Annotated in this window: 42 protein-coding genes (2 of these 42 running past the window's edge); 19 read left to right on the forward strand and 23 right to left on the reverse strand. The window is 58.7% G+C overall.

The window, feature by feature from the left end; all coding sequences use genetic code 11:
* On the reverse strand, nt 1–679 hold the 5' portion of the coding sequence (locus H8B20_RS05975) for a siderophore-interacting protein (RefSeq protein ID WP_210622622.1). Its footprint begins 104 nt before the window's first position; 679 of the gene's 783 nt are visible here — the first part of the coding sequence; it begins with the start codon at nt 677–679; its stop codon lies beyond the left edge, outside the window.
* Nucleotides 676–1,251, reverse strand: coding sequence for a PadR family transcriptional regulator (locus H8B20_RS05980; RefSeq protein WP_210622623.1), 576 nt, complete (start codon nt 1,249–1,251; stop codon nt 676–678). Before H8B20_RS05980 ends, H8B20_RS05975 begins: the two co-directional genes overlap by 4 nt.
* 472 nt (nt 1,252–1,723) lie before the next feature.
* Between H8B20_RS05980 and H8B20_RS05985 the strand changes: the two genes are divergently transcribed.
* From H8B20_RS05985 to H8B20_RS06010, 6 genes are all read left to right on the forward strand, one after another.
* On the forward strand, nt 1,724–2,209 hold the full coding sequence (locus H8B20_RS05985; protein WP_042560783.1) for a CS1 type fimbrial major subunit: 486 nt from the start codon (nt 1,724–1,726) through the stop codon (nt 2,207–2,209).
* A gap of 107 nt (nt 2,210–2,316) precedes the next feature.
* Complete coding sequence (locus tag H8B20_RS05990) at nt 2,317–4,839, forward strand: TcfC E-set like domain-containing protein (RefSeq protein WP_210622624.1); 2,523 nt, start codon at nt 2,317–2,319, stop codon at nt 4,837–4,839.
* Between the two features lie 20 nt (nt 4,840–4,859).
* Complete coding sequence (locus H8B20_RS05995; protein WP_228732655.1) at nt 4,860–6,080, forward strand: hypothetical protein; 1,221 nt, start codon at nt 4,860–4,862, stop codon at nt 6,078–6,080.
* A gap of 71 nt (nt 6,081–6,151) precedes the next feature.
* On the forward strand, nt 6,152–6,892 hold the full coding sequence (locus H8B20_RS06000) for a pilus assembly protein (RefSeq protein ID WP_042560781.1): 741 nt from the start codon (nt 6,152–6,154) through the stop codon (nt 6,890–6,892).
* 25 nt (nt 6,893–6,917) lie between these two features.
* Nucleotides 6,918–7,406, forward strand: a complete 489-nt coding sequence (locus tag H8B20_RS06005; protein WP_052491568.1) for a CS1 type fimbrial major subunit — start codon at nt 6,918–6,920, stop codon at nt 7,404–7,406.
* Nucleotides 7,407–7,518: 112 nt separating this feature from the next.
* Nucleotides 7,519–8,778: a hypothetical protein gene (locus H8B20_RS06010; protein ID WP_210622625.1), complete on the forward strand. Its 1,260-nt coding sequence runs from the start codon at nt 7,519–7,521 to the stop codon at nt 8,776–8,778.
* 73 nt (nt 8,779–8,851) lie between these two features.
* Here H8B20_RS06010 and H8B20_RS06015 read toward each other — a convergent pair whose 3' ends face one another.
* Together H8B20_RS06015 and H8B20_RS06020 are read right to left on the reverse strand one after the other, a co-directional pair.
* Nucleotides 8,852–13,912 carry an NEL-type E3 ubiquitin ligase domain-containing protein gene (locus H8B20_RS06015; protein WP_210622626.1) on the reverse strand — a complete coding sequence of 1,687 codons (5,061 nt, stop codon included), beginning with the start codon at nt 13,910–13,912 and terminating at the stop codon, nt 8,852–8,854.
* Between the two features lie 154 nt (nt 13,913–14,066).
* Nucleotides 14,067–17,198, reverse strand: coding sequence for a transglycosylase domain-containing protein (locus H8B20_RS06020; protein ID WP_210622627.1), 3,132 nt, complete (start codon nt 17,196–17,198; stop codon nt 14,067–14,069).
* A gap of 290 nt (nt 17,199–17,488) precedes the next feature.
* On the opposite strand from H8B20_RS06020, the gene H8B20_RS06025 reads away from it, so the two are divergent.
* Together H8B20_RS06025 and H8B20_RS06030 are read left to right on the forward strand one after the other, a co-directional pair.
* Nucleotides 17,489–20,671, forward strand: a complete 3,183-nt coding sequence (locus tag H8B20_RS06025) for a dermonecrotic toxin domain-containing protein (RefSeq protein WP_210622628.1) — start codon at nt 17,489–17,491, stop codon at nt 20,669–20,671.
* Between the two features lie 336 nt (nt 20,672–21,007).
* Nucleotides 21,008–22,429 carry an amino acid permease gene (locus H8B20_RS06030; RefSeq protein WP_042560776.1) on the forward strand — a complete coding sequence of 474 codons (1,422 nt, stop codon included), beginning with the start codon at nt 21,008–21,010 and terminating at the stop codon, nt 22,427–22,429.
* A 111-nt stretch (nt 22,430–22,540) separates the two neighbouring features.
* Here the strand turns inward: H8B20_RS06030 and H8B20_RS06035 are convergent, their stop codons facing one another.
* From H8B20_RS06035 to H8B20_RS06055, 5 genes are all read right to left on the reverse strand, one after another.
* On the reverse strand, nt 22,541–24,160 hold the full coding sequence (locus H8B20_RS06035) for an FMN-binding glutamate synthase family protein (protein ID WP_210622629.1): 1,620 nt from the start codon (nt 24,158–24,160) through the stop codon (nt 22,541–22,543).
* A 92-nt stretch (nt 24,161–24,252) separates the two neighbouring features.
* Nucleotides 24,253–25,650: an ATP-binding protein gene (locus tag H8B20_RS06040; RefSeq protein WP_210622630.1), complete on the reverse strand. Its 1,398-nt coding sequence runs from the start codon at nt 25,648–25,650 to the stop codon at nt 24,253–24,255.
* Nucleotides 25,647–27,461 carry a DAHL domain-containing protein gene (locus H8B20_RS06045; protein ID WP_210622631.1) on the reverse strand — a complete coding sequence of 605 codons (1,815 nt, stop codon included), beginning with the start codon at nt 27,459–27,461 and terminating at the stop codon, nt 25,647–25,649. The genes H8B20_RS06040 and H8B20_RS06045 overlap by 4 nt, the downstream gene beginning before the upstream one ends.
* A complete protein-coding gene (locus tag H8B20_RS06050) occupies nt 27,458–28,381 on the reverse strand; it encodes a cytochrome-c peroxidase (protein WP_080896109.1) in 924 nt (307 codons plus the stop codon). The genes H8B20_RS06045 and H8B20_RS06050 overlap by 4 nt, the downstream gene beginning before the upstream one ends.
* Before the next feature lie 26 nt (nt 28,382–28,407).
* Nucleotides 28,408–30,330: a putative bifunctional diguanylate cyclase/phosphodiesterase gene (locus H8B20_RS06055; protein ID WP_342345705.1), complete on the reverse strand. Its 1,923-nt coding sequence runs from the start codon at nt 30,328–30,330 to the stop codon at nt 28,408–28,410.
* A gap of 252 nt (nt 30,331–30,582) precedes the next feature.
* Between H8B20_RS06055 and nosR the strand changes: the two genes are divergently transcribed.
* From nosR to H8B20_RS06075, 4 genes are all read left to right on the forward strand, one after another.
* Nucleotides 30,583–31,941: a response regulator c-di-GMP phosphodiesterase, NosR family gene (gene nosR / locus H8B20_RS06060; RefSeq protein WP_210622633.1), complete on the forward strand. Its 1,359-nt coding sequence runs from the start codon at nt 30,583–30,585 to the stop codon at nt 31,939–31,941.
* 72 nt (nt 31,942–32,013) lie between these two features.
* Nucleotides 32,014–32,448, forward strand: coding sequence for an NUDIX hydrolase (locus tag H8B20_RS06065; RefSeq protein ID WP_210622634.1), 435 nt, complete (start codon nt 32,014–32,016; stop codon nt 32,446–32,448).
* A 24-nt stretch (nt 32,449–32,472) separates the two neighbouring features.
* Entirely contained in the window at nt 32,473–33,111 is a 639-nt protein-coding gene (locus H8B20_RS06070) for a LysE family translocator (RefSeq protein WP_210622635.1), read from the forward strand.
* Between the two features lies 1 nt (nt 33,112).
* Nucleotides 33,113–33,619, forward strand: a complete 507-nt coding sequence (locus H8B20_RS06075; protein ID WP_210622636.1) for a GNAT family N-acetyltransferase — start codon at nt 33,113–33,115, stop codon at nt 33,617–33,619.
* A gap of 19 nt (nt 33,620–33,638) precedes the next feature.
* On the opposite strand, the gene metR is transcribed toward H8B20_RS06075, so the two are convergent.
* Nucleotides 33,639–34,556, reverse strand: coding sequence for a transcriptional regulator MetR (gene metR / locus H8B20_RS06080; protein ID WP_200612452.1), 918 nt, complete (start codon nt 34,554–34,556; stop codon nt 33,639–33,641).
* A 112-nt stretch (nt 34,557–34,668) separates the two neighbouring features.
* On the opposite strand from metR, the gene metE reads away from it, so the two are divergent.
* A complete protein-coding gene (gene metE / locus H8B20_RS06085) occupies nt 34,669–36,981 on the forward strand; it encodes a 5-methyltetrahydropteroyltriglutamate--homocysteine S-methyltransferase (RefSeq protein WP_210622957.1) in 2,313 nt (770 codons plus the stop codon).
* A gap of 156 nt (nt 36,982–37,137) precedes the next feature.
* Nucleotides 37,138–38,172: an alpha/beta fold hydrolase gene (locus tag H8B20_RS06090; protein ID WP_047302916.1), complete on the forward strand. Its 1,035-nt coding sequence runs from the start codon at nt 37,138–37,140 to the stop codon at nt 38,170–38,172.
* Nucleotides 38,173–38,219: 47 nt separating this feature from the next.
* On the opposite strand, the gene H8B20_RS06095 is transcribed toward H8B20_RS06090, so the two are convergent.
* The 11 genes from H8B20_RS06095 to H8B20_RS06145 all read right to left on the reverse strand — a co-directional run bounded on the left by H8B20_RS06095 (nt 38,220) and on the right by H8B20_RS06145 (nt 50,704).
* On the reverse strand, nt 38,220–38,549 hold the full coding sequence (locus H8B20_RS06095; protein ID WP_181818525.1) for a GlpM family protein: 330 nt from the start codon (nt 38,547–38,549) through the stop codon (nt 38,220–38,222).
* Between the two features lie 8 nt (nt 38,550–38,557).
* On the reverse strand, nt 38,558–39,886 hold the full coding sequence (gene aauR / locus H8B20_RS06100; RefSeq protein WP_042560756.1) for a two-component response regulator AauR: 1,329 nt from the start codon (nt 39,884–39,886) through the stop codon (nt 38,558–38,560).
* Nucleotides 39,883–41,784 carry a two-component sensor histidine kinase AauS gene (gene aauS / locus H8B20_RS06105; protein WP_210622637.1) on the reverse strand — a complete coding sequence of 634 codons (1,902 nt, stop codon included), beginning with the start codon at nt 41,782–41,784 and terminating at the stop codon, nt 39,883–39,885. The genes aauR and aauS overlap by 4 nt, the downstream gene beginning before the upstream one ends.
* A 154-nt stretch (nt 41,785–41,938) precedes the next feature.
* Complete coding sequence (locus tag H8B20_RS06110; RefSeq protein WP_042560754.1) at nt 41,939–42,673, reverse strand: amino acid ABC transporter ATP-binding protein; 735 nt, start codon at nt 42,671–42,673, stop codon at nt 41,939–41,941.
* Complete coding sequence (locus H8B20_RS06115; protein ID WP_042560753.1) at nt 42,670–43,341, reverse strand: amino acid ABC transporter permease; 672 nt, start codon at nt 43,339–43,341, stop codon at nt 42,670–42,672. Before H8B20_RS06115 ends, H8B20_RS06110 begins: the two co-directional genes overlap by 4 nt.
* Complete coding sequence (locus tag H8B20_RS06120) at nt 43,341–44,087, reverse strand: amino acid ABC transporter permease (RefSeq protein ID WP_042560752.1); 747 nt, start codon at nt 44,085–44,087, stop codon at nt 43,341–43,343. The genes H8B20_RS06115 and H8B20_RS06120 overlap by 1 nt, the downstream gene beginning before the upstream one ends.
* Nucleotides 44,088–44,277: 190 nt before the next feature.
* Nucleotides 44,278–45,192, reverse strand: a complete 915-nt coding sequence (locus H8B20_RS06125; protein WP_042560751.1) for a glutamate/aspartate ABC transporter substrate-binding protein — start codon at nt 45,190–45,192, stop codon at nt 44,278–44,280.
* Between the two features lie 397 nt (nt 45,193–45,589).
* A complete protein-coding gene (glpD, locus tag H8B20_RS06130) occupies nt 45,590–47,125 on the reverse strand; it encodes a glycerol-3-phosphate dehydrogenase (RefSeq protein ID WP_210622638.1) in 1,536 nt (511 codons plus the stop codon).
* Nucleotides 47,126–47,421: 296 nt separating this feature from the next.
* Nucleotides 47,422–48,177 carry a DeoR/GlpR family transcriptional regulator gene (locus H8B20_RS06135; RefSeq protein ID WP_007916700.1) on the reverse strand — a complete coding sequence of 252 codons (756 nt, stop codon included), beginning with the start codon at nt 48,175–48,177 and terminating at the stop codon, nt 47,422–47,424.
* A gap of 95 nt (nt 48,178–48,272) precedes the next feature.
* Complete coding sequence (glpK, locus tag H8B20_RS06140; RefSeq protein ID WP_042560749.1) at nt 48,273–49,775, reverse strand: glycerol kinase GlpK; 1,503 nt, start codon at nt 49,773–49,775, stop codon at nt 48,273–48,275.
* A 77-nt stretch (nt 49,776–49,852) separates the two neighbouring features.
* Nucleotides 49,853–50,704, reverse strand: coding sequence for an MIP/aquaporin family protein (locus H8B20_RS06145; RefSeq protein WP_042560748.1), 852 nt, complete (start codon nt 50,702–50,704; stop codon nt 49,853–49,855).
* A gap of 362 nt (nt 50,705–51,066) precedes the next feature.
* Between H8B20_RS06145 and ybaK the strand changes: the two genes are divergently transcribed.
* On the forward strand, nt 51,067–51,537 hold the full coding sequence (ybaK, locus tag H8B20_RS06150; protein WP_042560747.1) for a Cys-tRNA(Pro) deacylase: 471 nt from the start codon (nt 51,067–51,069) through the stop codon (nt 51,535–51,537).
* 98 nt (nt 51,538–51,635) lie between these two features.
* Nucleotides 51,636–52,418 carry a PhzF family phenazine biosynthesis protein gene (locus tag H8B20_RS06155; RefSeq protein WP_047302905.1) on the forward strand — a complete coding sequence of 261 codons (783 nt, stop codon included), beginning with the start codon at nt 51,636–51,638 and terminating at the stop codon, nt 52,416–52,418.
* A gap of 77 nt (nt 52,419–52,495) precedes the next feature.
* Here the strand turns inward: H8B20_RS06155 and H8B20_RS06160 are convergent, their stop codons facing one another.
* Together H8B20_RS06160 and argF are read right to left on the reverse strand one after the other, a co-directional pair.
* Nucleotides 52,496–53,605: an ABC transporter ATP-binding protein gene (locus tag H8B20_RS06160; RefSeq protein WP_210622639.1), complete on the reverse strand. Its 1,110-nt coding sequence runs from the start codon at nt 53,603–53,605 to the stop codon at nt 52,496–52,498.
* Complete coding sequence (argF, locus tag H8B20_RS06165; RefSeq protein ID WP_042560744.1) at nt 53,602–54,522, reverse strand: ornithine carbamoyltransferase; 921 nt, start codon at nt 54,520–54,522, stop codon at nt 53,602–53,604. The genes H8B20_RS06160 and argF overlap by 4 nt, the downstream gene beginning before the upstream one ends.
* 404 nt (nt 54,523–54,926) lie before the next feature.
* Here argF and H8B20_RS06170 point away from each other — a divergent pair, with 404 nt between their 5' ends.
* The 3 genes from H8B20_RS06170 to grxD form a co-directional block, all read left to right on the forward strand.
* Nucleotides 54,927–55,217 (forward strand): hypothetical protein, encoded by a 291-nt coding sequence (locus tag H8B20_RS06170; RefSeq protein ID WP_042560743.1) that lies wholly within the window; start codon nt 54,927–54,929, stop codon nt 55,215–55,217.
* A gap of 134 nt (nt 55,218–55,351) precedes the next feature.
* On the forward strand, nt 55,352–57,457 hold the full coding sequence (locus tag H8B20_RS06175; RefSeq protein WP_210622640.1) for a molybdopterin oxidoreductase family protein: 2,106 nt from the start codon (nt 55,352–55,354) through the stop codon (nt 57,455–57,457).
* Between the two features lie 97 nt (nt 57,458–57,554).
* A protein-coding gene (gene grxD, locus H8B20_RS06180) for a Grx4 family monothiol glutaredoxin (RefSeq protein ID WP_042560740.1) crosses the window boundary here: on the forward strand, nt 57,555–57,671 show its start. Its footprint extends 225 nt past the window's final position; 117 of the gene's 342 nt are visible here — the first part of the coding sequence; the start codon lies at nt 57,555–57,557; its stop codon lies beyond the right edge, outside the window.

A 57,671-nucleotide genomic window follows, 5' to 3' on the forward strand; every position in this document is an offset into this window, starting at 1 on the left:
CTTTGGTTTCGGTCGCCACCCACGCATAAAGATTGCCCTTGGGCACCTGCAGTTGCTTGACGGTGGTCAGCAGGTTATCCGTGCCGCCCTCGCGCAGTACCCAGATCACATTGACCTGCGCGGCGCTTTCCAGCGTTTGCTGCTCGGCACCGTTTTCCACTTCGATCACCACCAGCGCTTTGCGATTGGCGGCCAGGCCTTCGAGGCGGCGGGCGATGGCGGGCAGGGCGGTTTCGTCACCGATCAGCAGATAGCTGTCGAATATATCCGGCACGATCATCGAACCGCGTGGCCCGCCGATGTGCAGGAATTGGCCCGGCGTGGCCTGTTCGGCCCAGGTCGAGGCAGGGCCGTCGCCGTGCAGGACGAAATCGATGTCCAGCTCAAGCGTGTCGAGGTCATAGCGACGCGGCGTATAGTCGCGCATCTCGGGCATCGGGCCTTCGTTTTTGCCGCCCAGCACCATTGTCTCGAGTGCGGCAGTTTGTTCGGCGTTCTGCGGGAACAGCAGTTTGACGTGATCGTCAGTGCCCAGGCTGATAAAACCGGCCAATTCGGGCCCGCCCAGGGTGATGCGGCGCATGCGCGGGGTCAGGTCGACCACACGCAGCACTTGCAGGCGACGGCGTTTGATTTCGTGCATCACGCGGTGAATGGTTTGGGTATCGACTGCAGTCATTCGGTTTTCTCCGGGGCAGGTTGAACGGCGGGGCCGTCGACAATCGCTTTGGCGGTGTTGTTGAGCAGATCCCGTACGCGCAGGATTTCTTCCGGGCTCCAGCGCCCGTGGTGCAACTGCAAAGCGTGGCGCAGGTTGTGCACCGCTTCATGGATTTCCGGCGGCCGGTCATGGCCGCGCAGCGAGCGCTTGCTGACGTCGATGCGCATGCGCACACCATCGAGGGCCACTGTTTGCTCGCTCAGGGACAGGCGCCCGGCGTCGGTCACGCTGTAGCGTTTCTTGCCACCCTCGGCGTCACCGCTGATCAGTTCGCTTTCTTCCAGAAAGGTCAGGGTCGGGTAGATCACGCCGGGGCTCGGGCTGTAGGCGCCGTCGAACATGCCTTCGATCTGGCGGATCAGGTCGTACCCGTGGCAGGGCTGCTCGGCGACCAGTGCCAGCAGCAGCAATTTCAGGTCGCCCGGGGCAAACACTCGCGGGCCGCGCCCACCGCGTTCACGGCCGGGGCGTTTCTCGAAGCCGTCACGGCCGTCGCCGTGCTCGCGGTGGGGGGAATGATGGTCTCTCATTTCTGTCTTCTCTCGTCGTGTTTAGATACAACTTAAGATATATCTTATGGCCGGTGCAAGACATTCGGATCAGTGGTCGACGAGGCGCTTCAACGAAAATGACGCCGTAGTCGATGCGGGATGATTTTTGTATTTTTTTAGAGTAATTGTGCTAATTACAACAGTGTGAAATCGAATATCAGTTTCGTTATCAGTACGTAAGCCAGCAATAACAAGTGTTCTGGATAGTTTTAAATCTGTATGTTTTTTTGCTGAAAACTGTATGTAGTATAGTTCTGAGAGTCACTGTTCTATTAATTGCTGAAAGCAGTTTTTTTCCTCTTTTACATGGGTATCGGTAACTACGGGTAGTGGTGAAATTTCCTACTTACTTTGTGGTTGAATTACTTGATCATGCCTCCGCGTTGAAAGTTAAGTCGGCAACCGACAAAAGTTTTGACGCGCCAATCCTTATCAAAAGCAGGTACTGATCATGTTCAAGAAGTTTGCAATTTCCGCCCCGATGGCCATCTTGGCACTGAGTTCTTCCGTGGCGTTTGCCGCAGACCCGATTAGCCAGACGATCAATATCAAGGCATTCGTGCCGACTTCGCTGTTCAATGTGGCCCCTCAGACGCCGGGCTTCGGTGTTGATGAAACCATGAACCAGCTGGGCAGCGGTGAACTAAGCCCCATCACTGAAATCTTCAACATGAAGCACACCGATAACAAGGGCGCGATCAATGCCGTGCTCGACGGCACTGCGGCGCTGTACAACGGTCGCGACAGCATCCCGCTGACCGTCAAGGTCGGTGGCGTGGAACTGACTAGCGTCTCCACCGAAATCGTTAACGAAACTGACTCCGTACCTGGCGTGCAGCGGGAAATGGTCATCAAGGCTGCCACGCCAACGGCTACTCAATCGGGTAACTACTCGGGTAGCTTCGCTGTGGTATTCGAGCCTGTGTTGAAGCCGTGAAACAACTTTTTGAATAACACAATGCTTATTCAATAGTCTTGGCCCACTGGTCATCTTTTGATGATCAGTGGACGCCAGCTCATCAAGTAACTCGAGTATTAAAGACCATGTTCCCGATGACGCCCATCGCGGCAGCGCTCGCACTTTTTTTATGTGCCAGTGCCTTGGCCGCGCCCACTAATAACGCTAACACGCCGCGCAGTCTGCTCGCTCAGGCCAAGGGGTTGCCGGCGGAATTCGAAGAACACTTCTTCGATGTGCCATTAGCTGTTCGGGTTGAGCGTGATCAACAATTTCTCGGTGAGGCGATGGTCGTGTTAAGCAAGGATGATCGTGTCACTCTGCTGGAATTTACCGACACCGGCGACAGCCAGATCCCTGCCAGTGAACGGGATGTATTGGGCAGTTTTTTAAAGCAGGGGGTAAGCCTGGGCGCCTGTCAGGGCAGCTGCCCCGACCAGGTACTGGCGGTGCATTACAACCTGCAGAATTCGCTGGTATCGATCGCTACCGAAAATGCTGAGCGCGGCAGTGACGCTCTACGCTATTACGCTCTCCCCGAAAAGGGCAGCACCGGGTTGATCCTGCGTAATCAACTGAACCTCAACGGCGGTCAGGAGCAAGACTTCGGTGGTCGCTATGGCCTTGAGGCGAGCAGCAGCCTCGGCAACTGGACGCAACGTGTCAACCTGCAACTGGCGCGCCTGGGCGGACCTGACGACAAGCTCTATCACGCGATGCACGAGCTGTACGGCCAGCGTGAGTTGCAGGGCAATTTTTTGCGCCTGGGCTATTTCACCCCCAGCTCCGAAGGCCTGACGCGGCAGTTGCGTTCATTTGGCGCCAGCCCCGATACGGCGGCGGGCGTGATGTTTGGCAGCTCCGACAGTCTGGCGATCAAAAATCCAACGCCCAGCGTTTATCCGATCTACGTCACGGCCAACCGCCAGGCATCGGTGGAAATCTATCGCAACGGTCTGTTGATCAACACACAAGCGGTCAGTGCCGGCCTGCAAACCCTCGACACCCGGGCGCTGCCCGGGGGCATTTACGAAGTCGAAGTGCGACTGATCGAAGACGGTCAGATCACCTCAACCACCCAGGATCTGGTGTACAAACCCAGCAACTGGCGCAATCACGAAGAGCGCTGGCGCTACAGCCTGTTCGCCGGCCAGGAAAGCAAATTGCTGAGCAACTGGGACGAGCAGTCTCGTGGCGACATGACGGCCGGCGCGGCGCTGAATTATCTGCTGCACCCGCGGGTGATCGTCGGTCTCTCGGCGCGGCAACTGCAAGGCAAGCAGCAGGTGGCTTCGTCGATTGACTGGACGTTGGCCAATAACACCAGCCTGTACGCCAACGTTTACCAGACCGAAGACCACGGCACCGGGATGGATCTGCAAGGCATCTACAATTATGGCTCGGGCAACCTGTTCGCCACGCACAACCGCAGCTGGCTGGACACGACCAATCTTTATGAGACCTTGCCGGACGGTACGCGGGTTCGCCAACGCAACGTGTATATCGGCCAGACCGCCAACACGTCGCTGGCGATCAACCACCGACTCAACAGCAAGCAATCGCTCAATGGCCGGGTTTCCCATAGCGAGGGCAATGTCGAAGGCGTCGGTATCGATCTGGGCTGGACGCAACGCAGCCTGTTGCTCGGCAGCGATGCCAGTTGGCGTTTCTCGGTGTTCGATCGCCCCGCCAGTTTCAGCAGCGGGCAGGCGCGCAATCGCGGAGTCGATTTGAGCGTCAGTCTGGCCCTCGGCGCCAAGGGCGAACAGTGGTCGGGCAGCATCGGCACGCGCACGGCCCGCGAGGGTGGCCGCGACAACAATGCGTCGCTGACCTACAACAAAACTCTGCAAAACCACGTACTGCAAAACGTCTCGGTCACGGCGCTCGCTGACACCTATGGCGTCGGCGTGTCAGGCCTCGGCAGTTTTAGCACCGAGGCATTCAATGGCGATGCGTTCATTCAGCGCTCTTCCTATAACGGCAATTACACCGGCGGTCTCAACCTCGACAGCACCGTGGCCGTGGGCGCAGACAAGATCGTCATGACCAGCCAGCACGCCAGTGGCGGTGCCGGGATGATCATTGACGTCGAAACCGACCTCGACGACATCGCCCTGCGCGCCGACGACCTCAGTGGCGGCAGCACAACCCTGCGTCCGGGGCGCAATTACGTGTCACTGACCGCCTATAAAAACAGCTCGGTGAGCTTCGATTTCGAAGGCAACCACGTGCCGTCCGCCAGCATTCAACCGCAGCGCGCCCGCTATCACATGAACAAAGGCGGGGTGGGGTATCGCAAGATCACCGTGAGCAGAACCCTGACCGTGCTCGGGCGTTTGCTCGATCCGCAGGGCAAGCCGCTCAAGGGCCACCACATCATCAACCACGCCAGTCGCGGTGTCAGCGAGGTGGACGGCTTCTTCTCGATGGAAATGAACGCCGGTTCACCGACCCTCGAAGTGCGCTCCGGTGAACAGTTGCTGTGCCAGTTCCGTCTCGACCCGGCCAATGCGCGCAGTGAAAACGATGTGCTGATGATCGGGGATCTGCGTTGCACGCCGGATACGTTGGCCGATGTCACGCCTGCCCCGACGACGGCAGGTTGAACCCTTTCAGGAAGCGACTGATGCACATGAAAAATCAATCGAGCAGAGTGATGGGCGGGCTCTTTTCAGCCGCCGTATCGCTATGGCTTGTCGCACTACCCGCTGCTGCGGCTACGCAGGAAATCACGGCCGTGTTCAAGCCTGATCCGAATAATCCGCTGGTGAACAAATTTGTTAATACCACCCCGCAAAGCGGCGTCTGTCCGGGGCATATGCCGGCGCGCTGCGAAGCGCTGGGCATTTTCAGCATTCGAACGTGGGATATCAACTTTCGCTCAAATGGCCCGATGCCGGTGCTGCCGGTCCCGGATATACGCAAAGGCGCGATGTTCAAAGTGCCTTCGCAGTGGCGAAGCTTTGAGGTGATTTCAGACAAGGGCGAGCCCGCAACCGTCGAAATGCGCATTTCAGGGATCGGTAACCGCTTTAATATTCCCGATCCCCCAAGTGTTAATGCGTGGGGCCCCAGTGCGCCTAACTGGACGTTTCCACCTGCGCCTTGCGGGCACACCGGAATGTATGCGGCGGGTTCAACGCTTCGCCTGTGGTTCTGGATCGTGCCTGAAGGGGCGGGGGTCTGCGCCTTGACCGCACCGGTTGAGATCCCCAGCCTTAACTATGCGAACTTCGAGTACGCCTATGAACTGAGAACCCCCAATCCCTTGCGCATGGCTACAGGGCAGTACACCGGATCGCTCAGCTACACGTTAGGGCCGGGTCAGGACTTCGACTTTGGCGACATCATGATTCCCAACGATAACCTGTTGACCTTTAACTTCAATCTGGATGTGCAACACGCCCTTAAAGTCGAAGTTCCGCCAGGCGGCAATCGTGTGGAACTGTTGCCGCAGGGCGGCTGGCAGGCCTGGCTGCAGCGCAATCGCCGCCCTGAACGTCTGTTCCGCGACCAGACATTCAGTATCTCGAGTTCCAGCCGTTTCAAGATGCAGCTCGAATGCCAGTACAGCGACGGGAGCAATACGTGCCTGATCCGCGATCCGGTTTCCGGAGATGCCGTGCCGCTGAACATTGCCGTCACCCTGCCGGCCGGAATGATCGATGCCGGCGGGCAGCCAGTGAATCGACGTCCATTATTGCGCGACGGTACGGGCACCGAGCTTTTTGAGCCGGCCTATTACGTTGATCGCAAACCGGCAACGCTGCATTTCGAAGTCGGCCGTGAAGCGGTCGAGCAAATGCTTACCGGTGAGGGGAAACCTACACCGGCGATGTCACCGTGATCTGGGATTCGCAAGTCTGAGCACCCTGTGTGCGTGTTTCGTCCACCGCTCCACATCCAGAGGCTGAAACCATGAATTATCGACTGGCGCTGCTACTCGCGGGCTGGCTACCGCTTATCTCCCACGCCGGGCCCGCGATCAATGTCGGCGTGGTCTACGACTACCTCGACGGTGACAAGAGCACCTACCTGAAGCGGGTTTTCAACAGCGGCGACGCCACGGCGTTCGTCAAGATCAACATCCTCGAAATTGTTTACGACGCCGACGGCACCGCGCGGGAAATTCCGCTGGTCAATCAGATCGAAGCCAATGCCCGTGATGGCTTGATGGCCAGCCCCGCACGACTGATCGTCCCCGCCAATGGCATGCAGGGCAGTCGTCTGGTGTTCATGGGCGAACGGGAACAGGAACGTTATTTCCGCGTGCGATTCGTTCCGGTGGTGCCGGAAAAAGAAGATGAGTTTGCGGTGGCCGAAGAGGAACGCGATGAATACAAAAAAGGCCTGTCGGCAGGCGTCAACGTGTTGGCCGGCTACGGCACGGTGTTCTTCGTGCGTCCCAGGGAGACTCGGTTCAACAGCGTCATCAGCAACGAAGCGACCCGCTATGAAGTGCGCAACAGTGGCAACAGTACGGTGGTGGTCGACGAGTTCAGAAACTGTTCGGCCGATAATGAACGCGACTGCCAACCGACCACGAAACATCACGTGTTGCCAGGCCGGTCCTTCAAGTTTGATAAACAAAGCGGCCGTGAATACAACTTCATGTTGATCGAGGGCAAGTCGAGCAAACCGATCGAGGTCAAGGGCTGATGCCCGGACGTAAAAGGTGATGAAGATGTCAAACCCCACACGCGCAGCCCTTTCACTGGGGCTGCTGTTACCCATGAGCGGCATTGTGAATGCGATCACCGAACGTGAAACGTTCGAAGTCTCGGTGAGTATCCCCAGCGCGGAGTTTTATGTAATCCCCTCCGAGCCCGACTGGATTCATCAGGAGCAGGCGCTGCCGTTCAATCCGGTATCGGGGAAGTTCACCCCGCTGCGCAAGAACTTCGATGTGAAAAACGTCAATGGCGGCATTACGGCGCGCATGAGTACCGAGCCCTATCTGAGTAATGGCAGGGACACGGACAACATCCCGTTGACCGTCACGTTCAACCGCAAACGCCTGAGCCTCGTTGCCGAGCCCGTAATCACTGAACTCGATGGCCAGGCAGGCCAGCGGGTGGGTCTGGAAATAGCCGCGGCGTTACCGGTGGATGCTTACCGGCCAGGCAGTTACTACGGCAGCGTGCACATGATTTTTGAAGCGCTGGCGCCTTGAACGTTCAACCGGGAAGGCATCACTGCGCTGGCCGACATCCGGGCCGTTGGTTGGGTAATTGTCAGCTGTGCGGGCGTCGTTCGGCTCAGGTCTCGCCACAAGGATCGTCAAAATGAAAAGCAGTCGCCGATTCAACGATGCTCTAAAGCGTCTGGTTGCGGGCATTACGTTATCTGCGTCACTGAGCCTGCCGGCACAGGCGCTTACGCAAAATATCGACGCGTCGTTTCGACCCGATGCGGCAAACCCGCAAATGAACAAGTTTCGCAACGACACACCCATATCCGGGGTGTGCGAGGGACATATTCCGGCGCAATGCAAGGCGCTTAACATCTTCACGATTCGTGATACGGCTTTTCGCGCTACATCGATCGGGCCCATTCTGCCCGGCGCCGATCTGAGAAACGCTGCGATGTTCAAGGTTCCGTCTCAATGGCGGCCGTTAGCTGTTACCCACCAAATAACCGGCGAGGTGGAAACCGTCGAGGTGCGTATTGCCGGCATTGGCCACCGGTGGGATTTGCCCCATCCGCCGGGGGTTTCTGCGTGGACCTTGCCAGGACCTCCACAAATTGCCTGGAATCGGCGGTGGCTTGACGGGGTTGCTCCTTGTGTTGGGACCAGGTACATCGCAGCGAGCAGTACTATGGTGCTGTTCTTCTGGCTCGTTCCTGAAAATGCCGGCGCGTGTGGGTTGGCACCTGGCACTGAGATTCCCAAATTTTCGTATAGCCACCTGGAATACGCATACGAGCTCAGAACGCCCAATCCGTTAACCATGTCCACCGGCAACTACACCGGCTCCATCACCTATACCATGGGTCCGGGACAAGATTTCGACTTCGGTGATGTCATGATTCCTGCCGACAACCTGTACACCTTCAACTTCAATTTGTCGGTGCAACACACCCTCAAGGTTGAAGTCCCGCCCGGCGGGCAACGGGTCGAGTTGCTGCCCCAGGGTGGCTGGCAGGCCTGGCTGAATCAGGGGCGCAAACCCACGCGATTGTTCCGCGATCAAACCTTCAACCTGTCGGCTTCTTCGCGCTTCAAGATGAACCTGGAATGCCAGTATCCCAGCGGTAACAACTGCGCACTCTGGGAGCCAAATGCCGGTCATGTCGTGCCGCTCGAAGTCAGCGTCACGCTGCCGAGCGGATTGACCGACGCGTCGAACCAGCCGGTCAATCGTCGTCCATTGCTTCGCGATGGTGTCGGTACCGAGCTGTTCCAGCCCGGTATTTACGTAGACCGCAAACCGGGCACGCTGCATTTCGAAGTGCCGCGTGATCACGTTGAGGAGATGATCAAGCAGGGGACCGCGCGCCACTACTCAGGCAATGTCACCGTCATCTGGGATTCACAAGTCTGAGCCTTGCCGTGGGGCGAGCCGCGGGTATGACGACAATCGTCGCCATACCCGAAGGGCGGCTGCGGATGCTGTTTCAGATTCCAGCGTTGGCCATCGCTGTGCGGGTCAATCGTCTGCCCAGCTCCTGCTCCTCATTGCCGATGTCGGTGTACAGCCGTTCGTACACCGCGTCGGTCATGGCTTCACCGGTGAACACCGTAGAGTCGGGCACCGATAGCTGTCGGGCCAGATTTCGCAATGCTTCCCTCAGCGCTGCTTGTTGCGCTTCGGGCAAATCTTCGCCATCGGCCCAGGCTTGTTGCGCTGAACGCAACGCGTCCAGTTGCTCGGCTTTGCTTTCGTAGATCCGTGCGTTGTTTGCGAATTGGCCCGGGTAAGTGTCGCGCAAGTATTCCATCCAGAAAATCTGCTCGAGCATGTTGTTCACCAGACCGTCGCCCTCTTCCAGCGCAACAACCGTGTCATACGCTTGATCAATGGCCTTCTGATCGACGCCGGCGACCTCTGACCAACGCCTGCCCTGAGACTGCCAAGGCAGCTCCAGGCGCTCGGCCAGGCCGGTTTCATAGGCTAAATGCACCTCCACTTCATCCGGTCGGCCTGCGCGGCTGGCCATGTCGGCACGGGCGACTTCGTTGACTTGCTCAAGGCGCGCCGCGCCTCTTGCCAGTGTCACCAGCTTGCCTTCCAGTTCTGCCTGAGATGTCGAATACGAATACGCCTCTGAAGCCAGTACCTTGATCCCCATGTTGTTGAACATCTGCGCGCCGGCATTGGCGCAGGTCGTCGGCGCCGTAGATTCGGTGAACAGTTCATTGCGTGTTTTGGGATCCAGATAAGCGGCGTCGATCATGCGCCAGACGCGATCGGTGAGTTGCATGCGAGCGTCACCACCGTTTCGGTAGTCGGCAGAATCCAGCTGTTTTTCGATGACCTGAAAGAACCCCAGGGAATCGGGCTCTGTCGCCAGGTCGTGCCAGGCTTCGAGCCTGAAGGTCCCGCGCCCGGACTCGCTCGTGCCCCAGAATGTCATGCCAGACAGACGCCAGAGCGCCAGATCCTGCTCGGCCAGATTGCTGTAGTAGTGCTGGGGATCGATGCCGACCGATCTTCGATACTCGTGATAAGCCAGCCGATTGGCTTCAGACAGATCCTCGGCATCAAGGCGTGTACGGGCAATGAGCAGCGCGTGATCGGAACCTGCGGTCACCTCCGGGATTCGACTGATGGGGTTTCTCTGCATGTCCAGAAAGAAACCTCTGGGCCGGCGCTTTTTGAAAATCCCCTCCGGCCAGCCATCGATGCCGGTGTTGTTCAGGCTCAATACTTTCAAGCGTGGCATGCGCTCGACATTTACCGCGCGACCCAACGGATTACCGTCGAGCCGCAAGCTTTCCAGGCGCGTCAGGTTGCGCAGACGCTCGACGTCGGCGACGGTCAGTTCAATCAGGTTGTCACTCAGGCGCAGTGTCTCGAGCATATGCATGTTGCCAATTCCCTCTGGCAATCGAGTCAACTGACATTTTCTGGCACTCAGATGACGCAACTGCTTAAAGTCTTTCAGCAGGCCTTGGGTGTCGACGTTGAAGCGGGAGTTATCAATATTCAGCGCGGTGATCTGTTCAAGGTACTTGCCCAGTTCGGGCAGTTTTTTCCACCACCGTACAAGATCGCTCGGGAACAAGTCGGTCGACAGGTCCAGCGTATATCCCTCGTCCAGGTGGGCGCTGCGTTTGTCGAGGAACTTTGCTTTGCGTTTGAAACAATCGATCAGTTGGTCAGCGATGTGTTGCCCGCCACCGCCGACGAAATTGCGTGGGTCTGATATTGGGTAATCCGGTTGATCCCATTGCCACCTGCGAAGGAGTACACGCAGGTCGTCGAGCTCTGTTTCCAACTGTATGAGTGTGGCAATCGGGTCGCCCCGGGTACTCAGCGACTGGACAAACTGCCTGACCTCTCGCTGGTTGAAATGGGGATACAGATCCTCTACTCGCGAGGTGAGGTTCGTGTCATGTCTGGACTGCTTGGGCCCTCGGAGCAACAGTAAATCCTCCCGTGGGCATTCAGGCACACGTCCTCGATCATCAAGGATGACCCGCCGTTCGGCTGGCGTTGCGGTCTGCGTGATGACCCAATGTTTGAACAGGTTCCCTTCGCTGCGGCGCAACCCCAGCGTTTTCAATTGCTCGTCAGGCAGCGCCTGCAAAACGCTTTGATATAGATCACTCGGCCCATACAACGGCGTGCCTTGGGCGTCGTGAACTTCATAAAGGCCGTTGCTGCCCTTGACCAGAATCCGCACGGTGGCGGCATCCTCCGGGCCCACCTGGCAAGTCAGCTCGCCATCGAAACGGGCGTTACGCAGCTCGATGCGCACGCCTTCCAGTGTATTGCTGTAAAGGCGCAGCGCATTGAGCGTCAGGCGTTCGGTATCGACGCTGGTCAGCGATTTTCTGTAAAAACCTTCATGCGCCCGTGCGGTTCGCGTTTCCAGTTGCAGCTCGCGGGCGATGCGTTTGAGGCGCAAGGGAAGGCGACTCTCGGCGACCATGATCGCCCGTTCGGCGCGGGTGGCGGTGGCCAGGAGATTGTCGATGCCTTGGGCGGGAATGTCGGGAAATGCAGCGCGGATCAGTGGCGCCAGTTCTTTATTCTCGAATACTTCACGGCTGGCGTAATCCTCGTTGAACAATTTGCCACGGCTGTTCTCAGTCACGGCGACGATGCGTTTGCGCAAAGCGCGAACGCGCGCGTCCAGCGATGCCGGAAGGACATCTGCCGGGACATCGAGAATGATCGACGTACCGTTTTCATCCAGTGTCTGCATCACGATCTTCAACAGTTCGCCATTGAACAATTGTCGGTCCTGGAGTTGAACAATCAGCTTTTGACCTGCCGAAGCCTCTTTGCCTGTGTGCTCCCAGATCGTTTTGTGGGTAACGTCAATAATCCGCATCGAGGCTTTTTCGGGCCACATGCCATGAGCGGTGAGTATCTGAAGTTGCGTCACGGGGTCGGCTTTTGCATAGACCAGCGGGTCGTCGCTGCTCAGATAGTCGATGAACGACCGGATGTCCGAATCAATATCAAGGCGCTTTATCGTATCGGTCAGCAGCGTGGGAGGGCGCAGGTTCTCGACATACATGCCGCGCAATTCAGCGGGGTCGGTGCCGCTGATCCTGCGCGCGGTTTCGAGCTGGGCATCGCTCAGATCCGCCACGGCAGGGCCAATGCGACGCAATAAAGTGGCGTCGTCCCAGGTTCGCGGTTGCTCGCCTTCGAGCACGTAGGCACCGGCGCCATTGAGCGTGACTTGCGGTTGATAGGCTTCAGTGCGATCAGGGTGTTTCAAGCGAATCGTGCCGCTTTGTGCGTCGCGCGCGAGTTCGTAGTGTTTGTCCTGCGTACGCAGAATCTCCTTGCCTTCGTACGCGTGCACGCCTGTTGCGTCGGGCTTGGCGTCCTTCGGCAGATCGATTGTTCGCTGTTCATAGGGGGCGTGGTCCGGGTGCCAGAGGGTGTCACGGCCATCGGGTAGCTTTACGGGCTTCATGCCCTCGATCAGTGGCGATAGCTTGAACTTGAACGCGCCCGCAATCTCGGCCCCGGCTGCAAATGCCACCAGTTGAATGACATCCGTCACCACGCTGACTACGTGCTCGGCCGCCTCAAGGCCCAGGCCTTCAGCAAGATCGACAATGCCTTCGATCACGTCATAGGTCAGTTGATAAACCGTGTAAGCCATCATCAATTCACCCAGGCCCGGCACGAAGGGTGTCGCTATCAGCAAGGCTACGTTGAAAATGTCCGATACGATTTTCTTGAAGTTGTCCCACCAGGCCCAGCGCGCCCTGGTGTCCGTGTCGGCGGTGGACACGGCGATGACCTTGGCGTCGTTGAGAATCTTGTTGAGTTTTTGCTGATAGGCATGTGTCCAGTAATCGCGGGGTAGTGGCAGGTGCTCGAACCTCAGGTGCGCATTGGGCTCGTCTTCTGTACGCCATACCGGGTGCGAGTCTGTCGGATCAACCTTTTCGTGCCAGACCACGTGGCTGAGGCGTTGTTCGAGGTCGGCGAAGAAGTGCCCGCGCTGTTGATGGTCTACAAACTGGCTGAAGAACTGGCGATAACTGAGCTGCGATGCAGCGCCGGTTTTGTTTTCACGCAGTTGCCGCGTCAGCTCAGTCATGAAGGCATTGGGTGATGTGTACTCCTTCAGCGGGTGCTCCGGATCATGCGGGACATAGGCAATAAGCTGGCGGATGCCTCGGCTGTCTCTCACGGCAGGAATCAGCAGCAGAACACCGGTCAGGCGTGTGTCCATTATGGAAAGATCACGGCACTGCATGCGCTGGCCATTGAGCAGCGGCAGAGGGGCACCTTTTGCCAGTGCGTTGATCAGCCTGTAGGCGTCGAGCTGGATGTCGCCGGTGGTCAATGCCAATTCGGCGGCGGCGCTTAATGCATCCTTCAGACTTTGCGTCACCTTGTACTTCATGGCGGCGACGGCCACCGGTTCGCTGGGCAGCAGGTAGCTTTGCAGGTGTTGGTTGTAGAGTTTGCCGATGTCCAGTTCCCTGCACAGTGTCTGGAACTGGCTGATGGTCATCTTTGCCTTGATCGGCAATATATCGAAATGCCCGCGCTCGTCGGGCTGACTGATGTATTGCGAATCGGCAAGCACCGTTTCGTTGGCGGCGAAGTTGTGCAACGCGGCGTCCAGCAGGGATACGATTCGAGTCGTGACACCGCCCAGGGTATCGATCGTGTACCAAGGTCCTTCCTTGGGGATGTACAGATGCAGGAAGGTTGTCCTGACGTCATGGGTGACTGCGTATTGTTCCTGGAGCTTCGCCTGGAGCAGAGGCGCCGCGAATGTCCGCACGTCCTGGAGTTTTTCGAACAGCTTGTCGACCTTGTTCTGAGAGCCCCAGGCCTTGAGGTTGGCGGTTTTCAATTGGGCGTGTCGGGCGGCGGGCGCGGTGTTGTACCAGGGCTCGATTTTCAGTGCAGTGCTCGCCAGTGCCTTGCCCCGGCCGAGGCTCGCGGTTTTGATATTTTCGTGCAGGGTGGAGCGTATGAAATCGTAGTGCCGACCTTTGTTCTGGTCAGGGTTGGAAGTATCAGACATGGCAATCATCCTTGATTGTTTGAGGATGACCAGCCTATCCGTTGGAGGGCAAAACAATAGTCTAAAAGTTGCCGCTTCAGCGGCTGTTTTACCCGTTTATCCGTTGAGTATTTGAATCTGAAAAATAACTGACTACCACCTGCCGGCGCGCCAATTAGTGTTGCTCCAGGCGTGCAACGCTTGAACCTTCAACCGGGCGACACTGAGAGTCGCTGCCCGGTTGCAGATACGCGGTGAGAATCGGCGCCATGCCCTTGAGCACTTGCGTCGGCAAGGCCGAGGTGAATTTGAAGTTCTCCGCCGAACGCCCCGGAACGAATGCGGTGAGGGTGCCGAAATGGTGATCGCCGATGTAGAACACGAAGGTCGCGGTGCGGTTGATCGACTTCGAACTGAGGATGCGTCCACCCGAGCCGATGGCTTCGATACGGTTGTCACCGGTGCCGGTCTTGCCACCCATGGCCAGTGGGGTGCCGTCCGCGAGTTTGAAACTGCCGGAAACACGTTTGGCTGTACCGGCGTCGACCACTTGCGAAAGTGCTTCGCGCATTGCCGTGGCGACTTGCGATGGCATCACGCGTTTGCCAACGTGCGGATCGTTGACCAGCCGGGTTTCGTAAGGGGTGCCGGCGGCAAAATGCAGGCTGTCGATCCGCAGGGTCGGCATGCGCACGCCGTCATTGAGGATGGTGCCGATCAGTTCGGCCAGCGCTGCCGGACGGTCGCCGGAGCTGCCGATGGCGGTGGCCAGCGACGGCACCAGGTGATCGAACGGGTAGCCGACTTGTTGCCAGCGTTGATGAATCTCAAGAAACGCCTCGATCTCGAGCATGGTGCGGATGCGGCTGTCGCGCGCGCCCTTGTGCTTGCTCTTGAACAGCCAGCTGTAAACTTCCTGACGTTCAAATTGACTGGCCTTGACGATCTGGGTGAAGGTCGCGTCCGGATGATTCAGCAGATAGCCGATCAGCCACAGATCGAGCGGATGGACCTTGGCGATGAAGCCTTGATCGGGCAAATCGTAGCTGCCCGGGCCGTAGGCGTCGTAGAGGCGGATGAGGCGGTCGTCGGTCAGTTTCTCGTTGAGCTTGGCGCCTTTGAGGTGTGAGCGCACGAACGTGTTGAAGTCTTCCTGGCTGGCGTTCGGCAACAGATAACGGTGCACGGCGGCCATGCGGATCGGGGTCGGGCGCATGCTGTCGAGGAAGGTTTCGAGCCGCGCCTGGGTGTCTTTGTTACGGTATTTCTTCCAGAACTTGAGCAGGAACGAAGTGCCTTCGCGATCGGCGAAACTCGCCAGGTATTCCTGGCGCCGTGGGTCACTATCATTCTTGAGCAACTCGGCGCTGCTGTTGGGACCGGAATAGGTGGTGTAACGCACGATATCGCGCATCAGCCGAATGAACGGCAGGTTGATCGACTCGCGCAGGGAATCGCGCAGGGTCGGCAGGCGACCGTTATCCTCTTTGCGAAAGTTGTTAAACGTGTGCAGACCTCCGCCGGTAAAAAACGCCTCACCGGGGCTGGCCGAGTATTTGCGATCCAGTGCTGCACTGAGCAGCTTCGACAGATCGTGATCCTTGTTCTGGATCAGGTAATCGACAACCCAGCGGCTGAGGCGATCCTGCTCCGGCACCTCGACCTTTTTCAGTTCCGGCACGCCCATGGCGCCGTACTTGTCGTGCAACTCGGCGATGATTTGCAGGTAGGTGGTAAGTACGCGCATCTTCGCCGTCGAGCCCAATTCGAGTTTGCTGCCTTCGTTGATGTCGAACGGCTGGTCGGTGCTGTCGGTCTGCACCCGTACGCGCGAACCGTCCGGGGTCAGCTCGAACAGGGTGAAGCTGTAGCGCACCTGAGTGGTGCTGGTCGGCGTCAGCAAGCGTTCGCCGAGCAAACCGACTTCGGCAGCGTAGGCCGGGTCGGCGAGCTTCTTCAGGTAGGCGGTCGCCTGGGCTTGCAGCTCGCCTTGCAAGGTGCTGGTGGCCGACAGGTCGAGGCGGTCGAGGTCGTACAGGGGCCGGTTGAGCATGCTCGCCAGACGACTGCGGGCAGCGCTGATGCCTTTGTTGGTTTCGATTGGCTGAATCGTCGGTTGGGTCTGCCAGTCGCGATAGCTGACGGTGCTGGCCAGTGCAGCATCGGCCAACGCGCTGTCGATCACGCCGCTCTGCTTGAGCAGGCGCAAATGGCTGTCGGTGAGGTTGGCGAGGTCTTCACGGCCCCTGGTCAGATAATACGAAGGGCGACGCTGGGCGATCATCAACGAGAGCATTTCGCGCAGGGCCAGGCCTTTGTCGGCCATGGTTTTCGGATCGGTCTGCGGGCTGTTGAGCTGCTCGTTGGCCTTGGCGAAATCAGTGCCGTACCAGACCCGCAGACCTTCAGCCATGCCGTGCACTTCACCGTGGCCCGGTACGGCGGACAACGGCACGCTATTCAGATAATCGCGAATGATGTTTTGCCGTGCACCCAGGGTTTGCGGACCGTCCTGATAAGCACGCACGCTGGCGGAAATCATCTGACGGATCTTCTCGGCACCGGACGCCGTCAGGCCTTCAGGAGAGTGCCGATATTTTTCCAGTTGCGTCGCCAGCGTACTGCCGCCCGCCGATTGCCCGGGCAGATGAAGCACCTTGGCCACTTGCGACCAGGCGGCCATGCCGAACCGTGGCCAATCCACTGCCGGGTTGGCCAGCGGTTGTTTGGGGTCGAGCAGAAAGCGGTTTTCGATAAACAGCAGGCTGCTGACCACCACCGGCGGAATCGCTGCAAAATTCGAATACAGTTGTTGAGGATAGTTGTATTTGTACAGCGGCGCGGCGCGGCAATCGGTGATCGACAACCCGGCCTGGATCTTCTCGGAAAAAGGCACAAACAGGCCTTTGTCGGTGTAGCTGAGCAGGGCGGGTGAAAAACGTGTCTGTTCGGTGATCACGTAATTGCGCTTGATCAGGCGCGGCAGGAATTCATCCAGTGAGCTGTAACCCAGGCGCAAATCGAACGGGCCATTGCCCGGATAGCGAATCGCTTCACTGGGGCCGGGTTCCAGTTTGTAGGTCAGCGAGGCGGCATATTGGCTGAGTTCACGGGATTGAAAGCGCGAGGTGCGCATCTCTTTGGACGCACCCAGCCCTACCACCACCGCAATAATCAGCAGCAACAACCAGAAAGCCTTCCACCCGTGCCGGCTACGGCGGGGTTTTTCAGGGACAGGCGCTTGATCATCCACACGTTCAGTCGGAACCACGGCTTTACTCGAATCGGTTTGCCACAAAGCGCCCATAGTCGATTGATCCATTCACGCAGATTGATCGGACTTGTCTGAAGCTTAGACGGTGGTTGGCGCTGGTGAAAAAATTGTGAGGTTCACAACAGTCGCGAACGAGCCTCAGTCTCATCGCCGACAGTGACGCGCCTGTGATGATCTGATACGCAGGTGTCGAAAGTTATTGCAGGTGTAACTTTTTAAGTTGTTTCTTGTTTTTTGGTTGGTTCTGGTTACAGACGCGTGCTATGTGATTGGAAAGTTTCGTTGTTCACTCGCTACTCAATTCGATGAACAAGGAAAGTTGTATGTTTGTAACTCGCTATTCTCCGGTATCGGCTGTTGGTGTTACCAAAAGTGGTCACGTATCTGCGCTCGCTGAAAACTATGAAGTTGTTAGTTCGGTCACGCCTTTATCGATACAGCAAATGTCGAAAGATAATCTGCGCATGTTGAAAAAGGTCCCGGTAGAACCGCCTGACTGGTTAGCCAGCCTGACGGCCAGACAGCGCACTGATGCGCAACAGCTCATCGAAAATGCTGTTATCGCGCACACCGCATTCAACGAGCGCATGGACGCCGTCAACGCGGCGCATGAGTTTGCTGCGCCTCTGCTGAGGAAGGCTATCAGGGACAAAGTGGGGCTGGACGTCGATGTCAATAAAGTTCGAGTAAATCTGTCTGTCAGCCAACTGGGGGATAACAGAAACCTGTCGAGTGTCACACTGTTGGAAGCGGCGTTACATAATTTTCCGAAAGCCGATATGTGGGTGCACTTCCTTTTCCCCAACTGCTTTACCGTCGACTTAGACGGCAAGGTGATGGATATCAAACTGGATGTTAATGTATTCGTTGGTATATGCCGTCAGCTCGATTTGGGTAAAAAATACCAGGCACATATAAGGGCGGCATTGAAATGGGATGAGCCCCATGGGCGAGAAAGCCTGAATGATCGGTTCGTGGTTTATCAGAAATCGGCTTTGAAGGCCGCGAGTTACGTTGCTCTGTGCAAAAAGGATATCGAACAAAAGCACTATGACGCGCTGGTGGCGATCGTCGAAGGTGATAAAAACGTCAGGATCGATGGAAAACCTGTCTGGTATCGGAGCCTGAGTTTCACGGGCATGCCTGTACACAGCTGCATCATGTTCGAAATCGCCGACCCTGATGACGAAGGGGTCTGGGACGCTTTGTTACCAACGGTCGATGGCTATGCCAAAAACGATTTCATTGCCTACATCCCTGATGATCCCGATCATCCGGTCAAGCATTACAAAACGCTAACGGAGCTAAAGACCCGGTTGATCGAGCAGTTTTTACGACGCGCCGAAAGTGATCCCGCCAAGGCGCCGTCGGCTTATCAGCAATTCTTCAGTCGGTTCATGCGCCATAAGGATCGAGCGAAGTTTTACTACAGTTTTACCGAAGATGTTCCAACTCCGAGTGGCGCCGTGCCGATTTACGATCACCGTATTCGCCAGCAAAAAAAGGACTTCGACTTCCTGTTGCAGTTCAGGGTACTGGACCCTTCCGGAGATGAATGGGCGCAACACTACGACCTGTGGACAACACTGCGCAGGGAGTTCGACAAGCGGATTTTTCAGGATGCCGCCGACGTGATCGTGTCCACTGAAGATGCCGATGGGCGCGATGCTCACTCGCTGCTCGAAACACTTCTGGACGTTGGCCTGGTCGCGCTGAATTTGTTGTCCTTCGCCGTACCGCCGCTGGGTGTGGTGATGCTGAGTATCTCGGCCGTGCAATTGATGTACGAATTGCTCGAGGGTTTCGAGGCGTTGAGCAAGGGCGATAAGGAGGCAGGGTGGGAGCACATCACCGACCTGCTGGAAAACATCGGAGTCAGCGTGGCGACGCTGCCTTTGTTTGTCGGCCTGCATACGGAGTTCACGGCGATTGAAGCCGCCGCGGGGCAAAAGCGGTTGTGGAAGCCAGACCTTGCGCCTTACCGCAGCCATGTGTCGCTGGAGGGTTTGCAGCCTGATGCGCTGGGGCAATATCGGGTTGATGGCAGGCATTACATTCGGCTGGATGATGCTGTTTTCGAGAAAGTCGTCGAGCCGCTCAGCGGGCAGTCACGGATCGCTCATCCGAGCAATCCAGAGGCCTACCAGCCGTTCCTTGAGCAGGATGAGGCGGGTCAATGGCACCATTCGCTTACCCGCTCGCCGAAACCGGACGCAGCGAAGTCCATGGGTTTTGCCAATGACGAGTTTCGTCGGTATGCCATCAAACCGTCCGACATTGGCGACCTGACCCCGAGCGCCAAAGGCATCAGTAGAAGTGCCGACGGGCGCTTTTTCATTCGCAATGTCGACGTCAGAGGCGAGGTGGCTGTGTACGGGGTCAGGTCCGACTTCCTGATCAACAGCGACATCGTCGACGTAGTGATCGTCGATCCCCATACCAATCGGGCTCAGGGATCGCGGCTCATACAAGTCGCTGCGGACCAATGGCAGCCACTGTCTCTGCGCGGCGGCAGTCACCCGGAGGCTGACGTTGAGGGCGAGGTCGTCGGCGACACCGTGAGCGGGGATTTTGTCGGTGAGATTATTGACGAAATACTGGCGACGGCCAGCCCGTCATTGACCCGTGAACGACTGCCGAACGGTCTTTGGGAACCGGTTATCGCGACCGGTGTACAGCGTGGCGCGGAAGGTATCCCACTTGATTGGGGTCCCCGTCATGACGTGCCATTCATTGCCGAACGTACTCAGATCAACAGTGCGTTGTCGGTCTCGGAGTTTTCACGATTACCGATCAATACGGATTTGTTTTCTCCTGTAAGAGTTCGCTACTCGAGCAACGTCGGCGCTCAGTTGGCAAATCGGCAGGGAGGCGCCAGCTTTGTCTTCGAGATGCAGCGTGTCAAATACTCCGCAGCGGTGAAAGGCGAGTTCAACGCGATCAAAATTGTCGACATCGGTGCCGGTGAAATACCTGACCAATCCAATGCGGTGTCAGGTTTCTGGGCACCTCAGGGAGGGTATGTCGATATACCGGCCAATCCGGGGTGGGGTGAACCCGATCACGTATTCACCCCAGGCTTCGGGGGTTGCTCACTGGTGGTTGATCAACTTGAGGAAAATCTGCTGCGCGTCAGGCATGTTGAAGGCGGCAAGGAAGATGCGCAGTACAACAAGCTTGCGGCCCGCGAGCATGGCTGGGGCCAAAGTGCAGCCATGGAGTATCGGGATTACGGGATCGTCGCGGATCAAAACAGTAACCTCGACACCCTGTTGGGTGGTTTTGCCTTTATGAAATATGACCGCAAGAGCGGCGTATGGAATATCCACTATCAGGCCATCTTGGGCACGCCGACTATCTCCCGCTACTCCACTGCCAGGCCGGGCCTGTTTGGGCAGTCGGCATCCCGCGCCACGGTGTTCGAGCGAGTAATGGTCCGAAAATCCATGACCAAACAAGTGGTCACGGCGCTCTCTCCTGGACGCCTCACTTCCACAAAAGCGTAGCCGTCTCGCCGTTGTTTCATGACGGGTGTGGCAATGACGCTGCACCATTGTTGTGCAATACTCGCCGCCGTTTTGGCGGCGAGCTTTCCCTCAGGTCTCAGGTGATGTTTGTCATCATCTGCTGTTAATGCGAGACCTTGCGCTGAATCTTGTGATTTATAGAGTGAAAAGCCCTGCCATAAGCTTTTTATACTGCACGCCCCGCTGATCTCGCAGGTTGTCCTGCGAGACGCGTCCGCCCACGAAGCCGGCGCGGTTTCATTCAAGCCAAGGCCTATCGGCCGAGGCTTCGACTCTCGGTGGTCATATCCAATAACAAGACGAGGTTGTATCCCTATGCCAGTTGGCAATCACCTGCCTCACGGCGAAACCGCTAACGGCGGTCCGCTCAAACGCGAACTCGGCGAACGGCATATTCGCCTGATGGCGCTCGGTGCCTGTATCGGCGTCGGTCTGTTCCTCGGTTCGGCCAAAGCCATCGAAATGGCCGGCCCTGCGATCATGATTTCCTACATTCTTGGCGGTCTGGCGATCCTGGTCATCATGCGCGCCCTCGGCGAGATGGCCGTGCACAACCCGGTGGCCGGGTCGTTCAGTCGCTATGCGCAAGATTATCTCGGCCCGTTGGCGGGTTTTCTCACTGGCTGGAACTACTGGTTCCTGTGGCTGGTGACCTGCGTTGCGGAAATCACCGCCGTCGCGGTGTACATGGGCATCTGGTTCCCCGATGTGCCGCGCTGGATCTGGGCCCTCGCGGCGCTGGTCAGCATGGGCTCGATCAATTTGATCGCGGTGAAGGCTTTCGGTGAATTCGAATTCTGGTTCGCCCTGATCAAAATCGTCACGATTATTGCCATGGTGATCGGCGGCATCGGCATCATCGCTTTCGGTTTCGGCAATGACGGCGTGGCACTGGGGATTTCCAACCTGTGGGCCCACGGCGGCTTCATGCCCAACGGCGTGACCGGTGTGCTGATGTCCCTGCAAATGGTCATGTTCGCCTACCTCGGCGTCGAAATGATCGGCCTGACCGCCGGTGAAGCGAAGAACCCACAGAAGACCATCCCCAGCGCCATCGGCTCGGTGTTCTGGCGGATTCTGTTGTTCTACGTCGGCGCACTGTTCGTGATTCTGTCGATCTATCCGTGGAACGAGATCGGCACCCAGGGCAGTCCGTTCGTGATGACTTTCGAGCGTCTTGGCATCAAGACTGCCGCCGGCATCATCAACTTCGTGGTGATTACCGCTGCGCTGTCGTCGTGCAACGGCGGCATCTTCAGCACCGGGCGCATGCTCTACAGCCTGGCGCAGAACGGCCAGGCGCCGGCCGGTTTCGCCAAGACCGCAAGCAATGGCGTGCCGCGTCGTGCACTGTTGCTGTCGATCGGTGCATTGTTGCTGGGCGTGCTGCTCAACTATCTGGTGCCGGAAAAAGTCTTCGTCTGGGTAACCTCGATTGCGACATTCGGCGCGATCTGGACCTGGGTGATGATCCTGCTGGCGCAGCTGAAATTCCGCAAAGGCCTGAGCGCCAGCGAACGCGCCGCACTTAAATACAAAATGTGGCTGTACCCGATCAGTTCGTACTTTGCGCTGGCCTTCCTGGTGCTGGTAGTCGGCCTGATGGCGTACTTCCCGGACACACGAGTAGCGCTGTATGTGGGCCCGGCGTTTTTGGTCCTACTGACCGTGTTGTTCTACGTGTTCAAGCTACAACCGACCAATGTGTCGCAAGGTGCGGTGCGTTCGGCTTCGTAAGTTGTAAGCGCTGAAACACAAAAGCCCCGGTCGAGAGATCGGGGCTTTTTTGTGAATCAAACAATTGGGACAAATGCGCCGGCCGGTGCGTCAGGCTGGCGCTTTCTGTATTCAGGCCGCCGCCACCTCCTGCGGCTCAAAACTATCCGCTCGGGCCATCTGCCACATCCGCGAATAGAACTCACCGTTCACTTCCCCGCTGAGCAATTCCCCCGGTTTCAAGAACACGTGCAACTGCGAGAACAGCTTGATCTCGGTCGCTGACATGCGTCGTACCAGGTGCTTGGCCGACAGTTGCGAGGGGTGATCGAGGCCGGCGGCGGCGAGCATTTCTGCCAGCGCCTTGAGCGTGTTGCGATGGAAGTTGTAGACCCGCTGCGCCTTGTCGGGCACGACCAGCGCGCGTTGGCGCAGAGCGTCCTGGGTGGCGACGCCAGTCGGGCATTTGTTGGTGTGGCAACTCTGCGACTGGATGCAGCCGATGGCGAACATGAAGCCGCGTGCGGAGTTGGCCCAGTCGGCGCCGATGGCCAGCACGCTGGCGATGTCGAAGGCGCTGACGATTTTGCCGCTGGCGCCGAGTTTGATCTTGTCGCGCAGATTCAAGCCGACCAGCGTGTTGTGCACGAACAGCAGCCCTTCGCGCATCGGCACGCCAATGTGGTCGGTGAATTCCACGGGGGCGGCCCCCGTGCCGCCTTCCTTGCCGTCGACGACGATGAAGTCCGGGAGAATGCCGGTTTCCAGCATGGCTTTGGCGATGCCCATGAACTCCCACGGATGGCCGAGGCAGAATTTGAAACCCACCGGTTTGCCGCCGGACAGTTCACGCAGTTGCTGGATGAAATGCATCATCTCCAGCGGCGTGGAAAACGCGCTGTGGCGTGACGGCGACACACAGTCTTCGCCCATCATGATGCCGCGGGTTTCAGCGATTTCCTTGGTGACTTTGTGCTTGGGCAGGATGCCGCCGTGGCCCGGTTTGGCGCCCTGGCTCATCTTGATTTCGATCATGCGTACTTGTGGGTTCTGCGCCTGGGTGGCGAAGCGCTCCGGGTCGAATCGACCGTCGCTGGTGCGGCAACCGAAATAGCCGCTGCCCAGTTCCCAGGTCAGGTCGCCGCCGTGTTCACGGTGATAGGGGCTGATGCTGCCTTCGCCGGTGTCGTGGGCAAAGTTGCCAAGCTTCGCTCCCTGGTTCAACGCGCGGATGGCGTTGGCGCTGAGTGAGCCGAAGCTCATCGCCGAGATGTTGAACACCGACGCCGAATAAGGCTGCGTGCACTGCGGACCACCGACGGTGACGCGGAAACTGCTCGGGTCGCTCAACGGCGCCGGACGCATCGAATGGCCGATGAATTCGAAACCGGATTGGTACACATCGATCAGCGTGCCGAATGGTTTGTCGGCGCTTTCATTTTTTGCCCGCGAGTAGACCAGTGAACGCTGGGCGCGCGAGAAGGGCAGGGCGTCGCTGTCGGACTCCAGCAAATACTGACGAATCTCCGGGCGGATGCCTTCGACCAGATAACGGATGTTGCCCAAAATCGGGTAGTTGCGGCGTACCGCGTGTGGGCTTTGCAATAGATCGAACAGACCGAGCAGGCTTAGCACGCCAGTGACGGCGGTGATCGGCCACAGCCAGTCATGTTCGAGAAAAGGCAGGCTGGCGAGGGTGAAAATCACGCAGACGGCAAAGAAGGCGTAGCGGCTCAGAAGGGACAGGCTCATACGGTTTCCTTGGTTCGGACTTTGTAGGGCAGGCAGGGATTCTGCGCCAACGTAGAAACCGTGAACAGGGAGACTTTCTGACTATTTCGGCGTCAGGCAACAGACTGACGCAGCGGCAACAGCACACGGAACGTGGTGCCAGCCCCGAGTTCGCTGCGTACCGAAATATCCCCGCCGTGTTTTTTCACGATGCCATAGGACAGGGACAAACCCAGTCCTGTCCCTTGGCCCACCGGTTTGGTAGTGAAGAACGGGTCGAAGATTTTCTGCAAGGTTTCGGGCGCAATGCCTGACCCGTTATCGGTCACTTCGATCCACGCGGCTTCCCCTTGCAGCCCCGTGCGCAGAGTGATGACGCCGCGTTCAGGCCCCATGGCCTGCGCCGCATTGACCACCAGGTTCATGATGACCTGATTGATCTGTGACGGCAGGCATTCGATGTCCGGCAGTTTCTGATATTCCCTGACCACATCGGCCTTGTATTTGAGTTCGCTGGCGACAATGTTCAGGGTCGATTCGATGCCTTGTTGCAGATTGGCCCACTGCCACTGCTGCTGGGTGTCGACCCGGGAGAAATCCTTCAGGTCCTTGACGATCTGGCTGACGCGACCGATGCCCTCCTTGGATTCTCGGATCAGTACGGGAATATCCTCAAGCAGGAAATCCAGTTCGAGGTCTTCGCGCATTTTTTGCAGTTGCGCGGCGGATTCGGGTGGCAGCGTTTGTCCGGCGGCCTGATAGGCGTCGAGCATGCTCAGCAACTGCTGGAAGTAACCGTCCAGCGAACCGAGGTTGGAGGAGATGAAGCCGATCGGGTTGTTGATTTCATGGGCAACCCCGGCCGCCAGTTGTCCGAGCGAGGCGAGCTTTTCTGACTGCACCAACTGACCTTCCAGTTGTTTGCGCTCGTCGATCTCGCGCTGCAAGGCCATGCTGGCCTTCTTGAACTGGACGGTGCGCTGATCCACCAGATGCTCCAGATGATGCATTTGCAATGATGCGCGTTCGGTCATCTGCCACTTGGTCAACAGAGTGTTGGCCATTTGCTGGACTTCAATGTTGTCGAAGGGTTTTTTCAGGATCAGCAGACGGTCGTGAGCCTTCAGGCGATCGAGCAACTCGTCCCAGGAATAGTCGGAATACGCCGTGCAGACGACCACCTGCAATTGCGGGTCCTGCTGCCAAAGGTGTTCGATGGTTTTCGCGCCGTCCCAGCCGTCGGGCATGCGCATGTCGACAAACGCCACGGCATAGGGACATTGCTCCTGCAGGGCGAGGTTGAGTTTGGCCAGTCCTTCCTCGCCACCATAAGCGGAGTCGAGCACGAAATTCGGTCGTTGCGGGCGGGCTTTAGCACCGAACAGCACTGTTTCCATTTCATCCAGTTCTGCCGAGTGCCCCAGGGGCGGGGTGAGAATCTTGCGAAAATCTTCGTGAATCGACGGCATGTCGTCGATCAGCAAAATGCGACGGTTCGACAGTTCGCTCATGCGTTCTCCGTTACGGTGATCAGCGGAAGCTGCAAGATGAATAAGGCACCCAGCCCAGGCCCGTCGCTGTGCGCAGTGAGGTGGCCGTTCATTTCGATCGCCGCCAGCGCGCAACTGTGCAGGCCAAAACCGTGGCCTTCTTTGCGCGTGGTAAAACCGTGAGCAAAGATCCGTGTCATGTTTTCCGGGGCGATGCCTTCACCATCGTCCCGGACGCTGATTTGCAGAAAGGTCTCGTCAACGATTTCCACCCCAAGCATCATTGTCCGAGTGCGGTTGCTGAGGTCGGTCATGGCGTATTTGGCGTTGCTGATGAGGTTGATCAGAATCAGCAGCAGGCGGTGTTTGTCACCCATCACCTGAGGCACTTCACTGTATTGCCTGACGACGGTGACGTGATGGCGAGTCAGCGCGCCGGCATTCATGCGCAGGGCGTCTTCCAGCAGTTCGTCGATGTACAGCGGTTCGGTCATGCTGTTGGCCCCGGCATAGGATTGCTGGGTGGCGACGATGTCCTTGATGTGGTCGACGCTCTTGTTCATCTGGCCCAGCTCATCGGCCATTTCCTGCTGTTCCTTGGCAATTGCGCTGACCAGTTGGTTGAGATAGTCGGGCAGCAATTTGCCCTTGTCGTCTTCACTGAGGAAATGCCCGAGGTCGTTGGGGTGTGCGTTGATCAACTGCATGGCCTTGCCAAGCCCAATTGCCTTGCTGCTGCGCAGTTTTCGCCCGATCAGCTCGCAGGAGATATTCACGCTGTTGAGTACGTTGCCGACGTTGTGCAACACGTTGGTCGCGATTTCAGCCATGCCCGCCTGCCGCGCAGCATCCAGCAGTTCGCTCTGGGCGTTGTTGAGCTCCCGGGTGCGTTCTTCGACCCGTTGCTCCAGCGCATCGTTGGCGTTTTGCAGGGCGTTGTTGACCCGGTGGATCTCGGCGAAGCTGCGGATCAACCGGACGGCCAGCCACAGCAGTGACAGCATCAGCAGTACAGAGAACAGCAGCATGTAGAAGTGGTACTCGCGATCGATTTTTTCGACCCGTTGCTGATCCAGGTTGAGCATGTGGGTAATGTCGTCCAGACGTTCGGCCACGGGAACGACTGCGATGTTTTCCAGCAGTTCGTTGACGACTGGTTGCTCGCGCAAGATCAGCGCGACGTGACTGCTGAGAATTTTCACCGGGGCATGAAACTCTTGCGGCAAGCGTTGCGCGTTAACCGCCAGTTTGTTCAGGCCCACTTCGATGTCCGCGGCCTTGTCGGCAGAGGTGACCTGGGCGAATTCCAGGGCACTGAGCAGCAAGTCGTAGGTGTCGGTGGCGATGTTTTGTACCTGCAGCTTGTCGAGGTCGGACAAGTCCGCCAATTGCGCCTGGATATCATCTTCGGCGGTCGGCAGGAAGGCCAGGGAGTTACGCAACAAGGCGTTGTGTGACTTGAACTGCTCCACCAGGCGAGTCTTTTCCTGCATCGCTTTTAAAAAGCCTTCGTGAGCATCGTTCCATTGCCTGGAGTCCTTGCGCCCATGCCCCGATTCCATTGTGGTGAAACGCTCCCACAGCTGATGCATCTCGATCACCGGAGACACGAGCGGGTCGTAGTTGTGGGAAATCGCCACGCGGGCCTTGAGTATTTCGTTCTCCAACAGGGCGTCCTGTTGGGTGATCTGGCGGATCAGGTCGCGCGATTCGGTGTACGTGACGGTCTGTTCGGAACTGGACTTGAGATAGAGAAACAACAGCGTCGAGGCCAGCAGAATGGCTAGCAGCGTGACCAACAGCAGACTGGTTCTGCGTGACATCTTCTTCATCGCTTGCCCTCCCATTGCCCGGACAGGGTCTTGAGAAACAGGATGATCAGCGCTTTGTCTTCTGCGCTCGGCATACGCCCCAGCTGATACTGGAACATGACGTCCACGGCCCGTTCGAGGTCGGGGGCCGAACCGTCGTGGAAGTACGGCGCGGTCAGGGCGACATTGCGCAGACTCGGCACCTTGAAGACCGCGCGATCAGCTTCGTCGCCGGTGACATTGAATCGTCCCAGGTCAGCTACCGTCGGGTTGCCGCGATCGGCGATGTAATCACCGAATACGCCGAACTTCTGAAACATGTTGCCGCCGATGTTCACGCCTTGATGGCAGGCGATGCAGCCATAGTCCTTGAAGCGTTGATAACCGTACTTTTCTTCAAGGGTGAGGATGTCGGTATTGCCCAAGAGGTATTGATCGAAACGCGACCCGGGAGATAGCAGGGTGCGTTCGTAGGAGGCGAGTGCATTCTGGATATTGGTTTGGGTCACGGCATCCTTGTAGGCGCCGTCGAAGGCCTTGCGGTAGTCGGGATCGTCGGTGATGCGTTGCACGACGGTTTTCCAGTCACCGCCCATTTCGTGGGGGCTGGTGATGACATTGTCGGCTTGCTCCTCCAGAGTCTCGACCCGTCCGTCCCAGAATTGCCGGAAATTGAGGCTGGCGTTGAGCACGGTGGGTGTGTTGAACGCCACCGGTTTTCCATCGAAACCCAAAGACCGGGCACGGGTGTCGGCTCCCCCCTTGTCCAGTTGGTGGCAACTGGCGCAGGACAGCGTGTTGTTCGCCGATAGGCGCGGATCATTGAACAATTGGCGACCCAGCGCGACGCGTTCGCGATTGACGGGAGCCATCTCGGGCAAGGGCTTGAGCGGCTGGTTCAACGGCTCGCTGGCAGCGTTGACACAAACCCCGCTAAACATGAAGACCAGCGCGTAACGCAAAAGAGTCACTGGAGATTGTCCCCCGTGCTGCTCGCCGGACTGTCGCTGGAGCTCGATGGATCGGGCCAGGGCGCCGCAAGCCCTGCGCTCAAAAGCCGGGCAAACGCCGGCGCCGGCAAGGCTTCGCTGAAGTAGAAACCTTGAGCTTCTTCGCAATGCTGATCCTTGAGATATTTCAGTTGCGCTGCCGTTTCCACGCCTTCGGCGATGACGTTCAGGCTCAGGCTTTTACCAAGGCTGATGATCGCGCCGACCAGCGCGGCATCGCTGCTGTCAGTGCACAGACCACGAATGAATGACTGATCGATTTTCAGTACATCGATGGGAAAGCGACGCAGGTAGCTGAGGCTTGAATACCCGGTGCCGAAGTCATCGATGGCCAGCTTGATCCCCAGTGCTTTCAACCGTTGCAACGCGCTCATGGTCGCGTCGACGTTTTGCATCAGCACACTCTCGGTGATTTCCAGCTCCAGCAGGCACGGGGCCAGCCCGGTGTCTGCAAGGACCTGTTCCACGCTCTCGACAAAGTGGCGCTGGCGAAAGTCGATGGCCGAGGTGTTGACCGACATGCGGATCGGCGGCAATCCTGCGGCTTGCCATTGCCGCGCCTGGCGGCAGGCTTCGGCCAACACCCACTTGCTCAGCGGGACAATTAGCCCGCTGTCTTCGGCCACTGGAATAAAGTCTGACGGATAGACCCAGCCATGCCCCGGTTTTTGCCAGCGAACCAGCGCTTCCGCACCAACAATCCGACCACTCTGCAGGGCGATTTTTGGCTGGTAATGCAAGACAAACTCGTTTCGCTGCAACGCGTGGCGAATACCTGATTCGATACTCTGCTGTTCCCGTGCGCGCGCATTCATCGCCTCGATGAAAAAACCGAAATTGTCCGGACTGCTGTCCTTGACGTTACGCATGGCCGTTTCAGCTTTTTTGATCAGGTCGATGGCCTCGATCCCGTCGTCCGGGTAAACGCTCAAACCCATGCTGGCGGTGACGCTGACGTCATGCCCCGCGATCATCTGTGGAGTGCGAATGACGCCCAGCAGTTTTTCGGCGATGCTGCGGGTCTGCTGTGGGTGGTTGATATCGGTGAGGATCACCACGAACTCGTCAGAACCGTAGCGAAAAACCGAGTCCGATCCGCGCACGTTTTTGAGCAACTGCTGACCCACCCGTTTGAGCATTTCGTCGCCGGCCGGATGCCCCAGCGCATTGTTGATGCGTTTGAAGCGATCCAGACCGAGGAACAGCACCACCAGTTTTTTGTCATGGCGTCGGCAGGCAGCAAGGTGCTGAGTCAGGCGGTCACCGAGCAGGGTGCTGTTGGGCAGACCTGTGAGGCTGTCGTAATGCAACAGGTGCGAAACCTTGAGTAATTCGTGGACCCGGGCCTCGATCGTCTGTTCGAGGTTGAACATTTTCAGTGCGGCGTCCTGAGCCAGTTGCCATTTCCAGGTCAGGGCGTTGGCCATCTGACGAATTTCCAGGGCATCGAAGGGTTTTTTCAGGATCAATAACTGATCGCCGAACTCCAGCCGTTCGGCCATGGCCTCCCAGCTGTAGTCGGTGTAGGCGGTGCATAACGCGATTTGCAGGTTCGGATCGGCTTGCCACAGCCTTTCGATGGTCTCCAGGCCATCCCAACCGGGCGGCATGCGCATGTCAATGAAAGCGAGCGCGTAAGGCTTTCCTTGTTCCAGTGCCAGTTGAACCAGTTTCAGCGCTTCCTGCCCCTGATAGGCGGAGTCGAGCTGGAAGGTCAGGTGCGATGCCTGTCGGCTGCCGAACAGCGTCTGTTCCAGGCTGTTCAGATCGGCTTCGCCGCTCGTGTCGGGGGTGAGTATCTTGCGAAAGTCAGCATGAATCGCCGCGGTATCGTCGACGATGAGTATGCGGCGGTTGATCGGCCCGGCTTGCGCACTCACGGCGCCACGCCAGATCCAGACTCGCTCTTGCTCGGGAGCATCCTTTTTCCCTCCTCGCATGCCCGTACGCAGGCCGTTTGTGTCGATCGACCTCTTGAGCATAGTTGGCCGCAGGGCACTTCGCTTGCAGGTGTGTAACCGATGTATTGCGTGAGCCCCGCGAAAATCATCTAGCCTTGCCCTCAAGCGCAGGCAAGTCAGGATGTCTGTCGGCGCACCTGTCAGGTTCACTGTTTCGCTTGAGGCCACCCCATGGACGAACAATCTGCGCCGATTTCACCGTACCGGCCGAAGGTGTTGCTGGTCGATGACGAGGAGTCGATCCTCAACAGCCTGCGGCGCCTGCTGCGCAGTCAGCCTTACGACGTGCTGCTGGCCACCAGCGGTGCACAGGCGCTCGAAATACTGACCCAACAGCCCGTCGACCTGGTGATTAGCGACGCCCGCATGCCCAATATGGACGGCGCTACATTGCTGGCTCACGTCCATGAACTCTATCCGGCGACCACGCGGATCGTGCTTACCGGCTATGCCGATCCTGCGGCGATCATCAAAGCCATCAACGAAGGGCGGATCAATCGCTACATCAGCAAACCCTGGAACGACGATGAAATGCTCGTGACCTTGCGTCAGGCGTTGGAGCATCAGCATTCCGAGCGTGAACGTCAGCGTCTGGAGCAGTTGGCCCAGGTGCAGAACGATCAGCTCAAATTGCTCAACAGCACCCTGGAAAAACACGTCGCCGCGCGTACTGCCGAGTTGCAGCAGACCGCCGACATGCTTGATCTGGCCTACGAGGAACTCAAACACAGTTACGTGACTGGCACCGAAGTGTTTTCTTTGCTGGCCAACCTGCGTCTGCCGCCGGCCAAGCAGACCAATCGGCAGATCATCGAACTGGTGCGCGCCTACTGCAAAATGCACGGGATCGATGAAGCCAGCAGTCGTGACCTGACCATGGCCGCTGCGTTGTACAACATTGGCAAACTGAGCTGGACCGACAACATGATGGTCACCCCCTCGGATTTGCTTCGCCATACCGAGCGCGATCGTTATCGCGGATATCCGAAGCAGAGCGAATCGCTGCTGATGACCCTCGACCCGATGAAGGATGCGGCCCGGTTGATCCTGCATCATCAGGAACGCTGGGACGGCAGCGGCTTTCCGGATCGGCTCAAGGGCGAGGCGATCCCGTTGGGTTCGCGACTGCTGAAGCTGGCGGTGGATTTCGTCGAATTGCAGCGCGGGCTGATTCTCGAGCGGCAAATGAACAGCGACGAAGCGTTGTTATACCTGCGTCAGTACGCCGGCAAACTCTACGATCCCGAGCTGGTCGAGGACTTCATCCAGGTGTGCGCGGCGTTCCTCAGCGATGTGGTGCTGGCCGACCCGGACGTCAAGGTGCTGGGCACACGTGAGCTGGCGGCGGGAATGGTTCTGGCGCGCAATCTGAATGCCGACAACGGCATGTTGCTGCTCAATGCCGGCAAGGTTTTGAGCGAACTGCTGGTGGACAAGCTGATCAGCTTCGAGGCCATGGAGGGGGGCAAATACAAAGTGTTCGTGAAGGTGCCGGAGGAAGTAGAAGGGGCGCTCCATGAACAAAGGTGATGGCATGTGAGGTGACGTTGGCGGGGCAGGCATGGGATCCTTGCGGTTTTTCTCCAGGACCGTGGCTGACCCATGACGTGTGCATCCGCCGTTTCACCTCGCATCATCCACATTGCCGCCGCGCTGTTGCTCAACGCCGACGGCCAGACCTTGCTGGTACGCAAACGCGCCACCACGGCATTCATGCAACCGGGCGGCAAGATCGAAGCCGATGAGTTGCCGGTGCAGGCACTGGCCCGTGAGCTGGAGGAAGAGTTGGGATTGGTCATCGATCCCACGCAGGCAACGTTCCTTGGCCAGTTTTCAGCTCCCGCCGCCAATGAACCGGGATTTGTCGTACAGGCAGAAATCTTTCAACTGACCATCGATGCCGAAGTCTCCCCGGCGGCTGAAATCGAAGAGGTCATCTGGGTCGATCCGGCCATTGATCCGGCGCTCGAACTGGCGCCATTGACACGCGACCTGATCCTGCCGTTTTATCGAGCCTCGCTGACCAGAATCGCCTGATCATTAACGCAAGGGACGCCCGCCATGATCCCGCTTCAAGACTTGCTGATTTTCGCTGCCGCCGCGTTGCTGATGGTCCTCACGCCGGGGCCGAACATGATCTATCTGATCTCGCGTTCGATCTGTCAGGGGCGCAAGGCGGGCGTCACGTCGTTGCTGGGTGTGGTCGCGGGTTTCTTTGTGCATATGTTTGCCGCTGCTGCCGGTCTTAGCGCTGTGTTTCTCGCGGTGCCAATGGCTTATGAAGTGTTGAAGTGGGCCGGTGCGCTGTACCTGCTGTGGCTGGCCTGGCAGGCGCTGAAACCCGGCGCGCGTTCGCCGTTCGAAGCCCGGCAGTTGCCGCCGGATTCGTCGCGCAAACTGATCACCATGGGCTTTCTCACCAGTGCCCTGAACCCGAAAATTGCGGTGTTCTATCTCTCGGTGTTTCCGCAATTCATCAGCCCTGAACACGGCTCGGTGTTCGTCCAAAGCCTCATCCTCGGCCTGACCCAGATTAGCGTCAGTTTCTGCGTCAATCTGCTGATTGCGCTGTTTGCGGCGGGCATTGCTTCGTGGTTCGTGCGCTACCCGACGTGGCTCGCGGTGCAGCGTTATTTCATGGGCCTGGTGCTGGGCGGTCTGGCCATTCGCTTGATGCTTGAGCAACGGCGAGCCGCCTGAGATGCGGATCGAAAAGCTGGACGCCAGCCATGCCCTGGCCTATCGGGAACTGATGCTCGAAGCCTACGACCGGCATCCGCAGGCATTCACCTCAAGCGTGCGTGAACGCGCGGTGATGCCGTTGAGCTGGTGGGAAGCGCGCCTGACCAGCAAGCTCGATGTGGTGCTCGGCGCATTCGAGGGTGGCACGCTGGCTGGCATTGTCGGTTTGGCATTCGAGCCACGCGAGAAGGCCCGACACAAGGCCACGCTGTTCGGCATGTATGTGTCGGCGGATTTTCGTCAGCACGGTTTGGGGTTTGAACTGGTGCAAGCGGCACTGGCCGAGGCGCACAATCATCCCGAGCTGAAGCTTGTCCAGCTCACGGTGACCGCTGGCAACGACGCAGCGTTCACGTTGTATCAGCGCTGCGGCTTTATCCAGTTTGGACTTGAGCCGCTGGCGGTGCGGGTAGGCGAAGACTACTTTGACAAGATCCACATGTGGTGTGAACTCTCCAGAAAATAAGATCTTTTGATTCAGCGTTTCAGCGCACGGCGCTCACCCCATCCAGTGTCGAGAACGACGTGTCCTTGGCCGTCAGCAAAAAGTCGCGCATGTACGGCGCATCGAGCATGTCGGCGCGTATCCCTGCGTAGAGCGTGGCAAACAAGCCTTTCTCGCCCAGCCGCTTGCCTTTCACGTAACCGCGCGAGCTGTACTCATGCAGCGCCCAGTGCGGCATGCCGCAGACGCCACGGCCGCTGGCGACCAGTTGCATCATCATCACCGTCAGTTCCGAGGTGCGCACTTGCGCCGGTTCGATGTCGGCCGGTTCGAGGAAGCGGGTGAAGATATCCAGTCGGTCGCGCTCTACCGGGTAGGTGATCAGCGTTTCAGTCAGCAAGTCTTCGGGCACGATGTACGGTTTGCTCGCCAGCGAATGCTGATTGGCCACCGCGAGCATGGCTTCGTAGGTGAACAGCGGCACATAGGTGATGCCGGCGATTTCCTGCGGGTCGGAGGTCACCACCAGATCCAGATCACCACGCGCCAGGGCCGGCAGCGGCGCGAAGGAGAAGCCCGATGCGAGGTCGAGTTCTACTTCCGGCCAGGCATCGCGGAACTGGTCGATGGTCGGCATCAGCCACTGGAAGCAACTGTGGCATTCGATCGCCATGTGCAAACGCCCGGCCGTGCCACCGGCCAAGCGGCTGATGTCGCGCTCGGCGGCGCGTAGCAGTGGCAGGGTCGCGTCGGCCAGTTGCAGAAGGCGCAGGCCGGCGCTGGTGAAGCGCACCGGTTTGGTCTTGCGCACGAACAACTGCATGCCCAGCCGTTCTTCAAGCTCCTTGAACTGGTGCGAAAGTGCCGATTGGGTCAGGTGCAAACGGTCGGCGGCATCGACCAGGCTGTCGGCTTCGCGCAGGGCGTGCAGGGTTTTCAGGTGACGGATTTCAAGCACCGGCTGGCTCCATGAGGAAAACTTGTGATCAACACGAAAAGGTTGAGTTTGTCTCATGTTGGTTTGACTGTCGACAATGGCGCCATCTTTTATGCAATGGAGCACACTCGACATGGCCGTGGCCCACACCCTTGGTTTCCCGCGCATCGGCGCCGACCGCGAACTGAAAAAAGCCCTCGAAGCCTATTGGCAGGGTGATCTTGGTCATACTGCCCTGAATCAGGTCGGTCGTGAACTGCGCGCCCGCCACTGGCAATTGCAGAAAGACGCCGGCATCGATCTGCTGCCGGTCGGCGACTTCGCCTGGTACGACCAGGTGCTGACCCACTCGCTGATGTTTGGCGTGATCCCCGAGCGTTTTGACAGCGCGCGCGACGAGCGCGGCCTGCCAACCCTCGACACCCTGTTCGCCATGGCCCGTGGTGCGACCAGCCATTGCTGCGGCGATGAGCACAGCAAGACTCAATACGCGCAAGAACTGACCAAGTGGTTCGACACCAACTACCACTACCTCGTCCCGGAATTCAGCGCTGATCAAGCATTCAAGCTGAACTGGAACCAGTTGTTCGATGAAGTCGAAGAAGCCAAAGCGCTGGGCCACAACGTCAAACCGGTGATCATCGGCCCGCTGACCTACCTGTGGCTGGGCAAGGCGAAAGGTGACGAGTTCGACAAGCTCGAGCTGCTCGAGCGACTGCTGCCGGTGTACAACCAAATCCTCGTGCGCCTCGCCGAGCAAGGCGTGGAATGGGTGCAAATCGACGAACCGATCCTCACCCTTGATCTGCCGCAAGCCTGGAAAAGCGCCTTCGAACGCGCTTATCACATCCTCCAGTATTCACCGCTGAAGAAACTGGTGGCGACGTATTTCAGTGGCCTTGAAGACAACCTGGGGCTGGCCGTGGGTCTGCCGGTGCAGGGGCTGCACATCGACGCGGTGCGCGCGCCGGAGCAACTTGGCCAGGTGCTCGATCGCCTGCCGACCTACAAGATTCTCTCGGTGGGGCTGGTCAACGGTCGCAACGTCTGGCGCTGCGAACTGGAGCAGGCGCTGGCGCAATTGCAACCGGCGCAGGAGCGTTTCGGTGACAACCTGTGGGTCAGCAGTTCCTGCTCGTTGCTGCACAGTCCGGTGGACGTCGAGCGGGAAGACAAACTCGATCCGGAACTCAAAAGCTGGCTGGCGTTTGCCGTGCAGAAGTGCAGCGAAATCTCCGTGTTGCGTGATGCGCTGAACGATCCGCAGGCGCCCAAGGTGCAAACTGCGCTGGCCGAGAGCCGGGCTATTCACGCCAGCCGTGCGCAGTCGCCACGTATTCACAAGGCTGACGTGCAGGCGCGGATCAAGGCGATCAATGCCGGCGACAGTCAGCGTCATTCGCCGTTTGCCAAACGCATCGCCAAGCAACAGGCGCGTCTGCAGCTGCCGACGTTCCCGACGACCACCATCGGCTCGTTCCCGCAGACCGGTGCGATCCGTCTGGCGCGTCAGGCGTTCAAGCAGGGCAAGCTGTCGCGCAACGATTACCACGACGCCATGCGCAGTGAAATCCGCCACGCCGTTTTGATTCAGGAGCGCCTCGGGCTGGACGTGCTGGTACACGGTGAAGCCGAGCGCAACGACATGGTCGAGTACTTCGCCGAGCAACTCGACGGTTACCTGTTTACGCGGTTCGGCTGGGTCCAGAGCTACGGTTCGCGCTGTGTGAAACCGGCAGTGATTTACGGTGACCTGAGCCGGCCGCACGCCATGACAGTCGACTGGATTACTTACGCTCAAGGCCTGACCGACAAGGTCATGAAAGGCATGTTGACCGGCCCCGTGACGATGCTGATGTGGTCGTTCCCGCGTGAGGACGTGTCGCGCAAAATTCAGGCGCAGCAACTGGCGCTGGCCCTGCGCGATGAAGTGGTCGATCTGGAAGACGCCGGCATCAAGATCGTGCAGATCGACGAAGCGGCGTTTCGCGAAGGCCTGCCGTTGCGGCGTGCGCAATGGCAGGAATATCTGGACTGGGCGGTCGAGGCGTTCCGTCTGACGGCGTCCGGAGTGAAGGACGAAACGCAGATTCACACACACATGTGCTACAGCGAATTCAACGACGTGATCAAGGCCATCGCCGACATGGACGCCGACGTCATCACCATCGAAACCTCGCGTTCGGACATGGAGTTGCTCGAGGCCTTTGAAGCGTTCGACTACCCGAACGACATCGGCCCCGGCGTCTATGACATCCACTCGCCACGGGTGCCGGACACCGCCGAGATGGTCAAGTTGATGAGCAAAGCGGTGCAGCGCATTCCCGCCGAACGTCTGTGGGTCAACCCTGATTGCGGTCTGAAAACCCGCGCCTGGCCGGAGACGGAAGCGGCACTGGTGAACATGGTGGCGGCGGCGCGGCAGTTGCGCAGTCAACTGGCCTGACACGCGCCCACAGGATCGATTAGGGGTCGGAGGCTGCGCCCGCCCCGGATGACCGCTCGGCACTCTTCATCAAACTGTCACGTAACTGTGGCAGCGCGCTTGTACAAACTTCATCAGACTCGCGCTCTACTGGGGTTCTGTGTTTCGGTGTTTTTGATGATGAAGGGATGGTTTTCGATCGCGGCTGTTCTGGCCGCGATTTTTTTCGGCGTGCCGGCCTCTGCGGCGTCGCGATGCGATGTGAATGTGCCTACCGAGCGTGTCGATCTGGCGCAGGTCAGCCTGGCGTACCAGAGCATTGGCCGTGCTTCGGATCCGGCATTGCTGTTGGTGATGGGGCTGGGCGGGCAATTGATCCACTGGCCGGACGAAGTGGTCGAGGCGCTGTGTCAGCAGGGTTTTCGAGTGATTCGCTATGACAACCGTGATGTGGGTCTGTCGACCTGGCGTCAGGCACCGGCGGAGGCCAACCTGACCTTTGAAGTGCTGCGATACAAGCTCGGTCTGCCAGTGGCGGCGCCTTACAGCCTGACCGACATGGCCGACGATGCGCTGGGGCTGATGACGGCCCTGCATGTCGAGCAATTCCATGTACTGGGCGCCAGCATGGGCGGGATGATTGCTCAGCACATGGCGGCCATGGCGCCGCAGCGGGTTGAGAGTCTGACGCTGATCATGACCAGTTCCGGCGCTGAAGGTTTGCCGGCACCCAGCGCGGCGCTGGTGCAGTTGCTGGCGCGACGCGGTGCGCCGAACCGAGAAATGGCGCTGGAGCAGCAGGCAGATTTACTCGCGGCACTCGGCAGCCCGGCGGTCAGCGATGATCGCCAGGCATTGCTGCAGCAAGCGGCGGCTTCTTACGATCGCGCGTTTAATCCGGAAGGCGTCAAGCGCCAGATCATGGCGATACTGGCCGAGCCGAGTCGGGTGGCGCTGCTCAATCAGTTGCGCGTGCCGACGCTAGTGGTGCACGGCACGGCCGATCCGCTGCTGCCGGTCATGCATGGCGTGCATTTGGCCGCGCACATTCGCGGCAGTCAGTTGAGGTTGATTCCGGGGCTGGCCCACCGGTTTCAGGAAGCGTTCAAGGAACCGTTGCTGGCGGCGGTATTGCCGTATTTGCAGGCGCATCGAGAAGACAATTCGCATTGGGCGCAGATTGAGCCGGTGGTGGGGCGGAATCTGCTGTAGCCGCGTTACCTTCGTGAGCAGGCTCTCTCCCACACAGGGGGTAGACGTTAGCCATGTACGCGCACCCAAACCGAAACCAACACCGTCGCCGCCATCAACCAGGCCACCGCCGCCACGGCCAGCGAAGCCTCCAGCCGCATCCGGTCGACCATCACATACAACGTCGCCAGATACACAAAGTACGGAATGATCGACCACATCCCGAACACGATGGTGGTCTTCAGATCATCAACCGAGCGCCCCTTGCCGACGATGTAATGAGCAATCAGCGCAAACGTCGGGAACAGCGGCACCAACCCTGCGATGTAATAGTTTTTCGTCTTGGCCAGCGCCGCGAGAATCAACACAACCGCGGCACCGAGTGCCGCTTTTAGCAACAGATCCATCAGTGGCTCAACCCGTATTTTTTCACTTTGTCGAACAGTGTGGTCTTGGCCATGCCCAGTTCCAGGCTGGCCTGGGTCAGGTTGCCGCCGCTGCGTTGCAGCGCGTCGCTGAGCAGGTTGCGTTCAAAGGCTTCCACCGCTTCGGCAAATGCCAAACCCTGGCCCGCGCTGCCGGCACCGGTTTTCTTGAAGGCCGGCAAACCGAGGGCAAAACGCTCGGCGACGTTGCGCAGTTCACGCACGTTGCCCGGCCAGTCGTGGCTCATCAGGTGCGACAGGGTCTGGTTATCCATTTCCGGTAGTGCGCGGTCGAAGCGCAGGGCCGATTGCTGGGTGAAGTGTTCGAACAGTTGCAGGATGTCTTCGCGGCGTTCGCGCAATGGCGGCAATTCCAGCGTCACCACGTTGAGGCGGTAGTACAAGTCACTGCGGAATTCGCCGGCCTTGCTCGATTCGTCGAGGTCGGATTTGGTCGCTGCAATCACCCGGCAGTCCACCGCCACGCTCTGGTTGGAACCGAGGCGTTCGAGGGTGCGTTCCTGCAACACGCGCAGCAGTTTGATTTGCAGCGGCAGCGGCATGCTTTCCACTTCATCGAGGAACAGCGTGCCGCCGTCGGCGTGTTCGATCTTGCCGATGCGGCGCTTGCCGGCGCCGGTGAACGCGTTGGCCTCGTGACCGAAGATCTCGCTTTCGAAAAGGTTCTCCGGCAAGCCGCCGCAGTTCAGTGCAACGAACTGCTTGCTGTGTCGCCGACTGAAGTCGTGCAGGCAGCGGGCGACCAGTTCTTTACCGGTGCCGGTTTCGCCTTCGATCAGGACGTTGGCCGAGGTGTCGGCGACGTTGGCGATCAATTCGCGCAGGTTCTGCATGGCCGGCGAGCGCCCGATGATCCGGCCTTCAAGCGAATCCCGCTCGGCCAGTTGCCTGCGTAGCGACGAAACCTCACGGGCGAGGCTGCGTTGCTCCAGCGCACGGCGTGCAACATCGACCAGGCGTTCCGGCGAGAACGGTTTCTCCATGAAGTCGTAGGCGCCTTTCTGCATTGCGCCGACGGCCATGGAGATGTCGCCGTGCCCGGTGATCAGCACCACCGGCAAGCTGCGGTCGCGTTGCTTGAGCCGGGTCAGCAGCTCCAGGCCATCGATACCGGGCAGACGAATGTCGCTGATGACGATACCGGCAAAATTGTCGCCGACGCGCTCCAGCGCTTCTTCTGCACTGCCGACGCCGATGCTGGGAATGTCTTCCAGCGTCAGCGCTTGCTGGCAGCCGAGCAACACATGGGGGTCGTCTTCGACGATCAATACGCTGAGGTCTTGGTTCATATTGGCTCGGCAGGAGTAGGGCTTACCAACGGTAAACTGAGAACGAAAGTGGTACCGCCGCCACCAGGGTGTTCGACACCCAAATGTCCGCCGGTGGCGGCGGCGAGGCTGGCGGAAAGCGTCAGGCCCAGGCCCAGGCCTTGTTCACCGGGCTTGGTGGTAAAGAACGGTTCGAACAGATGCTTGCGCGCCTCGGCGTCGACACCGTGGCCGTTGTCGCGCACGCGCAGGCGATATTTGCCATTGAACTCTTCACCTTCCAGCCACAGTTGCGGCAGCGGTTGCGCCTGCATGGCGTCGAGGGCGTTGCCGATCAGGTTGACCAGAATCTGTTCGAGGCGGGTCTGGTCGATGTGCAACTGCGCATCAATGAATTGCCGGTGCAGTTGCAGCGCCGGATTTTCCAGGCGCGCTCCGAGCAATTGCAGCGCCGCGTCCACGGCTTTGCCGAGGCTGGCCTGGCCCTGATTATCACCACGCCGGGCAAACGATCGCAGGCTGGCGGTGATCCGGCCCATGCGGTCGATCAGGTCGTTGATGGTTCTGAGATTGGTGCTGGCGACATCGAGTTGACCGCGCTCGAGAAAACGCACGGTATTGCCTGAGAGAGTGCGCATGGCCGCCAGCGGCTGGTTCAATTCGTGGGCGATGCTCGTGGACATCTGGCCGATGGCGGCAAGTTTGCCGGCCTGCACCAGTTCATCCTGGGCCCGGCGCAGCGTCTCTTCAGCCTGCCGGCGTTCGCGGATCTGGCTCTTGAGTCGGTCGTTGCTGGCACGCAGGTCGGCGGTGCGTTCGGTAATCCGACGCTCCAGTTGATTGTTGGCTTCCTGCAAGGCTTCGCGGGCGGCGAGGCGTGTGGCGATGACCTTGCGCCGCTCATTCCAGGCAATCAGCAGGAACGCCACCAGGGCAAATGCGACGGCGACCAGAATGCCTTGGTTGATCGCTTCGCGGCGCAAATCCTGAAGCGGCGTCAGCAGGGTGAAATTCCACGGTGTATCGCTAAGGGGCCGGGTCTGCGCCAGATAGCGGATGTCGTCTTCGTCGGAGTCGATTTCACTGTTGGACGGGAAGGTGAGTTTTTCCACGCCTTCGGACAAGGTTTCCCGGGCCAGCGGTTGCAGTTCGGTGAGCGGGAACCAGTAGTACTGCAAGCTGCGGGCGAGTTTCTCTTTGACTTCGTCGCTCAGCGGGATGACCGATTTGAGGCGTCTGGCCGGATCGCTGGACAGAATGATGATGCCGTTTTCATCGCTGACAAACGCTTCGAGGCGCGCCCGTTGCCAGCGTTCTTCCATGGCTTCGAGGCGCACTTTGACCACGGCGACGCCGATGATCTTGCCGTGTTCTTCCAGGCCATGGGCGAGGTAGTAGCCGGGTTCGCCGTTGGTGCTGCCGATCCCGTAGAAGCGGCCGGGTTCACCGCGTATGGCTTTTTGAAAATAAGCACGGAAGGACAGGTCTTCGCCCAGATAACTGTCGACATCGCGCCAGTTGCTGGTGGCCATCACGCGGCCGGTGGTGTCCATCACGTAGATGGCCCGACTGCGGCTGCGCCGGTTCAGGCCTTCAAGGTAATCATTGACCGTTTTCCGGTGCTCCGGAGTCGGGTCGGCCAGCAATTGCGGGACACTGGTTTCCAGTTCCAGCAGGCTGGGGAGGTAGGTGTATTTGCTGATTTCGCTCTCGACGGCGCGGGCGTGCAGTTCCAGCTGACGCTGGCCGTTCTCGCCAAGGCTGCGGATGCCGAAATGTTCACTGGTCCAGAAGCCGATAAAACCCAGTCCGACCATCAGGGCGATGATCAGCGGCGGCAAGAACAGGTGACGAATCAGACGGGGCTTCACGGCAAGTGATGGCGTTGCTGCGCGATAGAGATTGGGGTCGCATTTCATCACAGATGCCTTGGGTCAACCAGCACACTTGCAGCAAGTACGCTGTCCCTGTGGGAGCTGGCTTGCCAGCGATAGCGGTCTATCAGTCGACATCATCTTCAACTGACAAGGCCCCATCGCGGGCAAGCCCGCTCCCACAGGTACTGCAGTGTTTTTAGTGCTGCAAGATTTTCTCGAGGAAGTGCTGCGCGCGTTCGGAGCGGGCGCTGATATCGCCGAAGAACTCTTCTTTCGGGCAGTCTTCGATGATTTTGCCGGCGTCCATGAAGATCACGCGGTCAGCCACTTTGCGCGCGAAGCCCATTTCGTGGGTCACGCACATCATGGTCATGCCTTCCTGGGCCAGTTGCACCATCACGTCGAGCACTTCGTTGACCATTTCCGGGTCGAGCGCCGAGGTCGGTTCGTCGAACAGCATGACGATCGGGTCCATCGCCAGCGCACGGGCAATCGCCACGCGCTGTTGCTGACCGCCGGACAATTGGCCCGGATGCTTGTGGGCGTGAGCCGACAGGCCGACGCGCTCCAGCAGTTGCAGACCTTTTTTGGTCGCCTCTTCCTTGCTGCGGCCCAACACCTTGATCTGCGCGATGGTCAGGTTTTCGGTGATGGTCAGATGCGGAAACAGTTCGAAATGCTGGAACACCATGCCCACGCGCGAGCGCAGTTTCGGCAGGTTGGTCTTCGGGTCGGCAATCGAAGTGCCGTCGACCACGATGTCGCCTTTCTGGAACGGTTCCAGCGCGTTGACGCATTTGATCAGGGTCGACTTGCCGGAACCCGACGGGCCGCAAACCACGATCACTTCGCCTTTTTTGACCTCGGTGCTGCAATCAGTCAGCACCTGGAAGTCCCCATACCACTTGTTGATGTTCTTGATAGAGATCATACGGCGAACCTTTTTTGCAGACGCTTGACCAGCAGCGAGGCGGCAAAGCTGATTGTGAAGTACACGAGACCTGCGAAGATCAGGAACTCATTGGAGCGGCCAATGATGTCGCCACTGGCGCGCGAGGCATTGAGGAAGTCCACCAGGCCCACGGTGTAAACCAGCGAGGTGTCCTGGAACAGAATGATGCTCTGTTGCAGCAACAGCGGGGTCATCTTGCGAAACGCTTGTGGCAGAATGATCAGACGCATCATCTGTCCGTAGCTCATGCCCAGCGCTTGCGCCGCGCCCATCTGACCTTTGGGAATCGACTGCACACCGGCGCGGACGATTTCGCAGAAGTAAGCCGCTTCAAACATCATGAACGCGACGATGCATGAGGTGAACGCACCGATCGGGGTGTCTTCGCCGGTGATCCAGCGCAGCACGAACGGCACCGCCAGATAGAACCAGGTGATCACCAGCAGCAGCGGGATCGAACGGAAATAGTTGACGTAGGCGCCGGCAACCCGCGACAGCAGTTTGCTCGAGGACAAACGCATCAGCGCCAGGATGGTGCCGAGAATGATCCCGCCCACCACGCCCATCGCCATCAGTTTGAGGGTCATCACCATGCCGTTCCACAAACCGGGAATGGCCGGGACGATGCCACTGAAATCAAATTCCATTATTTACCCCCCACGGAGATCAGGCCGGGCACGGCAACTTTCTTCTCGACCACGCGCATCAGCAGCATGAGGCTCATGTTCAGGGTGAAATAAATCAGGGTAGCGAGGGTGAACGCTTCAAACAGGTTGGCCGAGAACTCGGCAGTCTGTTTGGTCTGCGCGAGCAGCTCCATCAGCCCGATCAGCGAGGCCACGGAGGAGTTCTTGAAGACGTTCAAAAATTCCGAGGTAAGCGGCGGAATGATGATCCGGTAGGCCTGGGGCAGCAGCACGTTCCAGTAGATTTGCGGCAGCTTGAAGCCCATGGCGCGAGCAGCCGATTCCTGACCACGCGGCAGCGCCTGGATGCCGGTACGCACTTGTTCGCAAACACGCGCGGCGGTGAACAGGCCCAGGCACACGACCACGCTCAGGTAAGCCGAGGTGGTTGGGTTGAGGTCCTGCTTGTACCACTCTTGCAGATCGGCGGGCAGCAGGTCGGGCACCAGGAAGTACCAGATGAACAGCTGTACCAGCAGCGGCACGTTACGGAACAGCTCGACATAGCAGGTCGCAATGCCCGACACGATGCGGTTCGGCACGGTGCGCATGACGCCCAGTATCGAGCCCAGCAGCAGAGCGATGATCCAGGCCACGATGGCGATGGCGATGGTCCAGCCCAGACCGGAAATGAACCAGTCGAGATAGGTCTCGCTGCCCACGCCGGTGGACTTGAAGAACACGCTCCAGTCCCAGTTGTAATTCATTAGGGTCTCCCCTCGATTCGATCGATATACAAGTGCCCGCCTGGGAAACTCCGTTCCCTCTGATCGTGAAGATCAGGCACACGCGATCGGCTCGACAGCCACCGGTTCGAGTGTTTCCAGAATGTGCCAGCAGGGAGTGACAAACTCCTGAAAGGGCCGAGCCCCTTCAGGAGATAAGGTTAGTCAGAAATCAGGATTTTTTGTCGTCAGCCGCTTTATCGGTCGGATTGGCGATCAGAGCCTTGAGCTCGTCGCTCATCGGGAAGTTCAGGTTCAGGCCTTTTGGTGGAATCGGCGCCATGAACCACTTGTCGTAGATCTTGGTGATCGCGCCCGATGCGTAGGTCGCCTTGATGGCGTCATCCACAGCCTTTTTGAACGGCTCGTCGCCTTTGCGCATCATGCAGCCGTAGATTTCGTAGGACTGTGGAGTACCGGTCACGGCCCAGTCGGTGGCTTTCTTGGCCTTGGCCGCTTCGCCGGCCAGCAGTGCGTCGTCCATCATGAACGCAACGGCACGACCCGATTCCAGCATCTGGAAGGATTCACCGTGGTCTTTGGCGGAGATGACGTTCATGCCCATCTGCTTGTCGGCATTCATCGCCTTGAGGATGCGCTCGGACGTGGTGCCGGCGGTGGTCACGACGTTCTTGCCTTTGAGGTCGTCGAAATCCTTGTACTTGGAGTCAACCTTGGACAGCAGACGGGTACCGATTTCGAAGATGCCGACGGAGAAGTCAACCTGCTGCTGACGCTCGACGTTGTTGGTGGTGGAGCCGCACTCGACGTCCACGGTGCCGTTCTGCACCAGCGGGATACGGGTTTGCGAGGTCACCAGGTTGTATTTGACCTGCAGGTTTGGAAGGTCGAGGTCTTTCTTGATCGCTTCTACGATAGCCAGCTGGATATCGTGGGAGTAGCCGACCGGTTTGCCGGAGGCATCAGCGATGTAGGAAAACGGGATGGAGGCATCGCGGTGGCCCAGGGTGATGACACCGGACTCTTTGATCTTCTTCAGGGTGCCGGTGAGTTCGGCAGCGAAAACTGGCGTGCTGATCAGAGCGGCAGCAATGGCTGCGCCCAGGATATGGGGAACGATGCGCATCAAATTTTCCTCGACATTGTTTTTTTTATGGAGCCAGTTTGTCGGCCCTTTTGTGCTTCGAATGCCTGACGGCTCCTGCAGTGTTGGCACAACAGGCATTCGTCGAGAGAGTGTAGAGCATGAGTCGTGCCATACCAGTCGGTAACACCTAAATCTCTGATTTATAACGCTATTAAACTTTTGTGGCGGATTTTTGTGGCGTATCTGATCCGGTTAACCGAATCGACCGCAAAGTCGCGTTCGGAAAACCGAATGGATGGAGGCCTCTTACCCTGGCCCTTCCGAAACGTTGGACCGCGCAGAGGGGAGAGGGCCGGGGTGAGGCAACTGAACCCACATAAAAAAAGCCCCTGAATCTCACAATTCAGGGGCTTTCGCTCCAGCGCTAATCAGGTGATCAAGCGGCCTCAATCTTGCGATTCTGCTCGACCTTGCCCAGATACGCCGCCAGTTTCTCCTGCTCGGCAGGTGTGGTGAACAGCCCCAGCTTGCTGCGACGCCACAGAATATCGTGCGCGGTCGTTGCCCACTCTTCGCTGCACAGGTAGTCGACCTCACGGGTGTAGAGCCCGCCACCAATGTGTTCACCCATGTCCGCGAGGGTTTCCACGCCTTCGAGCATGCGCCAGGTGCGGCTGCCGTAGGTGGTGGACCAGCGGCGGGCGATCTCGGTTGGCACGAAGTCGAACTTGTCGCGGATCAACGCGCTCAGGGCCTGCGGGGTGGTCATGTCTTCGCCGCCGGGCAGGGTCGCCGAAGCCGTCCAGCTCGGGCGCATCTGGGTGAAATGCGGCATCAGCTGCGCCATCGCCGACTCGGCGAGTTTGCGGTAGGTGGTCAGCTTGCCGCCGAATACCGACAGCAGCGGTGCTTCCTCACCGCCACCCGACAATGCCAAGGTGTAATCACGAGTCACGGCCGACGGGTTATCGGACTCGTCGTTGCATAGCGGACGCACACCCGAGTAGCTGTGCTGGATGTCGTCGCGGCTGACTTGCTTCTTGAAGTGTGCGTTGACCACTTTCAGCAGGTAATCGGTTTCGCCGTCGGTGATCGCCACTTTGGCTGGATCGCCGGTGTACTCGCGGTCGGTGGTGCCGATCAAGGTGAAGTGGTTCAGGTACGGAATAGTGAAAACGATGCGCTGATCTTCGTTTTGCAGAATGTGCGCATGTTCACCTTCGTACAGCTTCGGCACGATGACGTGGCTGCCCTGAATCAGACGGATGCCGTATGGCGATTCCATCTTCAGGTCGTCACGAATGAACTTGGCAACCCACGGACCCGCGGCGTTGACCAGTGCTTTGGCGGTGATCGAGAACAGGCTGCCGTCGGCGCGCTCAAGATTCAGATGCCACAAGTCTTTGGCGCGGCGGGCGCTGACGCAACGGGTCTGGGTGTGCACATGGGCGCCTTTTTCCCGCGCAGCCATGGCGTTCAGCACCACGAGGCGGGCGTCGTCGACCCAGCAATCGGAGTATTCGAAGCCTTTGGTGATTTCGCTTTTCAGTGCGCTGTCGGCGCCGAACTTAAGACTGCGCGAGCCTGCAAGTTTTTCGCGCTTGCCGAGGTTGTCGTACAGGAACAGACCGGCACGAATCATCCACGCTGGACGCAGGTGCGGACGGTGCGGCAGCACGAAGCGCATCGGCTTGACGATGTGCGGCGCCTTGGCAAGCAGCACTTCACGCTCAGCCAGCGCTTCACGCACCAAGCGGAACTCGTAATGTTCGAGATAGCGCAGGCCACCGTGGATCAGCTTGCTGCTGGCCGACGAGGTGTGGCTGGCCAAATCATCTTTTTCGCAAAGGAACACCGAGAGACCGCGACCGGCGGCATCCGCTGCGATCCCCACCCCATTGATCCCGCCACCGATGACGGCGATATCGTAGATCTCGGAGATAGGGGGCGTACGCAAGGTAGATGTAGACATCGGCTGGCCTCGGGCTCTTGTGATTTTCTATATTTGAATTCGAACATTAATGTTCATTTGCGAAAATGGTAGCCCATAAACACGCGCACAGCCAGTCGCATTCGATTGAAAAAACTCATCGAAGGGCCGTTAAAGGAAAATTTTCGAACATTAAATGCGCGAAGGGGCGCTAGAGGTGTGCTGTTTACTCGATTGCCTTCGCGAGCAGGCTCGCTCCCACATTGGAAATGCATTTCAAACTGTGGGAGCGAGCCTGCTCGCGAAGGCGTCGGCGCAGCAAATGAAGATTAGGGGGGCTAAACGACTTCCAGCCGAATCTTGTGCTGGCTCAACAACTGCGCCAATGCCGGCACCGGTTGCTGGTCGGTCACCAGGCAATCAATCAGGCTGATCGGTCCGAGCCGGATCATCGCGTTACGCCCGAACTTGCTCGAGTCCGCCGCCAGAATCACCTGGCGTGCATTGGCGATGATCGCCTGCGAGACCCGGACTTCCTGATAATCGAAGTCGAGCAGACTGCCGTCCTCGTCGATACCACTGATACCGACCAGGGCAAAATCAACCTTGAACTGATTGATGAAATCCACACTCGCCTGACCCACCACACCGCCATCGCGACGGACATTGCCACCGGTCAGCAGCACATCGAAATCATCCTTGGCACTGAGCATTGACGCCACGTGCAGGTTATTGGTGATGATTTTCAGGTGGTTGTGGTTGAGCAGGGCGCGGGCAATCGACTCGGTGGTAGTGCCGATGTTGATAAACAGCGAGGCATGATCGGGAATCTGTGCGGCGATGGCTTCACCAATGCGTTGTTTTTCATCGCGCATCTGATCGGCGCGCATCGCATAGGCAGTGTTTTCGACGCTGGAATCATAGGCAGCGCCGCCGTGGTAACGACGCAGCAGATTGGCTTCCGCGAGCTGATTGATGTCGCGGCGGATGGTTTGCGGGGTAACAACGAACAGCGTAGCCATTTCCTCGATGCTCACATAGCCGCGTTCGCGGACCAGCTCGAGGATTTGCTGCTGACGGGGAGGCAGATTCATGGGGCTTCCTTTGGGCTGCCGTGCAAAATTTGCCCATGATGCCGCAGGAATCTCCTCCCGACCAGTTTCCAGCTTTAGTCAGTCCTCAGACTGGCTTATTCGGCGTCCTCACGCGCCCAGTCACGGGTGCGGCTGACGGCTTTTTTCCAGCCTTTGTACAGCTTCTCTTTCTCGACTTCGTCCAGGCTCGGTTCGAACTCACGCTCGATCACCGCTTTGCCACGCAGTTCATCCAGGCTGCCCCAGAAGCCGCATGCCAGACCGGCCAGATACGCCGCGCCCAGTGCCGTGGTTTCGCGCATTTGTGGGCGCTCGACCTGGGTGCCGAGGATGTCGGCCTGGAACTGCATGAGGAAGTTGTTCGCCACCGCGCCGCCGTCTACGCGCAGGGCCTTCAGGCGTTCGCCAGAGTCCTGTTGCATGGCGTCGAGGACGTCGCGGGTCTGGTAGGCGATCGATTCCAGCGCGGCGCGGATGATGTGATCCACGCGTACGCCGCGAGTCAGGCCGAACAGCGCGCCACGGGCATACGGGTCCCAGTAGGGAGCGCCGAGACCGGTAAAGGCCGGTACCAGGTACACGCCGTTGCTGTCCTTGACCTTGTTGGCGAAGTATTCGGTGTCGTGGGCGTCGTTGATGATTTTCAGCTCATCGCGCAGCCACTGCACAGTCGAGCCGCCGTTGAATACCGCACCTTCCAGCGCATAAGCGACTTCACCGCGCGGGCCGCAAGCGATGGTGGTGAGCATGCCGTGCTTGGATTTCACTGCCTTGTCGCCGGTGTTCATCAGCAGGAAGCAGCCGGTGCCATAGGTGTTTTTCGCTTGGCCCGGCTCAACGCACATCTGGCCGAACAACGCCGCTTGCTGGTCACCGGCGATACCGCCGATGGCAATGCCGCTTTTGGTGCGGCCATAGATCTCGGACGAGGCTTTCACTTCCGGGAGCATTTCGCGCGGGATGTCGAGGATCTCCAGCATCTTCGCGTCCCACTCAAGCGAGTGAATGTTGAAGAGCATGGTGCGCGAGGCGTTGGTGTAGTCGGTGACGTGCACCTTGCCGCCAGTGAATTTCCAGATCAGCCAGCTATCGATGGTACCGAACAGCAATTCGCCGTTACGCGCACGCTCGCGGCTGCCTTCGACGTTGTCGAGGATCCACTTCAATTTGGTGCCGGAGAAGTACGGGTCGGTGACCAGGCCCGTGGTGTCACGGATGTACTCTTCGTGGCCATCGCGCTTGAGCTGCTGGCAGATCTCGGTGCTGCGGCGGCACTGCCAGACGATGGCGTTGTAGACCGGACGGCCGGTGGTCTTGTCCCAGACTACGGTGGTTTCACGCTGGTTGGTGATGCCGATGGCGGCGACCTGATCGTGATGCAGACCGGCCTGGGCCAGCGCTTCGACCATCACTGCGCTCTGGGTGGCGAAGATTTCCATCGGGTCGTGTTCGACCCAGCCGGCTTGCGGGTAATGCTGGGCGAATTCGCGCTGCGCGGTGCAAACCACGTTCGCATCGCGGTCGAAAATGATCGCGCGGGAGCTGGTTGTACCCTGATCGAGGGCAATGATGTAGTTCTTATTCTGAATGTCGGTCATGTCGATTGCCTTGGACGAAATAAGGGAGAGTGGGCCGTGGCGCAGGTTCTAAAGGGCAGGAACCCGCGCCGACTGTTTCAAGAAGTTCTTGGTTTGCCGTCAATGGCCGGTTCTGCATCCTTTGTAGCAGGTGTGGCGCCGGTCAGGTGACGGGCGATGAGCCCGCGATACCCGGCAGCGCCGAGGCAGGCACCGACAATCGGTGCAAAAATCGGAATCAGGAAATACGGAATATCACGGCCGCCAGTGAAGGAAATTTCACCCCAGCCCGCAAAGAAAGTCATCAGTTTCGGACCAAAATCACGCGCAGGGTTCATCGCAAAACCGGTCAGCGGGCCCATCGAACTGCCGATCACCGCAATCAGCAAACCGATCAGCAAAGGTGCCATCGGGCCTTTCGGCAAGCCATTGTTGTCATCGGTCAGGGCCATGATCACGCCCATCAGGATCGCGGTAATGATCATCTCGACGAGGAACGCCTGGGCGGTCGACAGCACCGGGTTCGGGAATGTCGAGAACACCGACGCCAACTCAAGGCTGGCGGCCGAGCCACGAACCATTTGATGGGTTTGTTCGAAATCGAAGAAAAGGTTGCTGTAAAGCGTGTAAACCAACAGTGCACCGCAGAAGGCGCCGGCAATTTGCGAGAGGATGTAGAACGGCAGTTTGCGCTTTTCGAAGTCGGCGAAGATTGTCAGGGCGATGCTCACGGCAGGGTTCAGGTGCGCGCCGGAAACACCGGCAGTGAGGTAAATCGCCATGCTCACGCCGACGCCCCAGATGATGCTGATTTCCCACAGGCCGAAGCTGGCACCCGCGACTTTGAGCGCGGCGACACAACCGGTGCCGAAGAAGATCAGGAGTGCAGTACCCAGGAACTCGGCCATGCATTGGCCCGAGAGCGATGGTTGCTGTAAAGCAGTTGTCATTGAAAACCTCGATTTTTGTTGTTGTCTGGCGCGTTGCCAACAGGGCAAGGCGCGATCTTCTCCGAGGCAGGATCCCCATCCTGTTCCCGGTTTACTGCTGGGTGCTGTAGTAACCGCAATTCTTACATTATTCAGATTCGAAAAAATATAGACAAGAAACAAAGCTGTCAAAGGTCGAAAGTGAACTGTCGGTCACAATGTAACTATTCGTAGTGTGAATGATTGCGTGCCGTCGGCGCGGTGATGCGTGCTCGGAAGGCCGGCAGGCCGCGGGAAACGTGGCCTGGAATAGAGCCTTTTGTGATGTGATGGCCTAGAATCCGGCGCAGGAATTTCCTGCCACTGCCGAGCCTGGAGTTGCCATGACCCCTGCGTTGGACCTGTTGAAAAAAGTTCGTGCCGAACATCGCGTGCACAGTTACGAACATGATCCGAAGGCCGCGTCTTATGGGCTGGAGGCCGCAGAGAAGCTTGGCCTCGAGCCTGCGCAGGTGTTCAAGACGCTGCTGGCGGCCAGTGAAAAAGGTGAATTGCTGGTGGCGGTGGTGCCGGTCGTCGGAAGCCTTGACCTCAAGGGCTTGGCTCATGCCGCTGGCGTGAAAAAAGCCGAGATGGCAGACCCGGCGGCGGCTCAGCGCTCCACTGGCTACTTGTTGGGTGGTATCAGCCCTTTGGGGCAGAAAAAGCGCCTGCGCACCTTTATTGATAATTCAGCCCAGGGTTTTGCTTCTATCTATGTCAGCGCCGGTCGGCGAGGGCTGGAGGTCGAGTTGGCGCCGACAATACTTGCCGAACACACCCAGGCGAAATTTGCCGATATTGGCCGAGCGTGACATTCACTTGCGCTGTATGAAGAAAATTCGCCGGATCTGTCACTGGCGCTGATTTCATCGTGATTGCATGCTCTGCCGACTGACTCAGGGAGAAGGTTATGCAGCTCGAATTTCATCAGGTCGACGCGTTCAGTGATCGGCCGTTCAGTGGCAATCCGGCAATGGTCTATCGGCTCGATGCGTGGCTCGCCGATGAGTTGATGCAGAAAATCGCCGCCGAACACAATCTGGCGGAAACCGCGTTTATGGTGCGTGAAGGCCAGGCTTGGCATATCCGCTGGTTTACCCCGACCACCGAAGTGCCGTTGTGCGGTCACGCGACGCTGGCCAGCGCTTATGTTCTGTTCGAAATCTACAAGGAAAGTGCTGAACGTATCGACTTCACCTGCAAGTCCGGGCCGCTGAGCGTAAGCCGTGAGGAAGGCCGCCTGTGGCTGGATTTTCCCTCGATTGTGCCGTCGGAGATTGGTGTGACGCTGGATGTCGAGCGTGCGCTGGGTGTCGAGGCGGTGGATGTGCTGGGCTCCAACGAACTGTTCGTGGTGCTTGAATCGGAGCAGGCGGTGCTCGAGTGCACGCCGGACATGGTCGCGTTGGCCAAACTGCCGTGGCTGGGCGCTATCGTCACTGCGCGCGGCAATCAGCACGATTTCGTCTCGCGTTATTTCGCTCCGGCGATTGGCATCAATGAAGACCCGGTGACCGGTTCGACTCATTGCAGCCTGATCCCTTACTGGTCGAAGCGTCTGGGCAAATCGAGCCTGACCGCGTGTCAGCGTTCGGCACGAGGCGGGGAGTTGTTCTGTCGGTTCGAGGGGGAGCGGGTGAAAATTGGCGGCAATGCGACGCTGGTTGCGAGCGGCACATTAGTGTTGGGTTGAGAAACGAAAAAATCGCAGCCTCGGCAGCCCTACACTGATTCCTGTAGGAGCTGCCGAAGGCTGCGATCTTTTAATCTTCAGAGAGCAGTGCTGTAGCGCCGAACGCCGTTTTCCACCGCGGGAATCTGCGCCGCCGTGCTACCCGAGGCCTGGAACAACACCAGATGTTCGGCCGCAACGCGAATGCCTACCTCAGCACCGACATGATGATCGGCGTGGCTCGGGAAAATCGATTCAAGTTGTGCACCGGTCGGCAGTTGCAGACGATACAGCGTCGATGCGCCCTGGAACGTCTTGCCGACAATGTGCGCCTTCAGTGCGCTATCCGGCGCATACACGATGTCATCCGGACGCAGCAACACATCCACCGCGCCGCCAATTGGCCAGGTATAAGCCCGATTGCCGCGCATTTCGCCGAGTTCGGTCTGCACCGATTCCGGGCTGGCGAGCTGGCCGCGAATGAAGTAGCCCTGACCGATAAAACTGGCCACGAACTGGGTTGCCGGTTCGTGATACAGGTTGTACGGCGTGTCCCATTGCTCCAATCGACCTTCCTTGAAAACGCCGACGTGATCGCTCACCGCAAAGGCTTCTTCCTGGTCGTGGGTTACCAGAATCGCGCTGGTGCCACGAGCCTTGAGGATGTCGCGCACTTCGTGGCTGAGCTTGCGTCGCAGTTCGCCATCGAGGTTGGAGAAGGGTTCATCAAGCAGCAGTAGTTGCGGCTCTGGCGCCAAGGCGCGGGCGAGGGCTACGCGCTGTTGCTGACCACCGGAGAGCTCGTGCGGGAAGCGCTTGCCGAGGTTTTTCAGGTTGACCAGTTCCAGCAGCTCTTCGGTGACGCGCCTTTTGTTCGGGTGCTTGCGAATGCCAAAGGCAATGTTGTCCGCGACACTCAGGTGCGGAAACAGCGCGTAGTCCTGAAACACCATGCCAATCCGGCGTTTCTCGGGCGCCAGGGTGAAGCCGGCGCTGGAAATGGTCTCGCCGCCCAGGGTGATTTCGCCCTCGTGCACCGGTTCGAAACCGGCAATCGCGCGCAGGGTGGTGGTCTTGCCGCAGCCGGACGAGCCGAGCAGGCAACCGATGTCACCGGCGTTGAGGTGCAGATTAAGGTTCTGCACCACACGTTGGTCCTGATAGCCGCAAGCGAGGTTGCGCAGGTTCAGCAGTAATTCATGGCTCATGCGTGGTGATATGCCGGTTCGACGAGGAACTCGAGCAAGGCCTTCTGTGCGTGGAGACGGTTTTCTGCCTGATCCCAAGCGACGGAGCGCGGGTCATCCAGCAGGTCGAGACTGATTTCTTCGCCACGGTGCGCGGGCAGGCAATGCAGGAACAGCACGTCCTCGGCCGCGAGGTCGAGCAGGGCACGATTGACCTGGAACGGTGCGAACAACTTGAGGCGCTTGGCGGTTTCCTCTTCCTGGCCCATTGAGGTCCAGACGTCGGTGCTCACCAGGTGTGCACCGCGCACGGCATCCTTTGGATCGCGGACGATGGTCACACGATCGCCGGCATTGGCGACAAACTCCGGGTTGGGCTCGTAGCCTTCCGGGCAGGCGATGCGCAACTGGAAGTCGAACTGGATCGCCGCTTCTATATAGCTGTTGCACATGTTGTTGCCGTCGCCGATCCAGGCGACGGTCTTGCCCTGGATCGAGCCACGATGCTCAAGAAAAGTCTGCATGTCGGCCAGCAACTGGCACGGGTGCAGGTCATCGGACAGGCCGTTGATCACCGGCACGCGCGAGTTGGCGGCAAATTCGGTGAGCGTGCTGTGCGCGAACGTACGGATCATCACCGCATCAAGCATGCTCGACATGACGATGGCGCAGTCGCCGATTGGCTCGCCACGGCCCAGTTGCGTGTCGCGCGGCGAAAGAAAGATCGCCTGACCGCCGAGCTGGATCATGCCGGCCTCGAACGAGATCCGGGTGCGGGTCGAGGATTTCTCGAAGATCATCCCCAGCACGCGGTTTTTCAGAGGCTCGAACAGTACGCCGCGGTTACGCAGGTCCTTGAGCTCAACGCCTCGACGGATCACGCTGACCAGCTCTTCGGGCGTGCAATCCATCAGGGAGAGAAAGTGCCTTGCGCTCATCATTGACTACCTTTTGCTACAAACCGCAGATGCTCAAAGCCTTGTTTAACGGAACAACGGGCGAGACCTGCGGCGTAAGCCGCACAGGGGCGACGAAATAGGGGGAGGCGCGATATTGACACTAAATGTCGCGTTTTTCCAATAGGCTACGGTTTTTGCGGGATTCGGAGGGCGGACGGCAAGTTGCAGTCGCGCATTTGAAGCCGGGTTCAGGACAGCAGCGAGCCTCTTTGTACACTGGCCTTACCGGGCTTGGCAATCAGGCGTGGCGGGTATGGCGCCACGCAGGTCGGTTTGATACCGGGTGATCGCGCAATCGCTTGGTCGGATGTTCGCGTTGAAACATTTGCTAAAGCAAAGTGCTGAGTTATAAATAGCCTTCGAGCGACGCAGGAAGCCTCCGCATGGAATCGAAAGAACAACTGTTAATGGATTTGCTGGGCCATACGGCTCGCTCCTTGACCCATCTCACCGCTTCAATGACCTCGATGTCCTTCGAACTGCTGCGCAGCGAGGACGAAGTGGTCAAGGCTGCCAGCCGTCAAATGATCGATCGCATGGCCACCATCAGTACCGGGCTCGACGAGCATTGGCGCCTGATCGGCGAACTCACCGGTGTGCACATCGCTCACGAGCAGATCGAAACCATTCAGGAAATCCAGTTGGCGCCGCCACCCACTCTGCCGATCAATTGATCGCGTCGGGCTATCGGCTCGCCTGATGGCCGTCGATTCACAAGACGAACGTCGCTGGCGCCGTTTCGGCACACGGGCCATAGTTTTGTTCCCGCAGGCGTTGTTGCCTGCCCAGAACAAAACAGAGACTGGCCATGACCAAGACTCTTCATCACCGTGCCTGCCACCTGTGTGAAGCCATTTGCGGCTTGACCATCGAGACCACCGAAACCGATGGCGCTGTCGCGATCACATCGATCAAGGGTGATGCCCTCGACACCTTCAGCCGTGGGCACATCTGCCCCAAGGCCGTGGCCCTGCAAGACATTCAGAACGATCCGGATCGCCTGCGCCAGCCGATGCGGCGGGTTGGCAGCGAATGGCTGCCGATCGAGTGGGACGAGGCGTTTGCGCTGGTGGCCGAGCGTCTGGCCGCGATCCAGGAGCGACATGGGCAGAATTCGGTGGCCGTGTATCAGGGCAACCCGAGCGTGCACAACTATGGGCTGATGACCCACAGCAATTACTTCCTCGGTCTGTTGAAAACCCGTAACCGGTATTCCGCGACATCGGTCGATCAACTGCCCCATCACCTCAGCAGTTACCTGATGTACGGCCACGGCTTGCTGCTGCCGATCCCCGACATCGATCACACCGATTTCATGCTGATCCTGGGCGGCAATCCTCTCGCCTCGAACGGCAGCATCATGACGGTGCCCGACGTCGAAAAACGCCTTAAGGCGATTCAGGCACGCGGCGGCAAAGTGGTGGTGGTCGATCCGCGACGCAGTGAAACGGCGGCCATCGCCGATCAGCATTTGTTCGTGCGTCCCGGGGGCGATGCGGCGTTGTTGTTTGGGTTACTCAACACGTTGTTTAGCGAGGGATTGACCCGCGACAGCCATTTGCCGGTGGATGGCCTCGACGAAGTGCGCGCGGCCGTTTCAACGTTCACCGCCGAAGCCATGAGCCCGCTGTGCGCGGTGCCCGCCGAGCAAATCCGCCAATTGGCCCGCGACTTCGCCGCCGCGCCGAGTGCGGTTTGTTATGGACGGATGGGCGTTTCCACCCAGGCGTTCGGCACGTTGTGCCACTGGGTGGTGCAGTTGATCAATCTGGTCACCGGCAATCTGGATCGCGTTGGCGGGGCTCTGTGCACAGAGCCCGCAGTGGATCTGGTGGCGTCGACCTCGGGCGGGCATTTCAACAAATGGCAAAGTCGTGTTTCCGGGCGTCCTGAGTATGGCGGCGAATTGCCGGTGTCGGCGCTGGCTGAAGAAATGCTCACCGCAGGCGTAGGGCAGATTCGTGCGCTGATCACCGTGGCCGGCAATCCGGTGCTGTCGACGCCCAATGGACGGCAGCTCGAACAAGCGCTGGACGGTCTGGAGTTCATGGTCAGCATTGACCTGTACATCAACGAAACCACGCGCTATGCCGACCTGATTCTGCCGTCGACTTCGGCGCTGGAGAACGATCACTACGACACCACGTTCAACCTGTTCGCGGTGCGCAACGTCACCCGTTTCAATCGGGCGATCCTCGCCAAGCCCGAGGGCGCGCTGCATGACTGGGAAATCTTTGTCGGTCTGGCCAAGGCCTTCGCCGAGAAAACCGGCAAGGAACTGAAGCCGACCATGCCGCCGGCGAAGATGATCGACATGGGCCTGCGCATGGGGATGTACGGTGACGCCTCAGAGCAAAAGCTGTCCCTGGCCACTCTTTTCGATCATCCCCACGGAATAGATCTGGGCGCGTTGAAGCCTAATCTGGCCGCGCGCCTGAAAACGCCGAGTCAACGCGTACAGGCTGCGCCACCGGAGATCCTCGCTGACCTGGCGCGGTTCGCCGCCTTGCAGGCACCGGCCGCCGATGAACTGTTGATGATTGGCCGCCGGCATGTGCGCAGCAACAATTCGTGGATGCACAACTATCACCGTCTGGTGAAGGGCAAGCCGCGTCACCAGTTACTGATGCACCCGGATGACCTGGCCAGCCGCGGGCTCAATGATGGGCAGCTTGTGCGGGTGAGTTCGCGGGTCGGGCAGATTGAAGTGGAAGTGCTCGGCAGTCTCGACATGATGAAAGGCGTGGTCAGCCTGCCGCACGGCTGGGGGCATGCGCGTCCGGGTGTGCAGATGGCGATCGCCAGCAGTCAACCGGGATCGAGCGCCAATGACCTGACCGATGAATGTCAGCTCGACGAGTTGTCCGGGAACGCGGCGCTCAATGGTGTGCCGGTGACCGTGGCGGCGGCTTGAGCATGTCTGTCGGGGAGACCGAGCATGGCGCTCGGGATTCCGTTACAATGCGCCACCGTGCCGACCCGTGAGTCGGAAAGTTCAGCCGAGGTGCTCCATGGATATCATCGAAACGATTAAAGAGCAGATTGCCAACAACACCATTCTGCTTTACATGAAAGGCTCGCCGAATGCCCCACAATGTGGCTTTTCCGCGAAAGCTGCACAGGCTGTG

Origin of the sequence: Pseudomonas sp. P42, from assembly GCF_017973755.1 — a bacterium.
Classification (GTDB): Bacteria; Pseudomonadota; Gammaproteobacteria; order Pseudomonadales; family Pseudomonadaceae; genus Aquipseudomonas; species Aquipseudomonas iridis.

Coding starts and splice junctions, on each gene's coding strand:
- H8B20_RS06160 (WP_210622639.1), bottom strand. CDS start 53,605: ATGAGCCATGAATTACTGCTGAACCTGCGCAACCTCGCTTGCGGCTAT.
- H8B20_RS06000 (WP_042560781.1), top strand. CDS start 6,152: ATGAATTATCGACTGGCGCTGCTACTCGCGGGCTGGCTACCGCTTATC.
- H8B20_RS06115 (WP_042560753.1), bottom strand. CDS start 43,341: ATGGAATTTGATTTCAGTGGCATCGTCCCGGCCATTCCCGGTTTGTGG.
- H8B20_RS06070 (WP_210622635.1), top strand. CDS start 32,473: ATGATCCCGCTTCAAGACTTGCTGATTTTCGCTGCCGCCGCGTTGCTG.
- H8B20_RS06110 (WP_042560754.1), bottom strand. CDS start 42,673: ATGATCTCTATCAAGAACATCAACAAGTGGTATGGGGACTTCCAGGTG.
- H8B20_RS06090 (WP_047302916.1), top strand. CDS start 37,138: ATGATGAAGGGATGGTTTTCGATCGCGGCTGTTCTGGCCGCGATTTTT.
- H8B20_RS06120 (WP_042560752.1), bottom strand. CDS start 44,087: ATGAATTACAACTGGGACTGGAGCGTGTTCTTCAAGTCCACCGGCGTG.
- H8B20_RS06075 (WP_210622636.1), top strand. CDS start 33,113: ATGCGGATCGAAAAGCTGGACGCCAGCCATGCCCTGGCCTATCGGGAA.
- H8B20_RS06020 (WP_210622627.1), bottom strand. CDS start 17,198: ATGGGCGCTTTGTGGCAAACCGATTCGAGTAAAGCCGTGGTTCCGACT.
- nosR (WP_210622633.1), top strand. CDS start 30,583: ATGGACGAACAATCTGCGCCGATTTCACCGTACCGGCCGAAGGTGTTG.
- H8B20_RS06045 (WP_210622631.1), bottom strand. CDS start 27,461: ATGAAGAAGATGTCACGCAGAACCAGTCTGCTGTTGGTCACGCTGCTA.
- glpK (WP_042560749.1), bottom strand. CDS start 49,775: ATGACCGACATTCAGAATAAGAACTACATCATTGCCCTCGATCAGGGT.
- H8B20_RS06010 (WP_210622625.1), top strand. CDS start 7,519: ATGAAAAGCAGTCGCCGATTCAACGATGCTCTAAAGCGTCTGGTTGCG.
- H8B20_RS06170 (WP_042560743.1), top strand. CDS start 54,927: ATGGAATCGAAAGAACAACTGTTAATGGATTTGCTGGGCCATACGGCT.
- H8B20_RS06040 (WP_210622630.1), bottom strand. CDS start 25,650: ATGAGCGAACTGTCGAACCGTCGCATTTTGCTGATCGACGACATGCCG.
- H8B20_RS06030 (WP_042560776.1), top strand. CDS start 21,008: ATGCCAGTTGGCAATCACCTGCCTCACGGCGAAACCGCTAACGGCGGT.
- metE (WP_210622957.1), top strand. CDS start 34,669: ATGGCCGTGGCCCACACCCTTGGTTTCCCGCGCATCGGCGCCGACCGC.
- H8B20_RS06005 (WP_052491568.1), top strand. CDS start 6,918: ATGTCAAACCCCACACGCGCAGCCCTTTCACTGGGGCTGCTGTTACCC.
- glpD (WP_210622638.1), bottom strand. CDS start 47,125: ATGTCTACATCTACCTTGCGTACGCCCCCTATCTCCGAGATCTACGAT.
- aauR (WP_042560756.1), bottom strand. CDS start 39,886: ATGAACCAAGACCTCAGCGTATTGATCGTCGAAGACGACCCCCATGTG.
- H8B20_RS06015 (WP_210622626.1), bottom strand. CDS start 13,912: ATGTCTGATACTTCCAACCCTGACCAGAACAAAGGTCGGCACTACGAT.
- H8B20_RS05985 (WP_042560783.1), top strand. CDS start 1,724: ATGTTCAAGAAGTTTGCAATTTCCGCCCCGATGGCCATCTTGGCACTG.
- H8B20_RS06035 (WP_210622629.1), bottom strand. CDS start 24,160: ATGAGCCTGTCCCTTCTGAGCCGCTACGCCTTCTTTGCCGTCTGCGTG.
- H8B20_RS06155 (WP_047302905.1), top strand. CDS start 51,636: ATGCAGCTCGAATTTCATCAGGTCGACGCGTTCAGTGATCGGCCGTTC.
- H8B20_RS05990 (WP_210622624.1), top strand. CDS start 2,317: ATGTTCCCGATGACGCCCATCGCGGCAGCGCTCGCACTTTTTTTATGT.
- H8B20_RS06125 (WP_042560751.1), bottom strand. CDS start 45,192: ATGCGCATCGTTCCCCATATCCTGGGCGCAGCCATTGCTGCCGCTCTG.
- H8B20_RS06065 (WP_210622634.1), top strand. CDS start 32,014: ATGACGTGTGCATCCGCCGTTTCACCTCGCATCATCCACATTGCCGCC.
- argF (WP_042560744.1), bottom strand. CDS start 54,522: ATGAGCGCAAGGCACTTTCTCTCCCTGATGGATTGCACGCCCGAAGAG.
- H8B20_RS06145 (WP_042560748.1), bottom strand. CDS start 50,704: ATGACAACTGCTTTACAGCAACCATCGCTCTCGGGCCAATGCATGGCC.
- H8B20_RS06175 (WP_210622640.1), top strand. CDS start 55,352: ATGACCAAGACTCTTCATCACCGTGCCTGCCACCTGTGTGAAGCCATT.
- H8B20_RS05995 (WP_228732655.1), top strand. CDS start 4,860: ATGCACATGAAAAATCAATCGAGCAGAGTGATGGGCGGGCTCTTTTCA.
- H8B20_RS05980 (WP_210622623.1), bottom strand. CDS start 1,251: ATGAGAGACCATCATTCCCCCCACCGCGAGCACGGCGACGGCCGTGAC.
- H8B20_RS06025 (WP_210622628.1), top strand. CDS start 17,489: ATGTTTGTAACTCGCTATTCTCCGGTATCGGCTGTTGGTGTTACCAAA.
- ybaK (WP_042560747.1), top strand. CDS start 51,067: ATGACCCCTGCGTTGGACCTGTTGAAAAAAGTTCGTGCCGAACATCGC.
- H8B20_RS06050 (WP_080896109.1), bottom strand. CDS start 28,381: ATGTTTAGCGGGGTTTGTGTCAACGCTGCCAGCGAGCCGTTGAACCAG.
- H8B20_RS06135 (WP_007916700.1), bottom strand. CDS start 48,177: ATGAATCTGCCTCCCCGTCAGCAGCAAATCCTCGAGCTGGTCCGCGAA.
- aauS (WP_210622637.1), bottom strand. CDS start 41,784: ATGAAATGCGACCCCAATCTCTATCGCGCAGCAACGCCATCACTTGCC.